The organism is Neisseria sp. P0019.S003, from assembly GCF_051957115.1.
Taxonomy (GTDB): domain Bacteria; phylum Pseudomonadota; class Gammaproteobacteria; order Burkholderiales; family Neisseriaceae; genus Neisseria; species Neisseria flavescens_D.
On the sequence record NZ_JBQCWT010000003.1, the window covers coordinates 1 to 57,671 of the forward strand.

50 protein-coding genes, 1 tRNA gene and 1 riboswitch (1 of these 52 running past the window's edge) are annotated in these 57,671 nt (G+C 51.6%); of the genes, 44 read left to right on the forward strand and 7 right to left on the reverse strand.

Features of this window, described 5'->3' with window-relative positions:
* Positions 1-401, reverse strand: a 401-nt coding sequence (locus tag ACTHTS_RS05440) for a DUF2167 domain-containing protein (RefSeq protein WP_440369454.1), incomplete at its 3' end; no start/stop codon positions are given.
* 444 nt (positions 402-845) lie between these two features.
* Here ACTHTS_RS05440 and ACTHTS_RS05445 point away from each other — a divergent pair.
* The 9 genes from ACTHTS_RS05445 to ACTHTS_RS05485 all read left to right on the forward strand — a co-directional run bounded on the left by ACTHTS_RS05445 (position 846) and on the right by ACTHTS_RS05485 (position 7,691).
* A complete protein-coding gene (locus tag ACTHTS_RS05445) occupies positions 846-1,184 on the forward strand; it encodes a hypothetical protein (RefSeq protein WP_440369455.1) in 339 nt (112 codons plus the stop codon).
* A gap of 59 nt (positions 1,185-1,243) precedes the next feature.
* On the forward strand, positions 1,244-1,579 hold the full coding sequence (locus tag ACTHTS_RS05450) for a zinc ribbon domain-containing protein YjdM (protein ID WP_049323689.1): 336 nt from the start codon (positions 1,244-1,246) through the stop codon (positions 1,577-1,579).
* 216 nt (positions 1,580-1,795) lie between these two features.
* A complete protein-coding gene (recQ, locus tag ACTHTS_RS05455) occupies positions 1,796-4,105 on the forward strand; it encodes a DNA helicase RecQ (RefSeq protein ID WP_440369456.1) in 2,310 nt (769 codons plus the stop codon).
* Between the two features lie 223 nt (positions 4,106-4,328).
* Positions 4,329-4,778, forward strand: a complete 450-nt coding sequence (locus tag ACTHTS_RS05460; protein WP_440369457.1) for an HvfX family Cu-binding RiPP maturation protein — start codon at positions 4,329-4,331, stop codon at positions 4,776-4,778.
* 83 nt (positions 4,779-4,861) lie between these two features.
* On the forward strand, positions 4,862-5,179 hold the full coding sequence (locus ACTHTS_RS05465; RefSeq protein ID WP_003686668.1) for an HvfA family oxazolone/thioamide-modified RiPP metallophore: 318 nt from the start codon (positions 4,862-4,864) through the stop codon (positions 5,177-5,179).
* Between the two features lie 86 nt (positions 5,180-5,265).
* A complete protein-coding gene (locus ACTHTS_RS05470; protein WP_063068582.1) occupies positions 5,266-6,108 on the forward strand; it encodes an HvfB family MNIO-type RiPP peptide maturase in 843 nt (280 codons plus the stop codon).
* On the forward strand, positions 6,098-6,784 hold the full coding sequence (locus ACTHTS_RS05475; RefSeq protein WP_440369458.1) for an HvfC family RiPP maturation protein: 687 nt from the start codon (positions 6,098-6,100) through the stop codon (positions 6,782-6,784). The genes ACTHTS_RS05470 and ACTHTS_RS05475 overlap by 11 nt, the downstream gene beginning before the upstream one ends.
* 142 nt (positions 6,785-6,926) lie before the next feature.
* Complete coding sequence (locus tag ACTHTS_RS05480) at positions 6,927-7,505, forward strand: sigma-70 family RNA polymerase sigma factor (RefSeq protein WP_107857761.1); 579 nt, start codon at positions 6,927-6,929, stop codon at positions 7,503-7,505.
* 12 nt (positions 7,506-7,517) lie between these two features.
* Complete coding sequence (locus ACTHTS_RS05485; RefSeq protein WP_049323681.1) at positions 7,518-7,691, forward strand: hypothetical protein; 174 nt, start codon at positions 7,518-7,520, stop codon at positions 7,689-7,691.
* A 238-nt stretch (positions 7,692-7,929) separates the two neighbouring features.
* Here the strand turns inward: ACTHTS_RS05485 and ACTHTS_RS05490 are convergent, their stop codons facing one another.
* Together ACTHTS_RS05490 and ACTHTS_RS05495 are read right to left on the reverse strand one after the other, a co-directional pair.
* Entirely contained in the window at positions 7,930-12,078 is a 4,149-nt protein-coding gene (locus tag ACTHTS_RS05490; protein ID WP_440369459.1) for a translocation/assembly module TamB domain-containing protein, read from the reverse strand.
* An 81-nt stretch (positions 12,079-12,159) separates the two neighbouring features.
* Positions 12,160-14,001, reverse strand: coding sequence for an autotransporter assembly complex protein TamA (locus tag ACTHTS_RS05495; protein ID WP_440369460.1), 1,842 nt, complete (start codon positions 13,999-14,001; stop codon positions 12,160-12,162).
* 449 nt (positions 14,002-14,450) lie between these two features.
* Here ACTHTS_RS05495 and sstT point away from each other — a divergent pair, with 449 nt between their 5' ends.
* Positions 14,451-15,674 (forward strand): serine/threonine transporter SstT, encoded by a 1,224-nt coding sequence (gene sstT, locus ACTHTS_RS05500; protein WP_440369461.1) that lies wholly within the window; start codon positions 14,451-14,453, stop codon positions 15,672-15,674.
* 228 nt (positions 15,675-15,902) lie between these two features.
* Positions 15,903-17,759, forward strand: a complete 1,857-nt coding sequence (locus tag ACTHTS_RS05505) for an ABC transporter ATP-binding protein (RefSeq protein ID WP_440366525.1) — start codon at positions 15,903-15,905, stop codon at positions 17,757-17,759.
* 107 nt (positions 17,760-17,866) lie between these two features.
* Here ACTHTS_RS05505 and ACTHTS_RS05510 read toward each other — a convergent pair whose 3' ends face one another.
* Positions 17,867-18,595, reverse strand: a complete 729-nt coding sequence (locus ACTHTS_RS05510) for a TIGR00730 family Rossman fold protein (RefSeq protein ID WP_003747857.1) — start codon at positions 18,593-18,595, stop codon at positions 17,867-17,869.
* 140 nt (positions 18,596-18,735) lie between these two features.
* Here ACTHTS_RS05510 and truC point away from each other — a divergent pair, with 140 nt between their 5' ends.
* The 19 genes from truC (at position 18,736) to ACTHTS_RS05605 (ending at position 38,739) form a co-directional block, all read left to right on the forward strand.
* On the forward strand, positions 18,736-19,452 hold the full coding sequence (truC, locus tag ACTHTS_RS05515; protein ID WP_440369462.1) for a tRNA pseudouridine(65) synthase TruC: 717 nt from the start codon (positions 18,736-18,738) through the stop codon (positions 19,450-19,452).
* Positions 19,453-19,549: 97 nt separating this feature from the next.
* Positions 19,550-20,653, forward strand: a complete 1,104-nt coding sequence (gene prfB / locus ACTHTS_RS05520) for a peptide chain release factor 2 (RefSeq protein ID WP_003681666.1) — start codon at positions 19,550-19,552, stop codon at positions 20,651-20,653.
* 448 nt (positions 20,654-21,101) lie between these two features.
* Entirely contained in the window at positions 21,102-22,559 is a 1,458-nt protein-coding gene (locus tag ACTHTS_RS05525; RefSeq protein WP_440369463.1) for an oligopeptide:H+ symporter, read from the forward strand.
* Positions 22,560-22,891: 332 nt separating this feature from the next.
* Positions 22,892-23,248 carry an NADH-quinone oxidoreductase subunit A gene (locus tag ACTHTS_RS05530; RefSeq protein ID WP_070606431.1) on the forward strand — a complete coding sequence of 119 codons (357 nt, stop codon included), beginning with the start codon at positions 22,892-22,894 and terminating at the stop codon, positions 23,246-23,248.
* Entirely contained in the window at positions 23,239-23,721 is a 483-nt protein-coding gene (locus ACTHTS_RS05535; protein WP_002215610.1) for a NuoB/complex I 20 kDa subunit family protein, read from the forward strand. Before ACTHTS_RS05530 ends, ACTHTS_RS05535 begins: the two co-directional genes overlap by 10 nt.
* Positions 23,722-23,733: 12 nt before the next feature.
* The gene (locus ACTHTS_RS05540) at positions 23,734-24,327 is read left to right on the forward strand and encodes an NADH-quinone oxidoreductase subunit C (protein WP_002216335.1); all 594 of its coding nucleotides are present in this window, start codon (positions 23,734-23,736) and stop codon (positions 24,325-24,327) included.
* Positions 24,317-25,573 (forward strand): NADH dehydrogenase (quinone) subunit D, encoded by a 1,257-nt coding sequence (gene nuoD, locus ACTHTS_RS05545; RefSeq protein WP_049332998.1) that lies wholly within the window; start codon positions 24,317-24,319, stop codon positions 25,571-25,573. The genes ACTHTS_RS05540 and nuoD overlap by 11 nt, the downstream gene beginning before the upstream one ends.
* Positions 25,573-26,046 (forward strand): NADH-quinone oxidoreductase subunit NuoE, encoded by a 474-nt coding sequence (gene nuoE, locus ACTHTS_RS05550; RefSeq protein WP_004467713.1) that lies wholly within the window; start codon positions 25,573-25,575, stop codon positions 26,044-26,046. The genes nuoD and nuoE overlap by 1 nt, the downstream gene beginning before the upstream one ends.
* 95 nt (positions 26,047-26,141) lie before the next feature.
* Complete coding sequence (locus ACTHTS_RS05555; protein ID WP_315093266.1) at positions 26,142-26,726, forward strand: excalibur calcium-binding domain-containing protein; 585 nt, start codon at positions 26,142-26,144, stop codon at positions 26,724-26,726.
* Between the two features lie 182 nt (positions 26,727-26,908).
* On the forward strand, positions 26,909-28,204 hold the full coding sequence (gene nuoF / locus ACTHTS_RS05560; protein ID WP_003686543.1) for an NADH-quinone oxidoreductase subunit NuoF: 1,296 nt from the start codon (positions 26,909-26,911) through the stop codon (positions 28,202-28,204).
* Positions 28,205-28,262: 58 nt separating this feature from the next.
* Positions 28,263-30,524 carry an NADH-quinone oxidoreductase subunit NuoG gene (gene nuoG, locus ACTHTS_RS05565; RefSeq protein ID WP_440369464.1) on the forward strand — a complete coding sequence of 754 codons (2,262 nt, stop codon included), beginning with the start codon at positions 28,263-28,265 and terminating at the stop codon, positions 30,522-30,524.
* Between the two features lie 2 nt (positions 30,525-30,526).
* Positions 30,527-31,603, forward strand: a complete 1,077-nt coding sequence (nuoH, locus tag ACTHTS_RS05570) for an NADH-quinone oxidoreductase subunit NuoH (protein ID WP_002216340.1) — start codon at positions 30,527-30,529, stop codon at positions 31,601-31,603.
* An 80-nt stretch (positions 31,604-31,683) separates the two neighbouring features.
* Positions 31,684-32,163, forward strand: a complete 480-nt coding sequence (gene nuoI / locus ACTHTS_RS05575; RefSeq protein WP_002218650.1) for an NADH-quinone oxidoreductase subunit NuoI — start codon at positions 31,684-31,686, stop codon at positions 32,161-32,163.
* Between the two features lie 11 nt (positions 32,164-32,174).
* Positions 32,175-32,846 carry an NADH-quinone oxidoreductase subunit J gene (locus ACTHTS_RS05580; protein ID WP_440369465.1) on the forward strand — a complete coding sequence of 224 codons (672 nt, stop codon included), beginning with the start codon at positions 32,175-32,177 and terminating at the stop codon, positions 32,844-32,846.
* Positions 32,843-33,148, forward strand: a complete 306-nt coding sequence (gene nuoK, locus ACTHTS_RS05585; protein ID WP_004519135.1) for an NADH-quinone oxidoreductase subunit NuoK — start codon at positions 32,843-32,845, stop codon at positions 33,146-33,148. Before ACTHTS_RS05580 ends, nuoK begins: the two co-directional genes overlap by 4 nt.
* A gap of 2 nt (positions 33,149-33,150) precedes the next feature.
* Complete coding sequence (nuoL, locus tag ACTHTS_RS05590) at positions 33,151-35,175, forward strand: NADH-quinone oxidoreductase subunit L (RefSeq protein WP_440369466.1); 2,025 nt, start codon at positions 33,151-33,153, stop codon at positions 35,173-35,175.
* A gap of 95 nt (positions 35,176-35,270) precedes the next feature.
* Positions 35,271-36,767, forward strand: a complete 1,497-nt coding sequence (locus tag ACTHTS_RS05595) for an NADH-quinone oxidoreductase subunit M (RefSeq protein ID WP_107868227.1) — start codon at positions 35,271-35,273, stop codon at positions 36,765-36,767.
* A gap of 9 nt (positions 36,768-36,776) precedes the next feature.
* Entirely contained in the window at positions 36,777-38,219 is a 1,443-nt protein-coding gene (gene nuoN, locus ACTHTS_RS05600; RefSeq protein ID WP_440369467.1) for an NADH-quinone oxidoreductase subunit NuoN, read from the forward strand.
* A 220-nt stretch (positions 38,220-38,439) separates the two neighbouring features.
* On the forward strand, positions 38,440-38,739 hold the full coding sequence (locus ACTHTS_RS05605) for a DUF2818 family protein (RefSeq protein ID WP_003686671.1): 300 nt from the start codon (positions 38,440-38,442) through the stop codon (positions 38,737-38,739).
* A gap of 85 nt (positions 38,740-38,824) precedes the next feature.
* On the opposite strand, the gene ACTHTS_RS05610 is transcribed toward ACTHTS_RS05605, so the two are convergent.
* Positions 38,825-39,277 carry a hypothetical protein gene (locus ACTHTS_RS05610; RefSeq protein WP_036493924.1) on the reverse strand — a complete coding sequence of 151 codons (453 nt, stop codon included), beginning with the start codon at positions 39,275-39,277 and terminating at the stop codon, positions 38,825-38,827.
* Positions 39,278-39,854: 577 nt separating this feature from the next.
* On the opposite strand from ACTHTS_RS05610, the gene frr reads away from it, so the two are divergent.
* The 13 genes from frr (at position 39,855) to murJ (ending at position 53,998) form a co-directional block, all read left to right on the forward strand.
* Complete coding sequence (gene frr / locus ACTHTS_RS05615) at positions 39,855-40,412, forward strand: ribosome recycling factor (protein ID WP_003686718.1); 558 nt, start codon at positions 39,855-39,857, stop codon at positions 40,410-40,412.
* A 57-nt stretch (positions 40,413-40,469) separates the two neighbouring features.
* The gene (locus ACTHTS_RS05620) at positions 40,470-41,216 is read left to right on the forward strand and encodes an isoprenyl transferase (RefSeq protein WP_440369468.1); all 747 of its coding nucleotides are present in this window, start codon (positions 40,470-40,472) and stop codon (positions 41,214-41,216) included.
* Positions 41,217-41,221: 5 nt separating this feature from the next.
* The gene (locus tag ACTHTS_RS05625; protein ID WP_107848598.1) at positions 41,222-42,016 is read left to right on the forward strand and encodes a phosphatidate cytidylyltransferase; all 795 of its coding nucleotides are present in this window, start codon (positions 41,222-41,224) and stop codon (positions 42,014-42,016) included.
* A gap of 33 nt (positions 42,017-42,049) precedes the next feature.
* Positions 42,050-42,799, forward strand: a complete 750-nt coding sequence (locus tag ACTHTS_RS05630) for an SIMPL domain-containing protein (RefSeq protein WP_440369469.1) — start codon at positions 42,050-42,052, stop codon at positions 42,797-42,799.
* 117 nt (positions 42,800-42,916) lie between these two features.
* Positions 42,917-44,098, forward strand: a complete 1,182-nt coding sequence (gene ispC / locus ACTHTS_RS05635) for a 1-deoxy-D-xylulose-5-phosphate reductoisomerase (protein ID WP_440369470.1) — start codon at positions 42,917-42,919, stop codon at positions 44,096-44,098.
* 131 nt (positions 44,099-44,229) lie between these two features.
* Positions 44,230-45,570 carry an RIP metalloprotease RseP gene (gene rseP, locus ACTHTS_RS05640; protein ID WP_440369471.1) on the forward strand — a complete coding sequence of 447 codons (1,341 nt, stop codon included), beginning with the start codon at positions 44,230-44,232 and terminating at the stop codon, positions 45,568-45,570.
* Positions 45,571-45,573: 3 nt separating this feature from the next.
* Positions 45,574-47,976, forward strand: coding sequence for an outer membrane protein assembly factor BamA (gene bamA / locus ACTHTS_RS05645; RefSeq protein ID WP_440369472.1), 2,403 nt, complete (start codon positions 45,574-45,576; stop codon positions 47,974-47,976).
* Positions 47,977-48,087: 111 nt separating this feature from the next.
* Complete coding sequence (locus ACTHTS_RS05650) at positions 48,088-48,597, forward strand: OmpH family outer membrane protein (protein WP_070649352.1); 510 nt, start codon at positions 48,088-48,090, stop codon at positions 48,595-48,597.
* 100 nt (positions 48,598-48,697) lie between these two features.
* Entirely contained in the window at positions 48,698-49,738 is a 1,041-nt protein-coding gene (gene lpxD / locus ACTHTS_RS05655) for a UDP-3-O-(3-hydroxymyristoyl)glucosamine N-acyltransferase (RefSeq protein ID WP_440369473.1), read from the forward strand.
* A 73-nt stretch (positions 49,739-49,811) separates the two neighbouring features.
* The gene (gene fabZ / locus ACTHTS_RS05660) at positions 49,812-50,261 is read left to right on the forward strand and encodes a 3-hydroxyacyl-ACP dehydratase FabZ (protein ID WP_003681704.1); all 450 of its coding nucleotides are present in this window, start codon (positions 49,812-49,814) and stop codon (positions 50,259-50,261) included.
* A gap of 74 nt (positions 50,262-50,335) precedes the next feature.
* On the forward strand, positions 50,336-51,112 hold the full coding sequence (lpxA, locus tag ACTHTS_RS05665) for an acyl-ACP--UDP-N-acetylglucosamine O-acyltransferase (protein ID WP_003681706.1): 777 nt from the start codon (positions 50,336-50,338) through the stop codon (positions 51,110-51,112).
* Between the two features lie 162 nt (positions 51,113-51,274).
* Positions 51,275-52,450, forward strand: coding sequence for a lipid-A-disaccharide synthase (gene lpxB, locus ACTHTS_RS05670; RefSeq protein WP_440369474.1), 1,176 nt, complete (start codon positions 51,275-51,277; stop codon positions 52,448-52,450).
* Between the two features lie 9 nt (positions 52,451-52,459).
* On the forward strand, positions 52,460-53,998 hold the full coding sequence (murJ, locus tag ACTHTS_RS05675; protein WP_440369475.1) for a murein biosynthesis integral membrane protein MurJ: 1,539 nt from the start codon (positions 52,460-52,462) through the stop codon (positions 53,996-53,998).
* An 89-nt stretch (positions 53,999-54,087) separates the two neighbouring features.
* On the opposite strand, the gene thiC is transcribed toward murJ, so the two are convergent.
* Positions 54,088-55,977: a phosphomethylpyrimidine synthase ThiC gene (gene thiC, locus ACTHTS_RS05680; RefSeq protein WP_440369476.1), complete on the reverse strand. Its 1,890-nt coding sequence runs from the start codon at positions 55,975-55,977 to the stop codon at positions 54,088-54,090.
* 94 nt (positions 55,978-56,071) lie between these two features.
* Positions 56,072-56,171: riboswitch (TPP riboswitch) on the reverse strand.
* A 110-nt stretch (positions 56,172-56,281) separates the two neighbouring features.
* On the opposite strand from thiC, the gene ACTHTS_RS05685 reads away from it, so the two are divergent.
* A tRNA-Met gene (locus ACTHTS_RS05685) sits at positions 56,282-56,358 on the forward strand.
* A gap of 178 nt (positions 56,359-56,536) precedes the next feature.
* Here ACTHTS_RS05685 and ACTHTS_RS05690 read toward each other — a convergent pair.
* Positions 56,537-57,671, reverse strand: partial view of an FUSC family protein gene (locus ACTHTS_RS05690; RefSeq protein WP_440369477.1) — the 3' portion only. 2 nt of this gene lie beyond the right edge of the window; 1,135 of the gene's 1,137 nt are visible here — the last part of the coding sequence; its start codon straddles the right edge of the window (only 1 of its three bases is visible, at position 57,671); the stop codon is at positions 56,537-56,539.

The following is a 57,671-nucleotide window of genomic DNA, read 5'->3' on the forward strand; positions in this document are numbered from 1 at the left end:
GCATCATCGTCTTTGATATAGCCGGAATCGGTAAAGGTCAGGTCTACTATCCAATTGGTGTCACTGTCCTCGTTTTCCGACTCGGGGAGAATCAGGCCGTAGCGGTTGGGATCTGTGGCGTTGCCTGTTTCCCTCATCATGGCGTTGGCGCGATTTTTTTTCACAAAGACCATTTTTGCAGGCAGTTTCAGTTTGGCCTGATTGCCCAAATCAACGGTTGCCGGGCCTTGAACGATTTGGTCGTCAACGTAGTTCGCGATAGAATCTGAGGCTTGTTGCGCTTCTTGCCCGGATGCCTCGACGGCAGAAGCGGTATCAGCTTTGGCTGCAGAAGCCGGCAGGGTTTGGATAGATAGTAGGGCTGCCAAAACGGCATAGGCGAGATGGTTGCTTTTCATCATAGGGTTCTCATGGAAGAAGAATTAAAAAAGATGCAGACAGCCGCAACACCATATGCTCCGGCATGACTAAAGGGTAAATTTTACAATAAATAAATCATATTTACATATTTAAATATGACTGTAATTTAAAAATACAGGAAAGCTTTTTGACGAGAGGTAGAGCAATCGTTGTGAAATTCAAAAAGGCCGTCTGAAAATTTTTCAGACGGCCTTTTATAATAAAACCAGAAAATAATGGAATAAGGCGGAGAATATGAGAAAATAATAGCCGCCTGCCTGCCACAACAGTTGATTGAATTAACTTTTATCGGCAGCCTGAATGTCCGGATTGGATAAAATAAACCATCAAGAACAAAGACCAACAAGCATATTTTGTAAACTTGGCGGCTGAAAAATCGGCTCTGCGCTTTACTTTACAAATCAAACAACTTTAAAGGAAAACCCATGAAAAAAACCTTACTTACCCTGATGATGCTATCTGCCGCCGCCGCGTATGCCGGTGAGGCGGAAGACCGTTTGCTGTCCGTCCAATCGGTTTACCGTGCCGCTTTGCATGAGCAAAACAGCAACGACAGCAAAATCATTTCCCTGCAAAGTGATTTGGAAAGCGCGCAGCGCCGTTTGCAGGCAGCGCAATCCGATATTGACCGTTTGAAAGGAGAAATTCAGACGGCCTTGGCTCAGAAAGAGCAGCAAAATGCCAAGCTGCAACAAGCCGGCCAGATGTTGGACGCGGCTTGGAATGCCGTTTACGGCGCAGGCGGCAGCAAGGCGAAGCAATAATTTAGACATTGTATTATTTGCGTTTTACGCTTCTTTCATCATATTTATAAGGAAACCTCATGTCCCTACCTCCCTGCCCGAAATGCCACTCCGAATACACTTACGAAGACGGCGCTCAATACGTTTGCCCTGAGTGCGCCCATGAGTGGAACGAGGCCGATGCTGCGGCTGCCGGCGATGATGCCTTGGAAGTCAAAGATGCCAACGGCGCGGTATTGCAAGATGGCGATACGGTTGTCTTGATTAAAGATCTGAAAGTCAAAGGCAGCTCTATGGTCATCAAGCAAGGCACCAAAGTCAAAGGCATCCGCCTGCAAGAGGGCGACCACAATATCGGTTGCAAAATCGATGGCAGCGCGATGAACTTGAAATCTGAGTTCGTCAAAAAAGCCTAAAGATTTTATTTTTGAAAGGCCGTCTGAAATCCGAAGATTAGGATTCAGACGGCCTTTATACATTTCATTCAAAATAAAATAAATATTTATTTAAAATTAAATAAATTAAATAGATTTGAATTTCAGGCCGTCTGAAAAAGCGGTGGCAAAATGTTCCGCACATACGCGAGTGTAAAACCGTTAAAATAACGCTTTCCCCTATTCTACGGAACCATTATGCCTCAGCCGACCGCCAAACAGATTTTGCACGAAGTATTCGGTTATCCCGAATTTCGTGGCAAGCAGGAGGCTATCGTTAATGCTTTGGCTGGCGGCGAGAGTTTGATGGTGCTGATGCCGACAGGCGGGGGTAAGTCTTTGTGTTACCAGATTCCGGCGCTGATGCGCGAAGGCGTGGCGGTTGTCGTATCGCCGCTGATTGCGCTGATGAACGACCAAGTAGCCAGCCTGCATGTGGCCGGGATTGAAGCGGCGGCAGTCAACAGCAGCACATCGGCAGATGAGGCGCGCGAGATTGCCGACAAGCTTGCCCAAGGCCGTCTGAAACTGCTTTATGTCGCGCCGGAACGCTTGGTTACCGACCGCTTTTTACGTTTTCTCGACCAACAAACCGTCAGCCTGTTTGCCATTGATGAGGCGCATTGCGTCAGCCAATGGGGACACGATTTCCGCCCTGAGTATCAACAGCTCGGCATGCTTGCCGAACGCTATCCGAACGTCCCGCGCATCGCCCTGACCGCTACCGCCGATGCGGCCACGCGCGCCGACATCAAGCATTATCTGTACTTGGATAATGCGCCCGAATTTATTTCCAGCTTTGACCGCCCGAATATTTATTATCAGGTTATCGAAAAAAATAATGGCAAAAAACAATTGCTGGATTTCATCCGCAAGCAGATGCATGGGCAAAGCGGCATTGTGTATTGTTTGAGCCGTAAAAAAGTCGAGGATGTGGCGCAGTTTTTGTGTGAAAACGGCTTGGAGGCGATTCCGTATCATGCCGGTTTGAGCATGGACGTGCGCGAGGAAAACCAACGCCGCTTTACGCATGAAGACAATATTATCGTGGTGGCGACGGTGGCGTTTGGCATGGGCATAGACAAACCCGACGTGCGCTTTGTCGCCCATCTCGATATGCCCCAAAGTGTCGAACATTTCTATCAGGAATCGGGGCGCGCCGGCCGGGACGGGCTGCCTGCCGTGAGCTGGCTGTGTTACGGCTTGAACGATTGGGTGTTGCTGCGCGAACGGATTGCCGAAGGCAACAGCGACGAGGTGCAAAAGCAAATCGAAATGCAAAAACTTGATGCCATGCTTTCCGTCTGCGAAACTGCCGCCTGCCGCCGCGTACTGCTGCTCAAACATTTCGGCGAAGAATCCGAACCCTGCGGCCATTGCGACAACTGCCTGCATCCACCCGTACGGTTTGACGGTACGGTGTTGGTGCAAAAATTACTCAGCTGCGTGTACCGCGCCGGACAACGTTTTGCCGCCGGTTACATCACCAACCTTTTGCGCGGTAAAAGCGACGATTGGATACAGCGCAACGGCCATGACAAGTTATCCACATTCGGCATCGGCAACGGGCAAACCGACAAGGAATGGCGCAGTGTCATCCGCCAGTGCATCAGCTTGGGCTATCTCACCGTCAACGTCGAGCAGCATCAAGCCCTGCAGCTGACCGAAGCGGCCAAACAAGTCCTCAAGGGTGAAACCGAAGTCATGCTGCGCCCCCTGCGCCGCGAAAAAACGGCCACCCAAAAGCCAAAAGACGATTGGTTGCGTACCGAGCGCGAAGAGCGTTTGTGGCAGGCATTGCGCCAATGGCGGCAACAACGCGCCCGGGCAGAGGAAGTGCCGGCCTATGTGGTTTGCGGCGACAAAACCCTGCGCGATATTGTCGAAAAAATGCCCCGAAGTTTGGAAGATTTACACCAAATCTACGGCTTGGGCGAGGCGAAAATCAATAAATTTGGTTTGGAGATACTCGACGTTTGCGAAACAGCTGAAGCCGGTACGGTTTCCACAGACAGCGCACAAGTTATCCACAGCTTGGGCGAGCGCGAACAGGCCTTAAAACGGGCTTTGGAAACTTGGCGCGAGCAGCAGGCAAGTGCCGATCAAGTAACGCTGGGTACGGTATTCTCCAACGAAAGCATGGACGACTTACTGACCAATACGCCTGCCGAACCCATCGACCTTTTAGGCGTGTATAAACTCGGCGAAAAACGTATCGAGCAATACGGCGAGGGCATTTTAAACATCTGCCGCCCGTTTTCAGACGGCCTGAGCGAAGAGGACAAACGCAAACGCTGCTTAATGCGCCGTCTGCTTCAGTGGAACATCGATACTGCCCGCCATGAAGGCCTCGAAGCTTATCAGATATGCAGCAAAGTTACCCTGCGCGCGATTGCCGCCCGACGGCCGCAAGATTTGGCGGAGTTGGCGGAAATCCACGGCATGAATGAGGAGAAAACCGACAAATACGGCGCGGAAATTGTCGAATTGTGCAAACAAGCGGATTGATTGACCGCGTTCATCATTAAAGGCCGTCTGAAACCCAATCAAGCATGGCGTTTCAGACGGCCTTTTTGAATTTTTAATCTTTATAAAACAATGAATAAGAAAATAACTTTATTTATTTCGTCAGTTTTTTAAAGCTGCCGCGTCTAAACAGGCATGAAAGATGGAATGGTGCCGATGGATTTTTCGTCCCATCCCATTCGACACACATCGATTAGGAAAATAAATGAACACCTCATCCAACCTCTCTTGGCAGGCTGCTTTCGGTTTGTTGACGCTCAGGCTTTTTGCCGCGTATGAATTTCTTGAATCCGGCTTGGAAAAATGGAACGGGGAAAACTGGTTTGCAGATATCAACAGCCAATTTCCCTTTCCGTTCAATTTGTTGTCGGATACGGTCAACTGGAATTTGGCCATGTGGGCGGAACTGGTTTTGCCTGCGCTGCTCATCGTCGGCTTGGCAACGCGGCTGTCCGCGCTGGGATTGATGGTTGTAACGGCTGTCGCATGGTCTGCGGTACATACCGGCTTAGGGTACAATGTGTGCGACAACGGTTATAAAATGGCACTGATTTATTTGGTGGTTTTATTTCCTGTCCTATTGCAGGGCGCAGGCGGTCTGTCTTTGGATGCCCTGCTGAAGAAACGCTGTTGCCGTATCAAGCATTTTCTTTAATGATTCACGGTCGCGGGCCGACTTTAAATGCCCGATATTATCCCTTGATTTATTTAAACCCATATTTTAAAAAGGAAGTTAAAATGAAAAAAAATGTAGCTGCTGCTTTGGCCGGTGCGCTGTCCCTGTCTCTGGCTGCCGGCGTTGTTGCCGCTGATAAACCGTTAAGCAGCAAAGCAGGTGTTCAGAAATCTGCTCAAGGCTCTTGCGGTGCAGTTAAAGCCGGTGAAGGTTCATGCGGTGCAAGCGCTGTTTCTAAAGCAAGCGAAGGCAAATGTGGCGAAGGCAAATGCGGTTCAACCGTGGAAAAAACTCACGCTAAAAAAGGCAAAGCATCTAAAGCCAAAGCTGCCAAAGTAGTAGAAGGCAAATGCGGCGAAGGTAAATGCGGTTCTAAATAATCCTGCAACATACCTTTAACAAAGTCGCATTTTACAAACGAAAATGCGACTTTGTCGTTCATACGGCACCATAACAGGACATCACCATGATTCAACACGCAGGCTTGGGCTACCGCCGCGACTTGGCGGAAGACTTCCTCTCGCTTTCAGACGACAGCCCGATACGCTTTATCGAAGCCGCCCCCGAAAACTGGCTGAAAATGGGCGGTAGGGCGCGCAAACAGTTTGACCGCGTGGCAGAGCGGCTGCCGCTGGCGTTACACGGATTATCCATGTCGCTGGGCGGACAAGCACCGCTGGATACCGATTTGATAGACGGAATCAAAGAAATGATGCGCCGTTACGATTGCACGTTTTTCTCCGACCATTTGAGCTACTGCCACGACGGCGGTCATCTTTACGATTTGTTGCCGCTGCCTTTCACTGAAGAAATGGTGCAACATACTGCGCGCCGTATCCGCGAAGTGCAAGACCGGTTGGGCTGCCGTATTGCCGTAGAAAACACGTCCTACTACCTGCATTCCCCGCTTGCCGAGATGAACGAGGTCGAGTTCCTCAACGCGGTTGCCCGTGAAGCTGACTGCGGTATTCATTTGGACGTGAACAATATTTACGTCAACGCCGTCAACCACGGACTGTTGTCGCCTGAAGCCTTTTTAGAAAATGTGGATGCAGAGCGCGTGTGCTATATCCATATTGCCGGACATGATGTGGAAACGCCCGAGCTTTTGATTGATACGCATGGCGCGGCGGTTTTGCCGACCGTTTGGGATTTACTCGAACTCGCCTATGCCAAACTGCCGACGATTCCGCCCACCCTGTTGGAACGCGATTTCAATTTTCCGCCTTTTGCCGAACTCGAAGCCGAAGTCGCCAAAATCGCCGACTATCAAATGCGTGCCGGAAAGGAATACCGCCGTGCAGCCTGAAACCTCCGTCCAATACCAACACCGCTTTGCCCAAGCCATACGCGAAGGCAAAGCCGCAGACGGATTGCCGCAAGAGCGCCTGAACGTCTATATCCGCCTGATACGCAACAATATTCACAGCTTTATCGACCGCTGCTATACCGAAACGCTGCAATACTTTGACAGCGAAGAATGGGGCCGTCTGAAAGAAGGTTTCGTCCGCGACGCGCGCGCCCAAACCCCCTATTTTCAAGAAATCCCCGGCGAGTTTCTCCGATATTGCCAAAGCCTGCCGCTTTCAGACGACCTCTTGGCATTGATGGACTTTGAACACACCCAGCTGCTCGCCGAAACCGCTCAAACCGACAGCGAAGCCTCGCCTGCCGATTCAGACGATTTGGCTTACACCCTTTCTCCCGCCGCCTTTGTGCGCCGTTATCAGTATGACGTGACCGATGAATTGCAGGAGGCGGAAACTGCCGTTTTGGTGTGGCGCGATAAGGAAGACGACGTGATGTATCAAACGCTTGATGGATTCGGCGCATTATTGCTGGAAACGCTGGCAGAAACGCCCGCTTCCCTAAACGACCTGCAAACCATGCTGGCAGAGTTTATGCCGTCTGAAAACGCTTGGCAGGACGCCTTAAGGCAGAAATGGACGGAATGGCTGGAACAGGGCATTTTGGTTGTGGCATAAACCAAGACCGTCTGAAACGGACGCAGTCGGTTTCGGCGAAACAAAAATACTACTGAAATCGTTTATAGATTCAATCGCATGCTCTTGCCGTATCAGCGTAAAATCAAAAGTATATTGATCATTCCTTTCATACTGATACATTATGGCCCTACCCGAACTGACCGATGCCGAGCTTGCCGAATCCCGTAAACTGCTGCTGCGCTTTGCCCATATCCAGCTGCCCGACCGCCCCGATTTGGCGGAGGACCTCGTACAGGAAACCATGCTTTCCGCCTACCGTGCGGCCGAGGGTTTCAAAGGCGGCGCCCAAGTGAGCAGCTGGTTGTTTGCAATCTTAAAAAACAAAATTACCGACTGCCTGCGCCAAATCGGGCGGCAACGCCAAGTTTTCGTCACGCGCGACGAGGAAGCCTTGGATGAAGCCTTTGAAGGACATTTTGCCGCCGACGGGCATTGGACGGACGAAGGACAGCCTCAGGGTTGGGACTCGCCCGAAGCCAGTTTGAACAATAAAGAGTTCTACCAAGTTTTACAGACCTGCCTCTACCATCTGCCGGAAAACACCGCCCGCGTGTTTACCATGAAAGAAATTCTCGGTTTTTCAAGCGATGAAATCCGCGAACAATGCGGCATCAGCCATGCCAACTACCACACCATCATGCACCGCGCGCGCGAAACCTTGCGCCAGTGCCTGCAAATCAAATGGTTCTCCCATGCCTGACAGGAAAATGCCATGAAAAAATGCCGCAAAATAACCGATCTGATTTCCAAACAGCAAGACCAAGTGCGTCTCAGTCTTTTTAACCGCATTGCCCTTGCCGTGCACCTGTCGCTCTGCCCCCGTTGCCGCGAATATAAGAAACAGCTCGAATTAATCAGCAACGCCATGCACAAGATGTTTCGATGATTCAAAAAAGGCCGTCTGAAACCTGCCCCTGTCAGTTTCAGACGGCCTTTTTGTATCTGCTTTATTTATTGCTAACTTGGAATAAGTCATGGTTTGCCACTCACTTTTTTAGCTGCATTTATTTTCAAACTTGCGCCGTTGGCCTTTGTTTTTTGAGGCATGGCTGCGGATTTTGATACGGTAGAACAAGATAAAGGCCGTCTGAAAGATGAATTTCAGACGGCCTTTTTCACAGCTTTTAGTGTTGTTCTTCCGGCTCGGGTTCGTCTTTGCCGAACCAGTTGTCAAAGCGGATGGTGTATTTCAACTCGCCGCCGGAGGAGCGCGTGCCGATGCGGGCAACGGCTTGGATGGCGCGGGTCAGTTGGTACACGAGTTTGACGGATTGTTCGGCGCTGGAGATGCCGTATTCGTAACCTGCGTAGAGGTTGTTGGTAAGCTGTTTGCCGACGGTCAGAACTTGTTCGGCAGGGTTGAGCTCGCCGGTTTGGGCGTTGCGGCTGCGTTTGCTGGTGAAGCCCAAATCATCGACAAGGCCGATGCGGTCGTTGACTTGGCCGGCAAGCAATGCGCTGGCGGCCGCGGAGAGCGTGGCGTTGTCGCCGTCGCTGCCGCTGCTGGCACGGTTGAGGATGAGCCAGGAGAGTTTGTCTTTTTCACTCATGGCTTCTTTGGCAACCAAGGTCACGCGCGGATTGTTGAGGCTGCCGAGGACTTCGACGCCAGCGCCGACCGGGGAGAGGCGGCGTTCGGCACGGATGTTGAGGTTTGGATTGGTCAGCGGGCCGACAAAGGAAACCGATCCTTTGGTGATGTCGAGGTCTTGGCCGTAGGCTTTGTAGCGGCCTTTGACAACGCGCACGGTACCAACGCCTTGGACGGCTTCGCCCGGACGGGACGTGATGGCCAGTTTGCCGCCGATGGTAACGTCTGCGCCGTAGCCGACAAAACGGACATTGTCGTTGATATTCAAGACAAGGTTCATATTAATCGGCGTGGTGGCCGTTGCTTCTTTTGGGGTTTCGCCCAGTACGACCACGTCGTCGTCGAGGGTCGGCATGGAGGATTTTTGCGAACCAAACCTGCCGTAGTCGGTGTTGAGCGTGCCGTTGAGCGATACGCCTTTTTCCGGATTGTAGAGGACTTTGGCCGCGCCGGAGAGCTGCAGTTGGCGGTTTGGACGCGAGAGGGTGCGGTATTTGTCGAAGACGATGTCCACGTCGACATCGGGGTTGGCGTTGGCAAGGTTGACCGCGCCTTTGAGCTCAATCGTGCCGCCACGGTGGAATTTGAGGCTGTCGATGACCCATTTTTGACCTTGCAGGCGCGAACGCAATACGCCGTTGTCGAGAATCAGGCCTTGGGTTTGATGGCGGTAGTAGAGGTTGTCGCCGTTAATCAGGCCGCTCAGTTGTGGATCGTTCAGACGGCCTGCCAAGTTGACGGCAGCGTTCAAACGGCCTTTGAGGGTTTGGCCGACGGGCAGGAAGTTGCGGAAGACTTCGAGGTTGGCAACGTTCAGGTTAAGCTTGCCGCTCAGAGGGGCGGTATCGAAGCTGGTGCCCTGACCGATGTTGACAATGCCGTCTGCTCGGCCGTAATTGGTTTGGAGGTCGAGGTTGCTGTTGACTGTGGGCGAACCGAGTCGGCCGCCGATGGTGGCGGTCGCGTTCAGACGGCCTGCAATGCCTTGGGCTGTCGCCGGCATAAAGGATTTGAGCGAGCCCAAATCGGGAACGTTGATATTGACCTTGCCGTTGACGGGGGCGTTGTTGATGTTGTTGCCGAACTGTTGGGCGATGCCGAGCGTGCCGTTAACTTTGCCGAAGCGGGTGTTGCCTTCCAGCGTGCTGTCGATGCGACCGTTTTGGAAACGGGTGCGCAGGGCGAGCGCGGAAAGTCCCAAAGGCTGTTTGTTTTTCGGATCTTTGCTCGGCAGGATGATGTCGCCGCTTTGTCGGCTGATGTTGAGGAAGCCGCGCGCGTTTTGACTGTACGCCAAATCCCAGTCGCCGCCCAAGACGAGGTTGTGTTCGATGGGCGGGGTGTAGAAGTTGTGCAACTCGGTAATGTGCAGATTTTGCGCGCTGCCTTTACTGGTAATGCCGGCTTTTTTGTCCCAAACGAAATTTTGCAGGTTGAGGCTGCCGCCCATGGCCGCCCAGCGTGCGCTGCTGAGGGAAACGCGTTCGCTGCCGGCTTCGAGGTTGAGGCGGTTTTGCAGTTTGAGGTTGAACGCGCCGTTGATGTCGAGCGTGTCGACCGTGCCTTTCCATTGGGTTTGGTCTTTGTTGAGGCCGCCGGCGGCGTCGAGGTCGAGCTTATAGCGTTTGTTGTCCACCGCCATGCTGCTGTTGCCGCGGATGTGGTGGTGCGAGCCTGTGCCGCTGATGAGCAGGTTGACGTTGTCAATCATGGCCGCGCCGCCGGAGACGGCGATGTGTTCGCCTTTAATATCGGCACTCAACGGACGGTTGGTATCGGGCGAACCTTTAAGCTTGAAGTCGAGGGTGCGGATGTTGACGGTATCGGCGACTTTGAAGTTGCGTGCTTCGCCGTTCAAATCGGCTTCAAGGGTTTTGAGGCCGTCTGAAAAGCTGCCGGAGATGTAGCCGCGCGCGTTGAGCAGGCCGCCCAAGCCGAAGCCGAAACGCGACAAATCGGGGGCGGTAATGTTGAGGTTGAGGCGGTCGCCTTTTTTGCCGAAGCTGCCGTTGGTTTTGACGATGTTGCTGCCGAGGGTCAGGTCGGTCAGGGCGCGCGAGAGGTGTTTGTTTTCATAGGCGACGTCGGCTTTGCCGCTGAGCGGAACGCCGTTGAGCGTACTCGGTGCGAACTGCATTTTGCCGGCGAATTTCTCTTGCGCCAGTATGCCGGTCAAGTTGATGTTGCCGTTGACGCTGCCTTGCGGAAGCTGCGGATCGATGCGCGCAGGGTTGAAGGCTTTGCTGACGATGTCCAGTTGCAGTTTGCGGTCTTTGAAAAGTTCGAGCGAGCCTTTGGCGTTGAGTTCGCCGCCGTTTTGCGGAACCAGGCGGACTTTGTCGAGCTTAAGCGTGCGCTGACCGAGCTGTTTGTCGGTTTGGAAAAACAGCATGCCGTCTGTACGCGCAAATCCGCTGTCGAGATTCCAGTTGATGACGGGGGAGGAGGTTTCGCCTTTGACGTCGATACTGCCGTTCAGACGGCCTTCAATGTTTTGACGCACAAAGTCGTCTGCGCCGGTATTGTTGATGCCCAGTGCGAGTTTGAGCTGGTCTTGGGCGGTATCGATTGAGCCGGATACATCGATGCTGCCGTCTTTGAGCAGGTCGACGCCGATGTCTTCAATCATGACCGTGCCTTTGTCGTCGACGATGAATTCACCGAGGATGCGTTTGACGGGGATATGGTTTTCATCGGCAAAACCGGCTTGGTCGTTTTCCAAGTCTATCGAGCCTTCCAGCGCAACGCCGTCTGTAAAGGACGGAATAGTGGTGGCATCGAAATTCAGACGTGCTTTGGGCAGGGTGGGCAGGAAGGCCTGCGGATTGATGTTGGAACCTTTAACCAGGATTTCGCCGACGGTTTCGTTGAGGCTGTCGGCGAATGGGTGGATGGTGGATTTGGCAGACAAATGAACGTTGTCGCCGTCGAGCAGCAGGTCGGTGGATACGTCTTGCAGGCTGCCCCACAGGCGCACCGTACCGTGTATGGTTTCGCCCTCAAGCTGGCCTTTGGTGTAGATGGCGGTATTGAGGACGTAGGGTTTGTTCAAACCGAGCACCACCGCACCTGTCGAGCTGCTCCATGGCGTATCGGCGGTTTTGATGTGGAGGCGGTGTTCTTTTTTGTCGTAATGGTAGGCCGCGTGCAGATGGTCAAGATAGACGGTCTGCTTCTCAAAACGCTTGCCCACGCTGATTTTGCCAGTTTCCAAACGGTCGAGATAGGCGGTAACGGGCAGGTCTATGCTGTCGGGCAGACCTTTTGAAGGCTCTTCTTCTTTGGGCGGCGTGCGTTTGGTCACGATGGCGATGTCGCCGGCCACGACTTCGGTAATGTGCAAGGACGGACGGAACAGCTCGGACGGTTTCCAATCAAAACGGAAGCTGCTGATTTTGATGTCCGCACCTTCTGTTTCAATCAACCATTTGTCGCCTTCAAAACCTTCAATCAGCGTGCCTTTCAGCGTATCCGAGGAGATTTTGACACCGAACCATGACGGGATTTTGTACAAACCGAAACGCAAACCCGATTCCGTACCGACCAGCCAGCCGATTGCGCCGGCGGAAACGGTCAATACGCCCAAGGCGGACAGGACAAAGCCGCGCAACAGGCGTTTTTTGCGCTTTGGCGGGGCGGGCTGTTGTTCAGACGGCGTGGAAGTGTTTGCAGTATCGGTCATGATATTTTTCTGTTTGTCTGTTGTTCAGACGGCCGGGAATGGCTGAGGCCGTCTGAAAGAATGGATGGTGAGTATATTTTTTTAAAACCTTGTGCCTAAGCTGATGTGCCAGCGGATTTTTTTGTCGTGGTGGCCGTAGGCAATGTCGAAGGAGAACGGCGCAACCGGGCTGAACCAGCGCACGCCCAAGCCGGTACCGTGTTTTAAGGTCATGTGTTTGAAGTTGCTTGCCGCATCGCCGACATCGTGGAAGATGGCGCCGGAGAAGCTTTTGGTAACCGGGAATTGATATTCGAGGCTGCCGACCACCAAGGCGCGTTGCGGCAGGACGGAGCCGTTGGGGCCGGCCAAGCCGATGCTGTCGAGTTCGTAACCGCGTACGGAAGTTGCGCCGCCGGTGCGGAACATCAGGCTGGACGGTACTTCTTCGCCTTCGCGGGCATAAACGTAGCCTGCCTGTCCGCGTACGATGAACGTACCGATTTTTTTGTTTTCAGGCGTGAAGAAATAGCCTGCCCGTGCCGTGGCGCGTGCTATTTGAGTGGAGGAGAGGAGTTTGCCCAAAGTTGTACCGATTTTGCCGTCGAGGTAATAGCCGTTTTGAGGGTGCAGCTCGGTTTCGATGCTTTGCCGTTTCCATGAGGCGGTCAGCATGGTGGCATGGCTTCGGCCTAAATCGTAGCTGGTGTCGGGGACCTTGCGGTCTTCGGTAATAAATTCGAGGCCGAAGCGGGCATCGATATTGTTGCGGTCGCGGACATACCAAATGCCGCTGGACAGGGCGCGTTTTTCAAGGTTTTGCGTGGTCGAGCGGTTGTAGGAAACGTTGCTTGTCCAGTAGTTGCCGCGGTTGTTGCGCGGTTGGCTGATACCGGCGGCCAGCGTGGTTTCGTATTTGTCCATGTCCCAAACGATGGAACCGATATAACCTTTGTTAAAGAGGTTGTAATAGTCGTAGGCGATGCGGCCGCCGATTCCGTATTCGGAGTCGTAGCGGATACCGGTTTCCAGTTTGTGGCGTTTGACTTCGGTCACGTTGATTTTGACGGGAACGCGGTCGCCTTGCAGTTGATCGAAATCGGCCTGTACGGACGCGCCGGAATAGTGGCCGTTTTGTTCGAGCGCCTGTTGCAGGTCGAGGATTTTGTCTAAGTCGTAAGGCGAACCGGGTTGGAAGCGCGCCATGCCGGAAACCACGCTCTCAGGGTAGCGGCGTGCGCCGGTGATTTGGAAGTCGCCGAAGTAAATGGGGCGGTTGCTCTCCACGATGACGTTCAAGTCGGCTTTTTGGGTATTGGGATTGATGGTGGCTTGGGTGGTGGTGAGTTTTGCCAATGGATATTTTTTGCGTGTTACCGCGCTGAGTACGGAGGTTTTACTTGCACTCCAGCCGTCTTGGTCGAAGTTTTCGCCGACGGGCTGCTGCCAGTTTTCCATCGCATTTTGGTAGTATTCGGCCAAGTTGTCGTCATTCAATACGTCGCCGAGGATGGCCACGCTGACGTTGTCGACTTTGGTGCGCGGGCCGGGGGTGACGTTGACGGTGTAGCTTTCGCCGTGGTCTTGAATATTGACGTTGCTATTGAAATAGCCTTTGGTCTGGAGCATGGTTTTGACGTTGTCGGGTGCCTCTTCGGCGAGAAAGCCGACCTGCTCTTTGTCCAACTCTTCGTCCTGCTGCTGGGTAATCAGCGGCAGGTATTTCTCAAGCATTTCTTTTACTTCGCTATCTTGGGTGTCGATTTTGACGGGGAATTTGGGCTTGAGTTTGCCTGTTTGGTCGTCTTTGGGCTGCTTGGGCATTTCGGATTCGGGAACGGCCTCGTAGTCTTCCGCTTTGGGAACGGAAGTATCTACTGCCAACGCGTGTCCGTAGGCGAGCGCCAATGATGCAAATAAAACAGGGTAGGTCAGTTTGGTCATGATGTGTGTTCGACAGCGACAATTCTTCAGTGTGGAGATTTTAACATTATTTCTGCAAGCTTTCAGGCTATGGTTATAAACGGAAATTTAGCGCGATAACGTTGCAAAATGCGACGTAAGGGCGGATTTTGGTTTGTTTCTATCTGATTGTAATATTTATGCTTTTGTATTTTGACTGATGAAGTTGCCTTTGTATTCGGCCTTATGGCGCAGATTTCAGGCCGTCTGAAATCAAGATATGGAAGGATAAGGCAACGGTATGGGTATGCTTGAAAGTAGGATTTGAGAGGGTTTGACTGTATTTTTGGCATAAAGTGCCAACTGTGTCATAAATACTAAACTTTAATGCTGTTTTTGTGAGGTGTGCATGAAAACATCGCCGACAAATGATTTTTTATTTTAGAATGTAAGACTTTTTTAACATATCTTTAAATTGTGAAGGAACGGATATGGCAAGTGGCAATCCGATTTTGAACGCGCTCAATCGCGTCAGCCTGGTGGCGCAAATCGCCATCGGCTTGGTTTTAGGTATTATTGTGGGTGCAGTTTCGCCGCAAGTCGGTATCAGCGCAGGACTGCTGGGCAGCCTGTTTGTCGGTGCGCTTAAGGCTATCGCACCGATTTTGGTATTCGTTTTGGTGACTGCCGCCATTGCGCAACACCAAAAAGGCAATCAGGCCCACATCAAACCGATTTTGATTTTGTATATTTTCGGTACGTTTGCAGCGGCTGTGGTGGCGGTTGTCGCCAGCATGGCATTCCCGACCACGCTGATTTTGCGTACAGCCGGCGATGTATCCGTTGCGCCGCCTTCCGGCATTGTCGAAGTATTGAAAACACTGCTGATGAATTTGGTGGCCAACCCGATTAACGCGCTGGCCAATGCCAACTATATCGGCATTTTGGCTTGGGCTTTGGTATTGGGCGCGGCTTTGCGTCATCACGGTTCGGATACGACCCGCCAAGTGGCGGCCGACTTGGCCGATACCGTTTCGACCGTTGTGAAATGGATTATCCGTTTTGCGCCGCTGGGTATTTTCGGCTTGGTATCTTCTACTATTGCGGAAACCGGTTTTGAAGCGCTTGCCGGTTATATGCAGCTGTTGGCCGTATTGCTCGGCTGTATGCTGTTTATCGCTTTGGTGGTCAATCCGATTATTGTGTGGACGCAAATCCGCAGCAACCCTTTCCCGCTGGTGTTTACCTGCCTGCGCGAAAGCGGCGTGTATGCCTTCTTTACCCGTTCTTCCGCCGCCAATATCCCTGTGAACATGGCATTGGCGAAAAAACTGGGCCTGCACGAAGACACTTACTCTATCTCCATTCCATTGGGTGCAACCATCAATATGGCCGGTGCGGCAATCACCATTACCGTTTTGGCGATGGCTGCGGCGCACACGCAAGGCATTACGGTTGACTTCGCCACAGCCCTGCTGCTGAGCCTGGTGGCTACCGTCAGCGCGTGTGGCGCGTCCGGTGTGGCCGGTGGTTCGTTGCTGCTGATTCCTTTGGCGTGCAGCCTGTTCGGTATCGATAACGATGTGGCCATGCAGGTAGTTGCCGTCGGCTTCATCATCGGCGTGATTCAAGACTCTGCAGAAACTGCGTTGAACTCTTCCACCGACGTTTTGTTTACTGCCGCTGCCGATTTGGGCCGTCAACGTAAAGAGTGATTTTTAAGGGCAACCTAAATCCAGCAAAGGCCGTCTGAAAAGTTTCAGACGGCCTTTGTTTTATGTAAAGGGAAAGGGATTTTTAGATGGTCAAGCCGATAGATTGGTTTGGTCGGCCTGACGGTATCCGCTGTCATCAGTCGGATTTTTCCCGTAAAATACAGTCTTGAATGTATTTGAACACCTCTTTTCAGACGGTCTGACCGTCTTATCACATTTGTAAAAACAATGATTAAAAAAATATTCTCATGGTTCGAGTCACGCATCGACCCTTATCCAGAAGCTGCTCCGAAAACGCCAGAAAAAGGGTTGTGGCGGTTTATTTGGAGCAATATTGAAGGCGTGCGCAAATGGATCGCCGTGTTGGCCGTGTTTACGGTCGGCGTCGGCATCATGGAAGCCTTGATGTTCCAATTTATGGGCAAGGTGGTCGACTGGCTCGGCACTTATACGCCGCAAACGCTTTTTGCTGAAAAAGGCCATGCATTAATCGGCATGATGGCCATGGTGGCATTTTTTGCCGTTTGGACCTTTTTCGCGTCCAGTGTGCGCCTGCAAACCCTGCAAGGCGTGTTCCCCATGCGCCTGCGCTGGAATTTCCACCGCCTGATGTTGGGACAAAGCCTAGGCTTTTATCAGGATGAATTTGCAGGACGTGTGTCCGCCAAAGTCATGCAGACCGCGCTGGCGCTGCGCGATGTCGTGATGACCGTCGCCGATATGGTTGTGTATGTGCTGGTGTACTTCATCACTTCCGGCGTGATTCTGTCCTCATTCGATGCCTGGCTTATCGTGCCGTTTATCTGCTGGATGATTGGATTCGCGATGATTATGCGCTTCCTGATTCCCAAACTCGGCAAAACTGCTGCACGTCAAGCTGATGCGCGCTCGCTGATGACCGGCCGCATTACCGACGCCTACTCCAATATCGCCACCGTCAAACTTTTCTCCCACGGCGCGCGCGAGGCCGCTTATGCCAAGCAGTCAATGGAAGAGTTTATGGTAACCGTCCATGCCCAAATGCGTTTGGCAACGCTGCTGCATACTTGCAGTTTTATCGTCAATAGCTCGCTGACCGTAGGCACGACCGCCTTGGGCATTTGGCTTTGGTATCACGGCCAAGTCGGCGTAGGCGCGGTAGCCACGGCCACTGCCATGGCATTGCGTGTGAACGGTTTGTCGCAATACATCATGTGGGAATCCGCCCGATTGTTTGAAAACATCGGTACCGTCAACGACGGCATGGCCACCCTGTCCAAACCCCACACCATCCTCGACAAACCGCAAGCCCTGCCGCTTAAAGTCACCCGGGGCGAAATCAAGTTTGATCACGTCGATTTCTCTTACGAAGCAGGCAAACCGCTTCTTAACGGCTTTAATCTGAACATCAAACCCGGCGAAAAAGTCGGCTTGATCGGCCGCAGCGGCGCGGGCAAATCCACCATCGTCAACCTGCTCCTGCGCTTTTACGAACCGCAAAGCGGCACGATTTCGATCGACGGCCAAAACGTGGACAGCGTTACCCAAGAAAGTCTGCGCGCCCAAATCGGTTTGGTAACGCAAGATACTTCCCTGCTGCACCGCTCCGTCCGTGACAACATTATCTACGGCCGTCCCGATGCAACCGAAGCCGAGATGATTTCCGCCGCGGAACGCGCCGAGGCCGCCGGTTTTATTCCTAACTTAAGCGATGCCAAAGGCCGACGCGGCTATGATGCGCACGTTGGCGAACGCGGCGTGAAACTTTCCGGCGGCCAACGCCAACGCATCGCCATCGCCCGCGTTATGCTCAAAGACGCGCCGATTCTGTTGCTTGACGAAGCCACCAGCGCGCTTGACTCCGAAGTCGAAGCCGCCATCCAAGAAAGCCTCGACAAAATGATGGAAGGCAAAACCGTGATTGCCATCGCCCACCGCCTCTCCACCATCGCCGCGATGGACCGCCTCATCGTCTTGGACAAAGGCCGCATCATCGAAGAAGGCAGCCACACCGAGTTGCTCGAGAAACAAGGCCTGTACGCCAAACTTTGGGCGCACCAAAGCGGCGGCTTCTTGAGTGAGCATGTCGAGTGGGAAAACAATTAAACGTTTTGAAAAAAGATAAAAGGCCGTCTGAAAACATTTTCAGACGGCCTTTATTAATGAAGCAAAGGGCAGCTGGGATAACCGCTTTTTCAGTTGAAACCTTAGTTTTACAGTCCCAGCGACCAAGCATTTTGGTGTTCGGACAAGTCTTCCAAGCGGTTTTCGTAATGGGCGAAGATTTCTTCGATGATTTCGTCTTCGTCGTCGATGACGCGGATCAAGTTCAAATCCTCTTCCAAAATCAGGTTTCTGCCCAGCAACTGCTCGCGTATCCAGTCCAACAGTCCCGCCCAAAATGCTTTGCCCACTAAGATAATCGGGCGGTCGGGCGTTTTGCCGGTTTGCACCAAAGTCAGGCTTTCAAACAATTCATCCAATGTGCCGAAACCGCCGGGCATGACGACATACGCCACGGCGTGTTTGACGAACATGACTTTGCGCGGGAAGAAGTGTTGGAATTTAATCGACAAATCTTGATACGGATTGGCTTTTTGCTCGTGCGGCAACACGATATTCAGCCCCACCGCCGGACTTGCGCCTGCAAACGCGCCTTTGTTGGCCGCTTCCATAATGCCCGGTCCGCCGCCGGAAATCACGGAAAATCCGGCATCCGACAGTTTGCGTGCCAAGCGTAATGTGAACGCGTAATCGGGATGGTTTTCAGGCGTGCGCGCGCTGCCGTAAATGCTGACGGCTGGCTGAATGGCGCGCAATTCTTCGCCGGCTTCGACAAATTCGGAAATAATCTTCAATACATGATACGACTCGCGCGCCTGAATATCGCGGCGGGTTTCGTCGGGCAGCATGGGTTTGGGCAATTTTTTGAGCAGGCTCACGGCTTTTCCTTCGAGTTTTTATGTGCAGTATTGTAACCCGAAAGGGGCGGGCCGTCTGAAAGTTGGGTCTCGGCGGCAAGTGTACCTGCCACATTTTCAAAAGCCCGTTACAATATCTGCTTTTATTCAACTGCTCCGCCATGCTCGATATTATCCACCGCGACAGCCGCACCATTGCCGTCAACAAACCTGCCGGAATGCTGGTGCACCGAAGCTGGTTAGACACACATGAAACCCGTTTTGCCGTGCAAACCCTGCGCGACCAAATCGGGCAGCACGTCTATCCCGTCCACCGCCTCGACCGCCCGACTTCCGGCGTCTTGCTGTTTGCCCTCGATACGGAAGCCGCACGGTTATTGACGCAGCAGTTTGAAAACAAAACCATCGAAAAAACTTATTGGGCGATTGTTCGCGGTCATCTGCCTTCAGACGGCCTGATTGATTACGCCCTCAAATATATGCCCGACAAAATCGCCGAAGCGCAGACCGAAGCCACATTGCAGGAGGCGCAAACCGCCTACCGCTGTCTGGTGCAAACCGAGTTGCCGTTCCAGTCCGCCTTGCGTTATCCGACCTCGCGTTATTCGTGGGCCGAACTCACGCCGCACACCGGCCGCAAACACCAACTCCGCCGCCATATGAAACACATTTTCCACCCCATCGTCGGCGACACCAACTACGGCGATTTGCGCCAAAACCATGCCGTTGCCGAACATATCGGCACGCAACGCCTGATGTTGCACGCGCGAAGCCTCAGTTTTCAAAGCATAGAAGACGGCAGCCGGATGACCGTACAAGCGCCGACAGACAACGACTGGTGGCTTTGGATGGAAAAATTCAAAACCGAGGCCGTCTGAAAATCCAAACCGCACATTTTCAGACGGCCCAGTCATGGAAAAAAATAGGCAAATCCCTTACAATACGCCCCTAAAATTTTGAAAGAACACAAGAATCATGGAAGCCGAAGTAATCAACCAGCTTAACAACACCCTAAACGACTTGGAGAAGCGCAGCGAAGACATCCGCGTCTATATGGACTACCAAGGCAAAAAAGACCGCCTTGAAGAAGTCGTCGGCCTCTCCGAAGACCCGGAACTCTGGAACGACCCCAAACGCGCCCAAGAAATCGGCAAAGAGCGCAAAATCCTCGAAGGCATCGTGGTGACCCTCGACAACATCGCCACAGGCATCGAAGACAACCGCATGCTGATCGAAATGGCCGTCGAAGAAAACGACGAAGAAGGTTTCGCCGCCGTGCAGGAAGACGTGGCCGGTTTGGAAAAACAAATGGCCGACCTCGAATTCAAACGGATGTTCAACCAGCCTGCCGACCCGAACAACTGCTTTATCGACATTACCGCAGGCGCGGGCGGTACTGAAGCCGAAGACTGGGCAGGCATGTTGTTCCGTATGTACAGCCGCTACGCCGAGCGCAAAGGCTTCAAAATCGAAATCCTTGAAGAAGACGACGGCGAAATCGCAGGCATCAACCGCGCCACCATCCGCGTGGAAGGCGAATACGCCTACGGCTTGCTGCGTACCGAAACCGGCGTTCACCGCTTGGTGCGATACTCGCCGTTTGACTCGAACAACAAACGCCATACGTCTTTTTCATCCGTGTTTGTTTACCCCGAAATCGACGATTCCATCGAAATCGAAATCAACCCGGCCGATTTGCGTATCGACACTTACCGCGCATCGGGCGCGGGCGGTCAGCACATCAACAAAACCGACTCCGCCGTGCGTATTACCCATGAGCCGACTGGGATTGTGGTGCAATGTCAAAACGACCGTTCGCAACACGCCAACAAAGCCGCCGCGATGGAAATGTTGAAATCCAAACTGTACGAATTGGAAATGCGCAAACGCAACGAAGAGAAACAGGCATTGGAAGAAGGCAAGTCCGATGTGGGTTGGGGCAGCCAAATCCGTTCGTACGTCTTGGACTCCTCACGCATCAAAGACTTGCGTACAGGCTACGAAGTCGGCAACACCAAAGCCGTATTGGACGGCGACTTGGACGGCTTCATCGAAGCCAGCCTGAAACAAGGTGTGTAAACCGTAAGAGATAAACAGGCCGTCTGAAAGATTTCAGACGGCCTGTTTGTTGTTGAATATGGCGGTAACTATACCCACTTCGATGATTTATATTTCCAGCGGGTAAAAGGTTCTATCTATTTGAATAGGCAAAGTCTTATCAGCCTAAATGGAATACTGAACGCAGTAAATATATCCGTTTTTGGCTACATGAAAAACACAATATAGAAAATCTAAAAATTAATAGGGTTTTGAATATGTAGGGCATGACGGAGATGACCGCGATATGCTTGTTATGTAGCTATCGAGTTCTTTTTAAATGCGAATATTAATCTTTTTATAAAAATATGCATTTTAATGTTTTGCAAATGCAAAGATTGACAGTAATATATGGCTTCCATAAAAATGATTAGTAGGTATAACAGGCCGTCTGAAGCCTGAGCCTGTCTAATATATAGGAGAACTCATAATGTCCGGTCAAAAGTTGTCGTCTGCCGAGAAAACTTTCTTCGGCCATCCTTTGCAATTATCTACCTTATTCCACATTGAGCTGTGGGAACGTTTTTCCTTCTACGGTATGCAGGGCATCCTGCTGATTTATCTGTATTACACCGCGAATCAAGGTGGTTTGGGTATGGATAAAGCCTTGGCCGGCGGCATTGTCGGCGCGTACGGCGGCAGCGTTTACCTGTCCACGATTCTCGGCGCATGGTTGGCCGACCGCATTTGGGGTGCGGAACGTACCCTGTTTATCGCTGGCATCGTCGTGATGACCGGCCATATTTTATTGGCGATCGTGCCGGGTTTGATGGGATTGCTGCTGGGCTTGGTGTTTATTGCGCTGGGCAGCGGCGGCGTGAAATCGTCTGCCGGTTCGATGGTCGGTTCTTTGTATGAACGGGACGACCTGCGAGAATTGCGCGATGCCGGTTTCTCCATTTTCTATATTTCCATCAATATCGGCGGTTTCTTAGGCCCTTTGTTGACCGGTATTTTGCAAGACAGAATGGGATTCCATTACGGTTTCGCCGCGGCGGCCGTCGGTATGGCATTTGGCCTGCTGTGGTATTCGCGCGGCCGTAAAAACCTGCCGCATACGCTGGCTCCCAATCCGTTGCGCCCTGAAAAGGTACAGACTGCAATAGCTGTCGGTGTGTTGCTGGTTTTGGTGTTGAGCAGCGTGATTGCTTCCGGCGCGCTCAATCTTGAGAACTTTTCACGCTGGCTTTTAGGCGTGGTCATTATTACCGTTATCGCTTATTTTGCACGCCTGCTGGGCAGCAGCCAGGTTGAGGCAGCCAATAAACGTTACATCATGGCCTATATTCCGCTGTTTTTGACTATTTGTATGTTCTGGGCGGTTTGGTTTCAGGTGTACACCGTTGCAACGGTTTATTTCGACGAAACGGTTGACCGTACTTTCTTCAGCTTTACCGTGCCTGTTTCATGGAAAGACTCGATACAGGCCATGTGGGTGGTTCTCTTCTCCGGCGTGATGGCGGCGGTGTGGACGAAAATGGGCAAACGCCAACCTAAAACGCCGTTGAAATTTGCGCTGGCCATGTTGGTAACCGGCGTCTCTTATTTGTGTTTCATCCCGTATATTTCATCCGGAACCCCGATGCCGATTATCGTGTTTATGCTGGTGTTGCTGGCGATTACGATAGGCGAGTTGATGCTGTCGCCGATTTCGCTGTCGTTTTCCACCAAAATCGCACCAAGCATGTTTAAAACACAAATGGTTGCGTTGAACTTCTTGGCACTGTCTATCGGCTTTACCTTGGGCGGAGTGTTGTTTAAAGACTACTACAATGCTCAGTCGCCATTGGATTTCTACTGGATGCTGGCCACTATCGGTGCGATAACCTGCGGTATCCTGTTGGTACTTGCCCCGGTATTGAACCGCATGCTCAAAGGTATCGATTGATTTTTCTATTTAAATAATGTGATGTACACAGGCCGTCTGAAAAGAATCAGTTTTCAGACGGCCTGATGTTTTTATTGAGATTTGGAAAAAGGGGGGCTCCAGATTTTTGAAGTAAATCGGACAGGTAGAAAAACCGAATTAAATGATACATGATTAAATTGAAATTAAAATTGTGAAATATTAAATAAGAATAAGAATTGTTCTCATAACTTTATTGAATTTATTAGTGTTTTTTTACTGATTTGCTGATATTTACCTTTAAATGGCTTTTGAAATTCGATAAAATGGTAATCTATTTTTAAGATTTGTCTGTCAACCAGTTAGGTACGACCATGTTGGCCAGTTACTTTCCCGTCCTCGTATTCATCCTCGTCGGCCTTGCGGCCGGTGTGCTGTTTATTCTACTCGGCACAATTTTAGGCCCGAAACACCACTATGCCGAAAAAGACGCGGCTTACGAATGCGGGTTTGAAGCCTTTGAAAACGCAAGGATGAAGTTCGACGTGCGCTATTACCTCGTCGCCATCCTCTTCATCCTGTTTGATTTGGAGGTCGCGTTCATGTTGCCGTGGGCAGTCGTGTTCAAAGATTTGGGCGCGTACGGCTTCTGGTCTATGCTGGTGTTTATCGTCGTTCTGACGGTAGGCTTTATTTACGAATGGAAAAAAGGTGCGCTGGAATGGGAATAGAAGGCGTTTTGAAAAAAGGTTTCATCACCACCAGCGCGGATACGGTGTTGAACTATATGCGTACCGGTTCATTGTGGCCGGTTACTTTCGGCTTGGCCTGCTGCGCCGTGGAAATGATGCATGCGGGTATGGCGCGTTATGACCTTGACCGTTTCGGTATCATTTTCCGTCCGTCCCCACGTCAGGCCGACCTGATGATTGTGGCAGGTACGTTGACCAACAAAATGGCGCCCGCCCTGCGCCGCGTATACGACCAGCTCGCCGAGCCGCGCTGGGTATTGTCTATGGGCTCGTGTGCCAACGGCGGCGGCTATTATCACTATTCTTATTCCGTTGTGCGCGGTGCCGACCGTGTCGTGCCGGTAGACGTTTATGTGCCGGGTTGTCCGCCGACTGCGGAAGCCCTGATTTACGGCCTGATTCAGCTCCAACAAAAAATCAAGCGCACTTCCACCATCGCGCGTGACGAGTAAGGAGAGGACGATATGGCAAGCATTCAAAACTTATACGAGACCGTCGTCGGCGTGCTTGGCGATCAGGCAAGCAAAGTCATTTCAGCTTTGGGCGAGATTACCGTCGAGTGTCTGCCCGAACACTATATTTCAGTCATGACCGCATTGCGCGACCATGAAGAGTTGCATTTCGAGCTTCTGGTTGACTTGTGCGGTGTCGATTACAGCACTTACAAAAACGAAGTATGGCAGGGCAAACGCTTTGCCGTCGTCAGTCAGCTGCTTTCCGTTAAAAACAATCAACGCATCCGCGTACGCGTCTGGGTTTCAGACGACGACTTCCCCGTGGTCGAATCCGTAGTCGATATTTACAACAGCGCGGATTGGTACGAGCGCGAAGCCTTTGATATGTACGGCATCATGTTCAACAACCACCCGGACTTGCGCCGCATTCTGACCGATTACGGCTTTGTCGGACATCCGTTCCGCAAAGACTTCCCGATTTCCGGCTATGTGGAAATGCGTTACGACGAAGAGCAAAAACGCGTGATTTACCAACCTGTTACCATTGAGCCGCGCGAGATCACGCCGCGTATCGTCCGTGAGGAGAACTACGGTGGCCAATAAATTAAGAAACTACACCATCAACTTCGGCCCGCAACACCCTGCGGCGCACGGCGTATTGCGTATGATTTTGGAGTTGGAGGGCGAAACCATCGTCCGTGCCGATCCGCACATCGGCCTCCTGCACCGCGGTACTGAAAAACTGGCTGAAACCAAAACCTATCTGCAAGCCTTGCCCTATATGGACCGCTTGGACTACGTTTCCATGATGGTCAATGAGCAGGCGTATTGTTTGGCAGTAGAAAAACTTGCCGGTATCGATGTGCCTATCCGCGCCCAGTATATTCGCGTGATGTTTGCCGAAGTAACGCGCATCCTCAATCACTTGATGGGCATCGGTTCGCACGCCTTCGACATCGGCGCGATGACCGCCATCCTTTACGCCTTCCGCGACCGCGAAGAGCTGATGGACTTGTACGAAGCCGTTTCCGGCGCGCGTATGCACGCAGCCTACTTCCGTCCCGGCGGCGTTTACCGCGACCTGCCCGACTTCATGCCTAAATACGAGAGCAGCAAATTCCGCAACGCCAAAGTATTGAAGCAGCTCAACGAATCCCGTGAAGGCACCATGCTCGACTTTATCGACGCCTTCTGCGAACGTTTCCCGAAAAACATCGATACACTCGAAACCCTCCTGACCGACAACCGTATTTGGAAACAGCGTACCGTCGGCATCGGCGTTGTCACTCCTGAGCGCGCCATGCAAAAAGGTTTTACCGGCGTGATGTTGCGCGGTTCCGGCGTGGAATGGGACGTGCGTAAGACACAGCCTTACGAAGTGTACGACAAAATGGATTTCGACATCCCAGTCGGCGTCAACGGCGACTGCTACGACCGTTACCTCTGCCGTATGGAAGAAATGCGTCAATCCGTGCGCATCATCAAACAATGTTCCGAGTGGTTGCGTGTCAATCCGGGTCCGGTCATTACCACAAACCACAAATTTGCTCCGCCCAAACGTACCGAAATGAAAACAGGTATGGAAGACCTGATTCACCATTTCAAACTCTTTACCGAAGGTATGCACGTTCCTGAGGGCGAGACCTACACCGCTGTCGAACATCCGAAAGGCGAGTTCGGCGTTTACATCATTTCAGACGGCGCAAACAAACCCTACCGCCTGAAAATCCGCGCACCCGGCTTTGCCCACCTGCAAGGTATGGATGAAATGGCAAAAGGCCACATGCTGGCCGACGTCGTTGCCATCATTGGTACGCAGGACATCGTATTCGGGGAGGTTGACCGATAATGTTATCCGCAGAATCCTTAAAACAAATTGACATCGAGTTGGCAAAATATCCTGCCGACCAACGCCGCTCCGCGATTATGGGCGCATTGCGTATCGCCCAAACCGAAAAAGGCTGGCTTGCTCCCGAGACCATTGCCTTTGTCGCAGACTATATCGGCATCTCGCCTGCACAAGCCTACGAAGTCGCTACTTTCTACAATATGTACGACCTTGAGCCTGTCGGCAAATACAAACTGACCGTTTGTACCAACCTGCCCTGCGCCCTGCGCGGCGGTATGGCAACCGGAGAATACCTCAAACAAAAACTCGGTATCGGCTACGGCGAAACCACACCCGACGGCAAATTTACCCTTGTCGAAGGCGAATGCATGGGCGCATGCGGCGACGCACCGGTCATGCTGGTCAACAACCACAGCATGTGCAGCTTTATGACCGAAGAAGCGATTGAGAAAAAATTAGCAGAATTAGAATAGATCGTCTGAACATATTCGGTTTGTAATCAAACTTATTAGTTATTCCAAAATTTTAAATTGTGATTTAAAAGTAACAATAAAAAGGGAAGCGGTTAATGAAAGGGATAATTGTTAAGTGGGATGATGAAAAAGGTTATGGTTTTATACGGATAGATGGTAGTAAACAAGAAATTTTCTGCCATATTTCTGACTTTTCCCAAAGAAGCCCTCGTCCTGAACTTAATGAGGCGGTTGGCTTTGAAGTATCTGCTAACGGAAAAGGAAAAAATGTTGCTAAACAGATTCGTTACTTGAATCGTGAGGCAAGAGATTTTAAGCGGAATCATAACCATCGTTCGAGTGCAAAGAAAAAATCATTTTTTGCCTTAGATTCGTCGTCTTCCATATTGACGAAATTGGTAGGGTTGGCACTTTTCGGGTTAATTGGTTATCAGATATATCAATTCGCCGCAGCAAAATTAGTCCCTAAACAAACTAATGCACCAGTAGAGCTTAATGATCCAGCTACGATACAAGCTAAAAAAAGCAATAGTAATAAATATCGTTGTGATGGCAGGCAATATTGTTCTCAGATGGTGTCATGCGAAGAGGCCAAATGGTTTTTACAGAATTGTTCTGATACCAAAATGGATGGTGATGGCGATGGGATTCCATGTGAAGATAAATGCGGTGGATGGTGATAACTTCAGCAAAGTAGACTAGGTCTATAACCATGAAAACGAAATACAAGGTCGTCTGAAATATCAACTTTAGTGAATCAACATATTTTATTTTAGACGGCATAGAGTCGATATACAAAGGTATATTAGGCCGTCTGAAAACAACGGCTGCAACCTATACGAAAACAAACAGGCAACCAAAAATGGCTATTTACCAATCAGGCGTGATTTTTGACCAAGTGGATACCGCCAATCCCGATTGCTGGACATTGGACGAATACGTCAAACGTGGCGGCTATACCGCCCTGCGTAAAATCCTGTCCGAAAACATCTCGCAAACCGATGTGATTGACGAAGTCAAAACCTCCGGCTTGCGCGGTCGTGGCGGTGCGGGCTTTCCGACCGGTTTGAAATGGAGCTTTATGCCCCGTTCCTTCCCGGGCGAAAAATATGTGGTTTGTAACACCGACGAAGGCGAGCCGGGTACATTTAAAGACCGTGACATCATCATGTTCAATCCTCATGCCCTGATTGAAGGCATGATTATTGCCGGTTACGCGATGGGCGCGAAAGCCGGCTACAACTACATCCACGGCGAAATTTTCGAAGGCTACCAACGTTTTGAAGCCGCTTTGGAGCAGGCGCGTGCCGCAGGCTTTTTGGGTAAAAATATTTTGGGTTCGGATTTTGAATTTGAACTCTTTGCCCACCACGGCTACGGCGCATATATTTGCGGCGAAGAAACCGCATTGCTCGAATCGTTGGAAGGCAAAAAAGGCCAGCCGCGCTTTAAGCCGCCATTCCCTGCTTCGTTCGGCCTCTACGGCAAACCGACTACCATCAATAATACCGAAACGTTCTCCTCCGTCCCCTTCATTATCCGTGACGGCGGACAGGCATTTGCCGATAAAGGTATTCCGAATGCAGGCGGTACCAAATTGTTCTGTATTTCCGGTCATGTCGAGCGTCCGGGCAACTATGAAGTGCCATTGGGCACGCCGTTTGCCGAAGTCTTGAAAATGGCGGGCGGTATGCGCGGCGGCAAAAAACTCAAAGCCGTTATCCCCGGCGGTTCGTCCGCGCCAGTTTTGCCTGCCGATATCATGATGCAGACCAATATGGACTATGACTCGATTTCCAAAGCCGGCTCGATGCTGGGTTCCGGCGCGATTATCGTCATGGACGAAGACGTGTGCATGGTGAAAGCCCTTGAGCGCCTGAGCTACTTCTACTACGACGAGTCTTGCGGCCAATGTACGCCTTGTCGTGAAGGTACTGGCTGGCTCTACCGCATCGTCCACCGCATCGTAGAAGGCAAAGGCCGCATGGAAGACTTGGATTTGCTGGATTCCGTCGGCAACCAAATGGCAGGCCGCACTATCTGCGCCCTTGCCGATGCCGCCGTCTTCCCTGTCCGCAGCTTTACCAAGCATTTCCGTGATGAGTTTGTGCATTACATCGAACACGGCGGACCGATGAAACCGAATAAGTGGTGCTAAGTTTTCAGACGGCCTCTAAAAGAATTATTTATTAAATACCCGTAACTAGGAACGAACCATGTTACAAATCGAAATCGACGGCAAACAGGTATCTGTGGAGCAGGGCGCGACGGTGATTGAAGCCGCGCACAAGCTCGGTACTTATATCCCGCATTTCTGTTACCACAAAAAACTTTCCATCGCCGCCAACTGCCGTATGTGTTTGGTGGACGTGGAAAAAGCCCCCAAACCCCTGCCCGCCTGTGCCACGCCGGTTACAGACGGCATGATTGTGCGTACGCATTCGGCAAAAGCCCGAGAGGCGCAAGAAGGCGTGATGGAGTTCCTGCTCATCAACCATCCGCTTGATTGTCCGACCTGCGACCAAGGCGGCGAATGCCAGTTGCAGGATTTGGCGATGGGCTACGGCAAAAATACCAGCCGTTATACCGAAGAAAAACGTTCTGTCATCGGCAAAGACATGGGTCCTTTGATTTCCGCCGAGGAAATGAGCCGCTGCATCCACTGTACCCGTTGCGTCCGTTTCACTGAAGAAATCGCCGGCGTGCAAGAAATCGCCATGGCCAACCGCGGCGAACACTCCGAGATAATGCCTTTTATCGGTAAAGCAGTGGAAACCGAATTGTCAGGCAACGTCATCGATTTGTGTCCTGTCGGCGCATTGACCAGCAAACCGTTCCGCTTCAACGCGCGTACTTGGGAGCTGAACCGCCGCAAATCCGTTTCCGCCCATGACGCTCTGGGCAGTAATCTGATTGTGCAGACCAAAGACCATACCGTCCGCCGCGTGTTGCCGCTGGAAAACGAAGCCATCAACGAATGCTGGCTGTCTGACCGCGACCGTTTCGCCTACGAAGGTCTGTATCACGAAAGCCGTCTGAAAAACCCGAAAATCAAACAGGGCGGCGAGTGGATGGACGTGGATTGGAAAACTGCGTTGGAATATGTCCACAGCGCAATTGAATGTATCGCCAAAGACGGCAACCAAAACCAAGTCGGTGTTTGGGCCAATCCGATGAATACGGTTGAAGAGCTGTATTTGGCCAAAAAGCTTGCCAATGGTTTGGGTGTTAAAAACTTTGCAACCCGTTTGAGCCAACAAGACAAACGTCTTTCAGACGGCCTTAAAGGTGCGCAATGGTTGGGACAAAGCATTGAATCTTTGGCTGACAACGATGCCGTATTGGTAGTCGGCGCGAACTTGCGCAAAGAACAGCCGCTCCTGACCGCCCGCCTGCGCCGCGCCGCCAAAGACCGTATGGCCTTGAGCGTATTGGCCAGCAGTAAAGAAGAATTGTTTATGCCGCTTCTGTCTCAAGAAGCCGCACATCCCGACGAGTGGGCAGGCCGTCTGAAAAACCTGTCTGCCAATGCGGAACACGCCGTTACCGCCAGCCTGAAAAACGCTGAAAAAGCAGCAGTGATTTTGGGTGCGGAAGTACAAAACCATCCTGATTACGCCGCCATTTATGCCGCCGCGCAAGAGCTGGCAGATGCGACCGGCGCAGTGCTGGGCATTTTGCCGCAAGCCGCCAACAGCGTTGGTGCGGATGTCTTGAATGTAAACTCCGGCGAGAGCGTTGCCGAAATGGCAAATGCGCCGAAACAGGCAGTCTTGCTACTCAATGTCGAGCCTGAAATCGATACGGTTGACGGTGCAAAAGCCGTAGCCGCGTTGAAACAGGCAAAAAGCGTGATGGCGTTTACGCCGTTTGTCAGCGAAACGCTGCTGGACGTGTGCGACGTATTGTTGCCGATTGCGCCGTTTACCGAAACATCAGGCAGCTTCATCAATATGGAAGGCCGTCTGCAATCTTTCCACGGCGTGGTACAAGGCTTCGGCGATTCGCGTCCGATGTGGAAAGTGTTGCGCGTATTGGGCAACCTGTTTGACCTGCAAGGCTTTGAATACCACGATACCGCCGCGATTTTGAAAGACGCGTTGGACGTGGAAAGCCTGCCATCCAAACTGAACAACCGCAGCACATGGGCAGGAGAGAGCGTTCAGACGGCCTCAGACCGCCTCGTCCGTGTCGGCGGCGTCGGTATTTATCACACTGATTCTATCGTGCGCCGTTCCGCACCGTTGCAAGAAACCAGCCATGCCGCCGTGCCTGCCGCGCGTGTGAATCCGAACACATTGGCACGCTTGGGCCTGCAAGACGGACAAACCGCTGTCGCCAAACAAAACGGCGCAAGCGTATCGGTTTCTGTCAAAGCCGATGCCGGTTTGCCTGAAAACGTGGTGTATCTGCCGCTGCATACCGAAAATGCCGCGCTGGGTGCGTTGATGGACACTATTGAACTGGCGGGAGCTTGATCATGCAAGAATGGTTCCAAAACCTCTTTGCCGCAACGCTCGGTCTGGGCGATTTGGGTATCACCGTAGGCTTGGTGGTATCCGTCATCGTCAAAATCGTGATTATCCTGATTCCGCTGATTCTGACCGTTGCCTACCTGACGTATTTCGAACGTAAAGTCATCGGCTTTATGCAGCTTCGTGTCGGCCCGAACGTAACCGGCCCGTGGGGTCTGATTCAGCCGTTTGCCGACGTGTTCAAACTCTTGTTTAAAGAGGTAACCCGTCCGAAGCTGTCAAACAAAGCCCTATTCTATATCGGCCCGATCATGTCGCTTGCTCCGTCTTTTGCGGCGTGGGCGGTGATTCCGTTCAACGAAGAATGGGTGCTGACCAACATCAATATCGGTCTTTTGTACATCCTGATGATTACCTCGCTGTCGGTTTACGGCGTGATCATCGCGGGCTGGGCTTCTAACTCCAAATATTCGTTCTTGGGCGCAATGCGTGCTTCCGCGCAAAGCATTTCCTACGAGATTGCCATGAGCGCCGCTCTGGTGTGCGTCGTGATGGTGTCGGGCAGCATGAACTTCTCCGACATCGTTGCCGCGCAAGCCAAAGGTATTGCCGGCGGTTCGGTATTCTCTTGGAACTGGCTGCCACTGTTCCCCATCTTCATCGTTTATCTGATTTCCGCCGTTGCCGAAACCAACCGCGCGCCGTTTGACGTGGCAGAGGGTGAGTCTGAAATCGTTGCCGGTCACCACGTCGAATATTCCGGCTTCGCATTCGCACTGTTCTTCCTTGCTGAATACATTTTCATGATTCTGATTGCCGCGCTGACATCGCTGATGTTCCTCGGCGGCTGGCTGTCTCCGTTCCCACAAAGCTGGGGCTTTATCGGTACGCCTTCCGCATTCTGGATGTTCGTGAAAATGGCGGCGGTTCTGTACTGGTATCTGTGGATCCGTGCAACCTTCCCACGCTACCGTTACGACCAAATCATGCGTTTGGGCTGGAAAGTGCTGATTCCGATCGGCTTCGCCTACATCGTGATTTTGGGCGTGTGGATGATTTCACCGCTGAATTTGTGGAAATAAGTTTCAGACGGCATCTTGAGGCCGTCTGAACAAAGCGATTTTGAATACCTAACGAAATCCCTGTTTTGAGGGAACATAATATGGCTAACTTAGTAAAAACCTTTCTGCTTGGCGAATTGGTAAAAGGCTTGGGCGTAACGCTCAAAAACTTTTTTGCCCGCAAAGACACAATTTATTTCCCCGAAGAGAAAACGCCGCAATCCGTGCGTTTCCGTGGCTTGCACGCGCAACGCCGTTATCCGAACGGCGAAGAGCGCTGTATTGCGTGTAAATTGTGTGAGGCAGTTTGTCCGGCAATGGCGATTAACATCGAATCGGAAGAACGCGAAGACGGCACCCGCCGCACCAAGCGTTACGACATCGACCTGACCAAGTGCATCTTCTGCGGTTTCTGCGAAGAGGCCTGCCCGACCGATGCGATTGTGGAAACCCATATTTTTGAATACCACGGCGAGAAAAAAGGCGACTTGCACATGACCAAGCCGATTCTTTTGGCCATTGGCGATAAATACGAAGCTGAAATCGCCAAACGCAAAGCCGCTGACGCGCCGTATCGTTAAGGAGCAGACGAATGACTTTTTCCGCGATTCTGTTCTATATTCTTGCCGCCATCGTTTTGTACGGTGCGGTTCGTACCGTTACCGCTAAAAACCCCGTGCACGCCGCTTTGCATCTGGTGCTGACCTTCTGCGTGAGCGCGATGATTTGGATGCTGATGCAGGCTGAGTTTTTGGGCGTTACGCTGGTGGTGGTTTACGTCGGCGCCGTGATGGTGTTGTTCCTGTTCGTCGTGATGATGTTGAACATCGACATTGAAGAAATGCGCGCCGGTTTCTGGCGTCATGCGCCGGTTGCTGGCGTGGTTGGCACATTGTTGGCGGTTGCCCTGATTCTGATTTTGGTCAACCCGAAAACCGACCTGGCCGCATTTGGTCTGATGAAAGACATTCCGGCCGATTACAACAATATCCGCGATTTGGGTAGCCGTATTTATACCGACTACCTGTTGCCGTTTGAATTGGCGGCGGTATTGCTGCTGTTGGGTATGGTGGCCGCGATTGCGCTGGTTCACCGTAAAACCACCAATCCGAAACGCATGGATCCTGCCGACCAAGTTAAAGTACGCGCCGATCAAGGCCGTATGCGTCTGGTGAAAATGGAAGCGGTCAAACCGCAAGTTGAATCTGCCGAAGAAAGCGAAATTTCAGACGGCCTCAAGCCGGAAGGGGAGGGCAAAGCATGATTACCTTGACGCATTATTTGGTATTGGGCGCGCTCCTGTTCGGTATCAGCGCGATGGGTATCTTCATGAACCGCAAAAACGTGCTGGTATTGCTGATGTCCATCGAGCTGATGCTCTTGGCGGTGAACTTCAACTTTATCGCCTTCTCCCAATATTTGGGCGATACTGCCGGACAGATTTTCGTATTTTTCGTACTGACCGTCGCCGCTGCTGAATCCGCCATTGGTCTGGCGATTATGGTGCTGGTGTACCGCAACCGACAAACGATTAATGTTGCTGATTTGGACGAGTTGAAAGGGTAATCATGAACGATATGACTTTATATTTGATAATTGCCCTTGTTCCGTTGGCAGGCTCGCTGATTGTGGGTTTGTTCGGCAACAAAATCGGACGTGCCGGTGCGCATACCGTAACAATACTCGGTGTGGCGGTGTCTGCCGTGCTGTCGGCTTATGTGCTGTGGGGATTCCTCAATGGCAGCCGTGCCAAGTTTGACGAGAACGTCTATACCTGGCTGACAATGGGCGGTTTGGATTTCTCCGTCGGCTTCTTGATCGATACGATGACGGCGATGATGATGGTCGTGGTAACGGGCGTGTCGTTGATGGTGCATATCTATACCATCGGCTATATGCATGATGAAAAAGTCGGCTACCAACGCTTCTTCAGCTATATTTCTTTGTTTACTTTCAGCATGTTGATGCTGATTATGAGCAACAACTTCATCCAGCTCTTCTTCGGCTGGGAGGCTGTGGGCTTGGTGTCGTATCTCTTGATCGGTTTCTATTTCAAACGTCCAAGCGCAACATTTGCCAACCTGAAAGCCTTTTTGATCAACCGTGTCGGCGACTTCGGCTTTTTGCTCGGTATCGGCTTGGTACTTGCCTATTTCGGCGGCAGCCTGCGCTATCAGGATGTATTCGCTTATCTGCCTAATGTTCAGACGGCCACTATCCAACTGTTCCCCGGTGTGGAATGGTCTTTGATTACTGTAACCTGTTTACTCCTGTTTGTCGGTGCGATGGGTAAATCTGCACAATTCCCGCTGCATGTCTGGCTGCCTGATTCGATGGAAGGCCCGACCCCGATTTCTGCATTGATTCACGCCGCAACTATGGTTACCGCCGGTCTGTTCATGGTATCGCGTATGTCGCCGATTTATGAGATGAGCAGCACTGCGCTGTCGGTCATTATGGTTATCGGCGCGATTACTGCCCTGTTTATGGGCTTCTTGGGCGTGATTCAAAATGACATCAAGCGCGTGGTTGCGTATTCCACCCTGTCGCAACTGGGCTATATGACCGTGGCTCTGGGTGCGTCCGCCTATTCCGTGGCGATGTTCCACGTCATGACCCACGCTTTCTTTAAAGCCTTGTTGTTCTTGGCCGCAGGTAGCGCAATTATCGGTATGCACCACGACCAAGATATGCGCCACATGGGCAACCTGAAAAAATACATGCCGATTACTTGGCTGACCATGCTGATCGGTAACTTGTCGCTGATCGGTACGCCGTTCTTCTCCGGCTTCTATTCCAAAGATTCGATTATCGAAGCGGCGAAATACAGCACCCTGCCGGGCAGCGGCTTTGCCTATTTTGCCGTCCTCACCAGCGTGTTCGTTACCGCGTTTTACGCGTTCCGCCAATACTTTATGGTGTTCCACGGCGAAGAGAAATGGCGCAGCTTGCCTGAACATCATGACGATCATCATGGCGAAGAACATCACGGCTTGGGCAAAAATGACAATCCGCACGAAAGCCCGTTGGTTGTTACCCTGCCTTTGATTTTGCTTGCTATTCCGTCCGTCATCATCGGCTATGTTGCCATCGAGCCTATGCTTTACGGCGATTTCTTCAAAGACGTGATTTTCGTCAACGCCGACGCGCATCCGACTATGCACATCATGAAGGAAGAGTTCCACGGCGCATTGGCAATGGTGTCGCACAGCCTGCATTCGCCTGTACTCTACCTCGCTATCGCAGGTGTCTTGAGCGCATGGCTTTTGTACGTCAAACTGCCGCACCTGCCTGCGAAAATTGCACAGGCGTTCCGTCCGGTTTACGTTTTGTTTGAAAACAAATACTACCTCGACGCCCTGTATTTCAACGTCTTCGCTAAAGGCACGCGCGCATTGGGTACTTTCTTCTGGAAAGTCGGCGATACCGCCATTATCGACAACGGCATTGTCAACGGCTCCGCCAAACTGGTCGGCGCGATTGCCGCGCAAGTGCGTAAAGCCCAAACCGGCTTTATCTACACCTACGCCGCCGCTATGGTATTCGGCGTATTGGTACTGCTCGGCATGACCTTCTGGGGATTGTTCCGATAAGAATAAGGTTTCAGACGGCCTTAAACCTTAAGGCCGTCTGAAACGAAGAAATATCCACATAAACACATTTTTATTTTAACCACAGGTTAACCACTATGTTTTCCAACTACCTACTCAGCTTGGCAATATGGATACCCATCGCCGCAGGTGTGCTGGTTTTGGCGACCGGTAAAGACAGCCGTGCGCCGCTGGCGCGTGTGCTTGCCTTCATGGGTGCGCTTGCCGGTTTCTTGGTAACGCTGCCCCTGTTTACCGGTTTCGACCGTTTGAGCGGCGGCTATCAGTTTACCGAGTTCCACGAGTGGATTCCGCTTCTGAAAATCAACTATGCATTGGGCGTGGACGGTATTTCAGTGCTCTTTATCATCTTGAATGCGTTTATTACGCTGCTGGTGGTATTGGCCGGTTGGGAAGTCATTCAGAAACGTCCGGCGCAGTATATGGCCGCTTTCCTGATGATGTCGGGTTTGATTAACGGTGCGTTTGCCGCGCAGGATGCGATTCTGTTTTATGTGTTCTTCGAAGGTATGCTGATTCCGCTGTACCTGATTATCGGTGTATGGGGCGGTCCGCGCCGCGTCTATGCGTCGGTCAAGCTGTTCCTCTATACGCTGATGGGTTCGCTCTTGATGCTGGTTGCCATGGTTTACCTGTACTATCAAACAGGCAGCTTCTCTATTGTCGATTTCCAAAACATCAAACAGATTCCGTTGGGCGTACAACAGCTTTTGTTTGTAGCGTTCTTCCTGTCATTTGCCGTAAAAGTGCCGATGTTCCCTGTGCACACTTGGTTGCCGGATGCTCACGTTGAAGCGCCGACCGGCGGTTCGATGGTGTTGGCGGCAATTACGCTGAAACTGGGTGCGTATGGCTTCTTGCGCTTTATCCTGCCGATTATGCCGGATGCGGCACGCTATTTTGCCCCTGTGATCATCGTATTGAGCCTGATTGCCGTGATTTACATCGGTATGGTGGCTTTGGTGCAAACCGATATGAAAAAACTGGTGGCATACTCTTCCATCAGCCATATGGGTTTTGTCACTTTGGGTATGTTCCTGTTTGTGAACGGCCAACTGAATGATTGGGCATTGAAAGGCGCAATCATTCAAATGATTTCCCACGGTTTTGTGTCTGCCGCGATGTTTATGTGTATCGGCGTGATGTACGACCGCCTGCATACCCGCAATATTGCCGATTATGGCGGCGTGGTCAATGTGATGCCTAAGTTTGCGGCGTTTATGATGTTGTTCGGTATGGCCAATGCCGGTTTGCCTGCGACTTCCGGCTTCGTGGGCGAGTTTATGGTGATTATGGGTGCGGTTAAAGTGAATTTCTGGGTAGGCGCGTTGGCCGCTATGACCCTGATTTACGGTGCGTCTTATACCCTGTGGATGTACAAACGCGTTATTTTTGGTGCGATCCACAATCCGCACGTTGCCGAAATGAAAGACATCAATTGCCGCGAATTTGCGATTTTGGCGATTTTGGCGATTGCTGTTTTGGGCATGGGTCTGTATCCGCAAGCGTTTATCGAAGTGGTGCATCAAGCGGCAAACGATTTGATTGCCCATGTGGCACAAAGCAAGATTTGAGGTGTGTAAATGAACTGGTCTGATTTGAATTTAATGCCCGCCATGCCCGAAATCGTGCTGCTTGCGCTATTGGGTGTCGTATTGCTGGCAGACTTGTGGATTTGCGATAAAAACCGCTATCTGACCCATCTGATGAGTTTGGGAACGGTCATCATCGTAGCCGTCACCCAATTGGCGGTATGGGAGCAGGGCAGTGTCGATGCCTTTCACGGTATGTATATTGCAGACGGCATGTCCCGTTTGGCGAAGCTAGTGTTGTATGCGCTGACGTTTGGTCTGTTTATTTACAGTAAACCGTACAACCAAGACCGCCAAATTTTTAAAGGCGAGTTTTATACCTTGTCACTGTTTGCTCTGTTGGGTATGAGCGTCATGGTCAGCTCGGCACATTTCTTGACTGCGTATATCGGTTTGGAATTGTTGTCTTTATCGCTGTACGCCATGATTGCCCTGCGCCGTGATTCCGGTCGTTCTGCCGAGGCTGCGCTGAAATACTTCGTATTGGGCGCGTTGGCCTCCGGTTTGCTGCTCTATGGTATTTCCATGGTTTACGGCGCCACCGGTTCCCTTGATTTTGCTTCCGTCTTGGCTTCCGCTTTCAATGAGCAGGCCAATGAATGGTTGTTGAAATTGGGTATGGTGTTTATTGTGGTCGCCATTGCATTTAAATTGGGTGCGGTTCCATTCCATATGTGGGTGCCCGACGTGTACGATGGCGCGCCGACCTCTGTTACCGCCTTTGTGGGTACAGCTCCGAAAATTGCCGCTGTTGTCTTTGCATTCCGTATCCTTGTTACCGGTATGGGTACCATACATTCAGACTGGGCGCCGATGTTGGCTATCCTTGCCGTTGCTTCTTTGGTGGTCGGTAACCTTGCCGCCATCATGCAAACCAATATCAAACGTATGCTCGCCTACTCCACCGTATCGCACATGGGCTTTATCTTGTTGGCGTTTATGGCAGGCGCAGTCGGCTTTACCGCAGGCCTGTATTACGCCATTACCTATGCTTTGATGGCGGCAGTCAGCTTCGGCGTTTTGATGGTATTGTCCACCAAAGACATTGAGTGTGAAGACATCAAAGACCTCGCAGGCCTTAACCAACGCCATGCATGGTTCGCCTTCCTGATGTTGCTGTCTATGTTCTCCATGGCGGGTATTCCGCCGCTGATGGGTTTTTACGCCAAATTCGGCGTGATTATGGCACTCTTGAAACAAGGTTATGTTTGGTTGTCCGTATTTGCCGTCATCATGTCGCTGATTGGCGCGTTCTACTACCTGCGCGTGGTCAAAGTCATCTACTTCGATGCGCCTGATCATGACCAGCCAGTCGGCAGTAACTATGCCGCCAAATTTGTCCTGACGGTCAATGCCTTCCTGCTGCTCCTCTGGGGTATCATGCCGCAAACCGTTATCGACTGGTGCGCCAAAGCATTGGAAAATACCTTGTAAGCTTCAAACAAAACCAACGGCGGCTGTTCCAAAGTCGCCGTTTTTGTTAGGATTCGCATTCGGATGAAATATACCCAAAGTTCAGACGGCCTCAAGCCTTTGAACAATCATCAAGCAGGTATCATCAAGATATTGAATATCCCACGGATAATGATGGGCAAGAATGCCCATTTAACATGTTAAAATCACACGCAGGCCGTCTGAAAACAGAAAGACCATCATGACCGCATCCATGTACATTCTTTTGCTGTTGGCACTTATCTTTGCCAACGCACCATTTATTACCACCAAATTCTTCGGCATCATCGCCCTGAAACGCAAACACATCGGCCATCACTTGATCGAATTGTTGGCAGGCTTCCTTCTTACCGCGATTCTCGCCTATATCCTCGAATCGCGCGCCGGAGCCGTACATGCCCAAGATTGGGAGTTTTATGCGACCGTTGTCTGCCTCTACCTGATTTTTGCCTTCCCATGCTTCGTATGGCGTTACTTTTGGAATGAGCGGAATAGAGAGTAGGATTTGAATAAGGAAAAGGCCGTCTGAAAGATTTTCAGACGGCCTTGTATTTGAGAATGTAGGTGGCAATGACTACATCTTTGAGTTAGGTAGATATGGATTCAATAAAGACTTTATCTTCTTTTTGGATAAAAGTAGCGGAGAGACAATAATCTGTCTCATAAACACATCCCATAATTTTGACTTTATTTTTGTTTTTCCATTCAATACCGGCAACAATGGTCTCCAAAGGATAGTCTTTAGTTTCTGAGAAAGGCGTTACAGAACGAGATTTTGGTAATTGTGCCATTGTTACGGTTGTTTTGGGTATGCCGTTTTTTAAAATGGGAAACCAAAGAAAAGGGATGGACTCACCTTTCTTTTTATTCCATTGAGCAGAATATTTGCTAAAAGCAGTAATGGCATCGCTTAGTCCCCCTTGGTAAAAGCATCTTTGGCTTTCCCCAATCATTTCTTCTACGGGCTTTTTACAATGTAAGTTTCCAGCCAAAGAAAAAGAGGGGAGGATGAATAGAACTGTAAAAATAAGTTTTCGCATAATTAATACCCCGTATTTAGAGTCAGAAGACTGATGGAAAAGATAGAAAAGGCTTTTTTCATTTTTTATCTCTCAATGGTTGAATGAAATATAAGTCTTTAAAAGTGATTAAAAAGAAATCTCATATCGAGATTTCTTTACGTAGTTATGTGTAACATTTGCAAACATTGTAACATAGTAAATTCAATGCTACAGTTATTTGATATGTTTAATCAATTTAGATAATCGGTCATTATAACCGATTATCGGTATATTTCCCGAGGAAATTCATTTCGATTGAAAAGAGTAGAGTTGTTTATATCTATTAGCAATAAAATTCGTTCTTTGTGTGGATGGAAACAATGGTCTCAAGATAGAAGCTTAGTTTCCAAATAAATTCAGGAAAAGGCCGAGTTGATGTAGTTGCTTGAAACAATAAAGGCCGTCTGAAAGATTTTCAGACGGCCTTTATTTTGTTTGATGTTAAATATCGGTTAGAAAACAAGGCTGTTGGGGCGTAAAGCCTTGTCGTGGGGGCGGTTTAACGGTACTATTCTCGGTTAATCCTGTTTTATTCCTATGAAATTGAAAGTATAAGATGATTAATGATATTCAAAAGACAGCTGAAGGCAAAATGCAGCGTTCTCTGGAAGTATTGAAAGACAATTTGGCTAAAGTGCGTACCGGCCGTGCGCATACCGGCCTGCTCGACCAAGTGGAAGTGGAATACTGGGGCAGCATGGTGCCTGTGAGCCAAGTGGCAAACGTGACGCTTTTGGATGCGCGTACGATTGGGGTGAAACCTTTCGAGAGCAATATGGCTGCAAAAGTCGAGAAAGCGATCCGTGATTCCAACTTGGGCCTGAACCCTGCTTCTGTCGGCGATTTGATCCGTGTCCCTATGCCTATGTTGACTGAGGAACGCCGTAAAGATTTGATTAAAGTGGTACGCGGTGAGGCGGAAGAAGGTCGTGTGTCTATCCGCAATGTGCGCCGTGATGCAAATGACCACATCAAGAAATTGTTGAAAGACAAAGAGATTTCTGAAGATGAAGCCCGCCGTGGCGAGGAAGCAGTTCAGAAGTTGACCGACAAATATATTGCTGAGGCAGACAAGCTCTTGGCTGCCAAAGAAGAAGATTTGATGGCGATTTAATCCTGTGTGCAAACCGTTCAGACGGCCTTTGGACGGTTTGCTCCCTGAAAGGCAGACATGAAAAGCAGTACGCAGACGATTTTGGAACACTCTGCCATCCCTCGACATATTGCTGTGATTATGGACGGCAACGGACGTTGGGCAAAGAAGCGTTTTCTTCCCCGTGTGATGGGGCATAAGCGCGGCTTGGATGCGCTGGAGAACATGGTGAAGCATTGTGCTGAACTGGGTGTGCAGTATTTGACCGTGTTTGCTTTTTCGACTGAAAACTGGCGACGCCCCGAGGAAGAGGTTTCTTTTCTGATGGGGCTGTTTTTGCAGGCTTTGCAAAAGCAGGTACGCCGTTTGCACGACAACAATATGCGCTTGAGAGTCATCGGCAGCCGTGAGCGGTTTAACGCTGAAATTCTGAAGGGGATTGAGGCGGCAGAGGCGTTGACGGCAAACAATACCGGTTTGACTTTGAGCATTGCTGCCGATTATGGCGGCCGCTGGGATATTTTGCAGGCGGTAAATCAGTTGATTGCCGAGGGTGTCACTGAGATTACGGAAGAGGCGTTGTCGCGCTATTTGATGTTGGGCGATGCACCCGAGCCGGATTTGTTTATCCGAACCGGCGGCGAGACGCGCATCAGTAATTTCCTGCTGTGGCAGATGGCGTATGCGGAATTGTATTTTACGGATACGCTGTGGCCTGATTTTAATGAGAAATCGTTGAACGAGGCGATTACTTCGTTCCAAAAACGGGAACGCCGCTTCGGGCGGACTTCCGAACAGCTGCCGGTTGAGCAGCAACGGGGTTGAGAACTATGTTGAAACAACGGATTTTGACGGCGCTGTGGCTTTTGCCGCTGATGCTGGGTATGCTGTTTTATGCACCTATGTGGCTGTGGGCTGCGTTTTGCGGCCTGATTGCCATGCTGACTTTGTGGGAATATGCCCGCATGAGTGGCTTGGACAAGCTGAAAATCAATCATTATTTGGCTTCAACGCTGGTGTTTGGCGTGATTGCCTATGCCGGCGGTTGGCAGTTGCCTGATTTGGTTTGGTATGTTGTATTGGCGTTTTGGCTGATTGTCATGCCTTGGTGGCTGAAGGCGAAATGGAAGTTGAACGGCGGCTGGCAGGCTTACACGGTCGGTTGGTTGTTGGTGATGCCGTTTTGGTTTGCACTGGTTTACCTGCGCCCTCAGCCTGAGGACGCGCTGTCTTTATTGGCGATTATGGGCTTGGTGTGGGTTGCCGATATTGGCGCGTATTTCTGCGGCAAGTCGTTTGGCAAGCGCAAAATTGCGCCGACCATCAGCCCGGGTAAAAGCTGGGAAGGTGCGATCGGCGGCGCATTGTGCGTTGCCGTGTACATGACCATCGTATGGAAAGCCGGTTGGCTGGCTTTTGAAGCCGGGTGGTTCAAAACGATTTTGATCGGCTTGATTCTGACCGTTGTCAGCGTGTGCGGCGATTTGCTGGAAAGCTGGCTCAAACGTGCGGCCGGTATTAAAGACAGCAGCAATCTGTTGCCGGGACACGGCGGTGTGTTCGACCGTGTGGACAGCCTGATTGCCGTTATCAGCATTTATGCCGCCTTTGTATATTTGTTTTAAACCGCCTGTCTCATATCGTTGAGGGAGCTGATTATGTCCGAACAAAAACAGATTTCATCTTTATCGATCTTGGGCGTATTGTTGGCACTGGGATTGATGGCTGCGGCGTTTATTTTGGGCGTGCAGTTTAAGAATCTGCGTCAACCCGGGACGATTACCGTAAAAGGTTTGGCGGAGAAGAACTTCCAATCCGACAGCGCGACGTGGAATACAGGCGTGAACGCGCACGGCGAGAGCTATCAGGAAGTTTTGGATTTGCTGACGGCAAGACGCAAGAAGCTGTCTAAATTTTTGGGCGAGCAAGGCTTTACGGCGGCTGAAATGAAAGTGAGCCTGCCTGAAGTGTCGCGCGTTTTCAATGAAACTCGCGACGAACTGGGCAACGTAACCCGTACGCCCAATGGCTACGATGGCGACCTCAATATTGTGGTCAACACCAAAAAACTGGACAAAATCCAAGCCGCCCAGCGTGCCATTTTGAATTTCCGTGCGCAAAACGAATTTATCCGCTTCGACAATCCGCAATATTTGCTGGGCAATTTAGAAACCATCAAACGTGATTTGATCACGCAGGCGACTGAGGACGCGCAGAAACGCGCGGCCGAATTTGCCAAAACCGGCGGCGGCAAAGTGGGAGCCATGCGTTCTGCTTCGCAAGGCTCGTTCAATATCTATGCCGACACCGGTAGCAGCGAGGACGACGAGTACGGCGGTTCTTACGATAAAAGTACCGTCGGCAAACAAGTCCGATTGGTTGTTACCATCGAATACGGCATTGAGTAATTCTTTCAGACGGCCTTTTCAGCTGGGAGGCAAAAGGCCGTCTGAAAATTGGAAACGGCAAAGAAATCTATTTCAAACACAATGAATACCGTTTGCACAGCACATAAAGAACACACCATGACACAACAAGTTCTGACCATATTAGGCAGTACCGGCAGCATAGGCGAAAGCACTTTAGACGTTGTCTCCCGCCATCCCGAGAAATTCCGCGTGTTCGCGCTGGCAGGGCATAGGCAGGTGGACAAGTTGGCGGCGCAATGCAAACAGTTCCGCCCGGAATATGCCGTTGTCGGCGATGCCGGCCATGCCGCCGAGCTGGAAAAGAAACTCAAACAAGAAGGCATCAGTACGCAGGTTTTATATGGTTCTCAAGCCCTGATTGATGTCGCCTCTGCCGATGAAGTCAGCGGCGTGATGTGTGCCATTGTCGGCGCGGCCGGTTTGCCGTCGGCTTTGGCCGCTGCTCAAAAGGGCAAAACCATTTATCTGGCCAACAAAGAAACGCTGGTGGTTTCCGGCGCATTGTTCATGGAAACCGCCCGCCAAAACGGCGCCATCGTCTTGCCGATTGACAGCGAACACAACGCCATCTTCCAAGTATTGCCAAGGGATTATACAGGCCGTCTGAATGAGCACGGTATCAATTCGATTATCCTGACCGCATCGGGCGGACCCTTCCTTAACACCGATTTAAGTACATTTGACAGCATTACGCCCGAGCAGGCGGTCAAACATCCAAATTGGAGCATGGGGCGTAAAATTTCCGTTGATTCCGCGTCAATGATGAATAAGGGCTTGGAGTTGATTGAGGCGCATTGGCTGTTTAACTGTCCGCCGGAAAAACTGGAAGTCGTCATCCATCCGCAATCCGTAATACACAGCATGGTGCGTTATCGCGATGGTTCGGTATTGGCGCAGTTGGGTAATCCCGATATGCGTACGCCGATTGCTTATTGTTTAGGCCTGCCCGAACGTATCGATTCCGGTGTGGGCGAACTGGATTTCGGCGCATTGTCCGCATTGACCTTCCAAAAACCTGACTTTGACCGTTTCCCATGTCTGAAACTTGCCTATCAAGCCATGAATGCAGGCGGTGCCGCGCCTTGCGTGTTGAACGCCGCCAACGAAGTTGCCGTGGCCGCTTTTTTAGATAAACGTATTAAGTTTACCGATATTGCCAAAGTCGTTGCCCACTGCCTTGCCCAAGATTTTTCAGACAGTCGTCACGATATCGAAGGCCTGCTGGCTCAAGACGCGCAAACACGCAGGCAGGCAGAAGCCTTTATCGGCAAACAATAAAGCTTCAATGACAGGCCGTCTGAAACGCCAACCGCTTGGCATTTAGGCAGACAAAATGGAGCAACTGCCTTTATAATCGGTTTTCAGACGGCCTTATCCGTTGATTATTACATTCCACTCAGGGGATTTTTTTGCAAACCTTTTTAGCCTTTATCGTCGCCATTCTGATTTTGGTCAGCCTGCATGAGTTCGGACACTATATTGTTGCCCGCTGGTGCGGCGTTAAAGTCGTGCGCTTTTCCGTCGGCTTCGGTAAGCCCTTTTTCACTCGAAAACGCGGCGATACCGAGTGGTGTCTTGCCCCGATTCCGCTGGGCGGTTACGTTAAAATGGTCGATACGCGCGAAGGCGAGGTAGCAGAAGTAGATTTGCCGTACGCCTTTGACAAGCAGCATCCGGCCAAGCGCATCGCCATTGTCGCCGCCGGCCCTTTGACCAATTTGATTTTGGCCGTTTTGCTTTACGGTTTGAGCTTTTCCTTCGGCGTGACCGAGTTGCGCCCCTATGTCGGCATGGTTGAGCCTAGCAGTATTGCCGCCAAAGCAGGTTTTCAGGCAGGCGATAAAATTGTATCGGTCAACGGAATCGCCGTTAAAGACTGGAGCGATGCGCAAACCGAGATGGTGTTGAACCTTGAAGCCGGCCCTGTAAAAGTTGCTGTTCAGACGGCCTCAAATACCCAAGCCATCCGCATAATTGATGCCGCCGGCACGCCTGAAGCAGGTAAAGTTGCGAAAAACCAAGGCAACATCGGCCTTTTGCCTTTTAGAATTACTAACCGCATCGGTAAAGTCTTGGCTGATAGTCCGGCCGAAAAAGCAGGCTTGAAGGAAAACGACAAACTGCTGACCGCCGATGGGAAGCCCATCGAAAGCTGGCAGGCATGGACGGAACTCTTCCGCGCCAGCCCCGGCAAACGAATCGAGCTGACTTACGAGCGCGACGGTAAAATACGGGCGACCGCTATCCGGCCGGACAGCGTCGAGCAGTCGGCAGGCGTGTTGGTGGGTAGAGCAGGGCTTGCCGCCCAAGCGGATAAAGAGTGGGATAAAACCATCCGCTACCGTTATACGCCTTCCGTTGCCCAAGCCTTTGAATTGGGTTGGAACAAAACTGTCAACTATTCGTGGACGACCCTCAAATTTTTCGGAAAACTGGTTACAGGCAATGCCTCTTTGAACCATATTTCCGGCCCCCTGACCATTGCCGATGTCGCCGGACAATCCGCCAAACTCGGATTGCAGAGCTATCTTGAATTTCTGGCCTTGGTCAGCATCAGCTTAGGCGTGTTGAACCTTTTGCCCATACCCGTTTTAGACGGCGGACATTTGGTTTTCTATACCGCCGAATGGATACGCGGAAAGCCTTTGAGCGAGCGCATACAGGCAGTCGGCCTGCGCTTCGGACTGGCAGCCATGCTTTTGATGATGGCTGTGGCTTTCTTTAATGACATCAACCGTTTGTTTGGATAATTTATGAAACTGAACCAGATTGCTTCCGCTTTAATGGTATTGAGCCTGTCGCCAATGGCATTGGCTGACTTTACCATTCAGGACATCCGCGTCGAAGGCCTGCAACGCACCGAGCCGAGTACCGTCTTCAACTACCTGCCCGTTAAAGTCGGTGATAATTTCAATGATGCGCGCAGTGAAGAAATCATCAAAAAACTCTACGCAACCGGTTTCTTTGACGACGTACGCGTCGAAACCATGGACAATCAAGTCCTGCTGACCGTGATTGAGCGTCCGACCATCAGCTCGCTCAATATTACCGGCGCGAAAATGCTGCAAAACGATGCCATCAAGAAAAACCTTGAAGCTTTCGGTTTGGCGCAATCCCAATACTTCAACCAAGCAACGCTGAACCAAGCCGTTGCCGGTTTGAAAGAAGAGTATTTGAGCCGTGGCAAACAGTCTGTCCAAATCACTCCGACCGTAACCAAACTCGCCCGCAACCGAGTATCTATCGATATTGCCATCGAAGAGGGCAAATCTACCAAGATTACCGATATTTCATTTGAAGGCAACGAAGTTTATTCCGACCGCCGTCTGATGAAACAAATGTCCCTGAGCGAAGGCGGCATGTGGACTTGGATTACCAAGAGCAACCAGTTCAATGAGCAAAAATTTGCTCAGGACATGGAAAAAGTCACCAATTTCTACCAAAACAACGGCTACTTCAACTTCCGCATTTTGGATACCGATATCCAAACCAACGAAGACAAAACCAAGCAGACCATTAAAGTAACCGTCAGCGAAGGCGACCGCTTCCGCTGGGGCAATGTACGCATCGAAGGCGATACGCTGGAAGTGCCGAAAGAAGATTTGGAAAAACTGCTGACCATGAAGCCGGGCAAATGGTACGAGCGCGCGCAAATGTCCAATTCGCTCGAAGCCATCCAAAACCGCATGGGTCAGGCAGGTTACGCATTCAGCGAAATCAATGTCCAACCGATTCCCAATGCTGAAACGCATACCGTTGATTTTGTGTTGACCGTTCAACCGGGCCGCAAAATCTATGTAAACGAAATCAACATTACCGGCAACAACAAAACCCGTGACGAAGTCATCCGCCGTGAGTTGCGCCAAATGGAATCGGCGCCTTACGACTCTGCCAAACTGCAACGTTCTAAAGAGCGCGTTGAGTTGTTGGGCTATTTCGACAACGTTCAATTTGATGCGGTTCCTGTGGCCAATACGCCTGACCAAGTTGACCTGAACATGAGCCTGACCGAACGTTCTACCGGCTCGCTCGACTTGAGCGCGGGTTGGGTTCAGGATACCGGTTTGGTAATGTCTGCCGGTGTGGCTCAAGACAACCTGTTCGGTACGGGTAAATCCGTTGCCCTGCGCGCTTCCCGCAGTAAAACCACAGTAAACGGCTCATTGTCGTTTACCGACCCATACTTCACACCTGACGGCGTAAGCTTGGGCTACGACCTTTATGGTAAGACTTACGACCCGCGTAAAGCTTCTTCCAGCGCGAAACAATATAAAACCACAACTTTCGGCGGCGGTTTGCGTATCGGTATTCCGGTTACCGAATATGACCGTGTGAACTTCGGTTTGGCCGCAGAGCGTCTGACCGTGAACACCTACAAAGGTGCGCCTAAACGCTATGCCGACTTTATCAACCAATACGGTAAAGGCGACGGTAGCGGTGTGGGTAACTTCAAAGGCTGGTTGTACAAAGGTACCATCGGCTGGGGCCGCAACAAAACTGACAATGCCTTGTGGCCGACCCGCGGTTACCTGACCGGCGTAAACGGCGAAATCGCTTTGCCGGGCAGCGACCTGCAATACTACACCCTGACCCACAACCAAACTTGGTTCTTCCCGTTGAGCAAAGATTTCACATTGATGCTGGGTGGCGAAGTCGGTTATGGCAACGGCTACGGTAAAACCAAAACCATGCCGTTCTTTGAAAACTTCTACGGCGGCGGCTTAGGTTCTGTCCGCGGCTTTGAAAGCGGTACGCTGGGCCCGAAAGTCTATGACGAATACGGAGAAAAAATCAGCTACGGCGGTAACAAAAAAGCCAACGTTTCCGCAGAGTTGCTCTTCCCGATGCCGGGTATTAAAGACTCGCGTACTGTCCGTCTGAGCCTGTTTGCCGATGCAGGCAGCGTGTGGGACGGCAAAACCTACAACGACAGCAGCAGCAATTCTTATTACACCAATGGTGCGCTCCAAAACGTGTATGGCGTAGGCACAACGCACAAATCGACATTCAAAAACGAATTGCGTTACTCTGCCGGTGCTGCCGTGACCTGGCTCTCTCCGCTGGGTCCGATGAAGTTCAGTTATGCTTATCCGATTAAGAAAAAAGAAGGCGACGAAATCCAACGCTTCCAATTCCAACTCGGTACGACATTCTGATGATGTTTAGGCCGTCTGAAACCGGGTTTGTCCGTTTCAGACGGCCTCATGGCAGATTGGCGGCAAGTTTATTGCAAACCGCCCGTTTGTTTTCAAGCAAGGATTTTTATCATGAGTAAAATAGCCGACACCCTCCGTGTCCTCGCCGTAGCCCTGCCGGGTTTCGTGCTGTTGCCGCAAGCGGCGGCGGATGGCGTGCAGAAAATCGGTTTTATCAATACCGAGCGCGTTTATCAGGAATCCAAGCAGGCGCAAAGCATTCAGACGACTTTGGAAAAAGAGTTCAAAAGCCGTCAAACCGCCTTGCAAAAGCTGCAGCAGGAAGGCGAGGCTTTGGAGCAAAAACTGAGTAGCGACAAGCTCAGCGACAGCCAAAGGGAAGCGGAAACCCAAAAGTGGCGCAATCTGGTACAGAAATTCCGCAAGCAGCAGGCTGAGTTGGCAGAAGACTACAACCTGCGCCGCAATGAAGAATTCGCTGCGCTCCAGCAAAATGCCAACCGCGTCATCGTCGATTTGGCCAAACGCGAAGGTTACGACTTCATCTTGCAGGACGTGATTTACGTCAACGGCCGCTACGACATTACCGACAGCGTTATCAAAGCCCTAAATGCACACTGACCCTGCTCGGCAGCGAATGTGATATACAGACAAACCTAAGGCCGTCTGAAACCCAAACCGGTATCTTTCAGACGGCCTGACATCTTGACGGCAGATTATCATGACTTCACAAGCATACACCCTGTCCCAAATCGTTTCCCAACTCGGCGGCGAATGGAAAGGCGAAGACATCGCCATTACCGCCGTCCGTCCGTTGGATCAGGCGCAGGCGGAACACATCAGCTTTTTGGCCAACCCGAAATACAAAGCCGAAGTACACGACAGCCAAGCAGGCGCAGTGATTGTGTCGCCGAAAGCCGCAGACGAATTTGCAGGCCGCAACCTGATTGTGGCTGCCGACCCTTATCTTTATTTTGCCAAAGTGGCACGATTGTTCTCACCAATTGTCAAAGCACAGGGCAGCGTACATCCGACCGCCGTTGTCGAGGCAAGCGCCAAAGTACCGGCAAGCTGCGAAATCGGCGCGAATGCCTATATCGGCGCGAATGCCGTATTGGGCGAAGGCTGCCGTATTTTGGCCAATGCCGTTGTCCAACACGATTGCACGTTGGGCGATGAAGTCGTGCTGCATCCCAACTCTGTCATCTATTACGGCTGCACTCTGGGCAACCGTGTCGAAATCCACAGCGGCGCAGTCATCGGCGCGGACGGTTTCGGCTTGGCCTTTGCCGGCGATTCATGGTTTAAAATTCCGCAAACCGGCGCAGTCACGCTGGGCGATGATGTGGAAATCGGTTCGAACACCAATATCGACCGCGGCGCAATGAGCGACACGACCGTCGGCAACGGCACCAAAATCGACAACCAAGTCCAAATCGGCCACAACTGCAAAATCGGTTCGCACACCGTTATCGCCGCCAAAACCGGTATTTCCGGCAGCGTCACCATCGGCAATTATTGTATTATCGGCGGCGGCGTCGGCACGGTCGGACACATCGAAATCGCCGATAAAACCACCATCGGCGGCGGTACATCCGTTACCCACAGCATTACCGAAAGCGGCCAGCATTTGGCCGGTATTTTCCCGATGTCGGGCTACAAAGACTGGGCGCGCAATGCCGTTTATATCCACCGTTTGAGCGAAATGAACAAACGCCTCAAAATGCTGGAAAAACAGCTTGCCGACAGCGACGAAGCCTAAAGGCGGTGCAAACAGTCTGCGCCCCGCATCCGAATACGTTTAAACCCAATACAAACAAGGAAAGACGAACATCATGGACGTACAACTCCCGATCGAAGCCAAAGACATCCAAAAACTTATCCCACACCGTTATCCGTTTTTGCAACTCGACCGCATTACTGCGTTCGAACCGATGAAAACCCTGACTGCGATTAAAAACGTCACCATGAACGAGCCGCAGTTCCAAGGCCACTTTCCCGACCTGCCCGTGATGCCCGGCGTGTTGATTATCGAAGCCATGGCGCAAGCGTGCGGTACACTCGCCATCCTCAGTGAAGGCGGCCGCAAAGAAAACGAATTCTTCTTCTTCGCCGGTATCGATGACGCCCGTTTCAAACGCCAAGTCATCCCCGGCGACCAACTGGTTTTTGAAGTCGAGCTGTTGACCAACAAACGCGGTATCGGCAAATTCAACGCCGTTGCCAAAGTCGACGGCCAAGTTGCCGTTGAAGCCGTGATTATGTGCGCCAAACGCGTGGTGTAAGAATGGGACAGGCCGTCTGAAAGTTCAAACGGCATCTTGCAGGCAATACCTGTATCAGACAGCAAGGAGACAGCATGACCCTTATCCATCCGACCGCCGTCATCGACCCTAAAGCCGAACTCGACTCCAGCGTCAAAGTCGGCCCATACAGCATCATCGGCCCCAATGTCCAAATCGGTGCGAATACCGAAATCGGCCCGCACGTCGTCATCAACGGCCATACGACCATCGGTGAAAACAACCGCATTTTCCAATTTGCCAGCCTCGGTGAAATTCCGCAGGACAAAAAATACCGCGACGAACCGACCAAGCTGATTATCGGCAACGGCAACACCATCCGCGAATTTACGACGTTCAACCTCGGCACGGTCACCGGCATCGGCGAAACCCGTATCGGCGACGACAACTGGATTATGGCCTACTGCCACCTCGCCCATGACTGCGTGGTCGGCAACCATACTATCTTCGCCAACAACGCCTCACTCGCAGGTCACGTTACCATCGGCGACTACGTCGTCTTGGGCGGCTACACGCTGGTGTTCCAGTTCTGCCAAATCGGCGACTACGCCATGACCGCGTTTGCCGCCGGCGTACACAAAGACGTACCGCCATACTTTATGGCTGCAGGCTACCGCGCCGAACCGGCCGGCCTCAACAGCGAAGGTATGCGCCGCAACGGTTTCACCGCCGAACAGATTGCCTCTGTCAAAGATGTGTATAAAACCATTTACCATCGCGGCATTCCGTTTGAAGAGGCCAAGGCAGACATTCTGAAACGTGCCGAAACCCAAAGCGAATTGGCGGTATTTAAAGACTTTTTTGCACAATCCACACGCGGCATTATCCGTTGATGGATGGATTGAAGGCCGTCTGAAACTTTTTCAGACGGCCTTTGGATTGCAAAAATCCGATCAGCGGGACAGGTTTCCTGTCCGTTTGCTGCCGATGCCGTCTGAAAACGGGCGGGCAAATGTTTGCCTCAAAATCTTTTAGCTTCCGAACCTAAATAACACATGAACTCCAATCCCTCCCCCCTTATCGCCATCAGCGTCGGCGAAGCTTCCGGCGACTTGCTCGGCGCACACTTAATCCGTGCCATTAAGGCGCGTTGCCCGAATGCGCGGTTTACCGGCATCGGCGGCGAGCGCATGAAGGCGGAGGGTTTCGAGAGTTTGTACGATCAGGAAAAGCTGGCGGTACGCGGTTTTGTTGAGGTCATCAAACGCCTACCGCAGATTTTGAAAATCCGCAAAGGGCTGGTGAACGATTTGCTCCGCCTCAAGCCGGATGTGTTTATCGGCATCGATGCGCCGGACTTTAATCTCGGCGTGGCGGAAAAACTCAAGCAGGCAGGCATTCATACCATTCATTACGTCAGCCCGTCGGTTTGGGCGTGGCGGCGCGAACGGGTCAATAAAATCGTACATCAGGTCAACCGCGTGTTGTGCCTGTTTCCGATGGAGCCTCAGCTTTATATCGACGTCGGCGGCAAGGCTGAGTTTGTCGGCCATCCGATGGCACAGACCATGCCCGTGGAAGCGGATAGAGCGGCGGCGCGGCAGAAGCTGGGCGTTCCTGTGGACGTACCCGTGTTTGCCATATTGCCCGGCAGCCGCGTGAGCGAAATCGATTACATGGCGGCGGTGTTTTTTCAGACGGCCTTATTGCTGCTGAAACGTTATCCGCAGGCACAGTTTTTGCTGCCTGTGGCAACGGCCGCAACGCGCAAACGCATTAGCGAAATTTTGGCGCAGCCTGAGTTCGCAGCCCTTCCCATCACGCTGACCGACAAGCAGTCGGATACGGTTTGCACCGCTGCCGACGTGGTATTGGTCACTAGCGGTACGGCGACTTTGGAAGTGGCCTTGTGCAAGCGGCCTATGGTCATCAGCTACAAAATTTCGCCGCTGACTTATGCGTATGTGAAAAACAAAATCAAAGTGCCGCATGTCGGTTTGCCTAATATTCTATTGGGTAAAGCCGCCGTTCCCGAGCTGCTGCAACACGATGCCGTCCCTGAAAAACTGGCGCAGGCCGTTGCAGACTGGTATGACCGCCCTGAGGCCGTGGCCGCGTTGGAACAGGATTTCCACGCCTTGCATCTGCTGTTGAAAAAAGATACGGCGGCATTGGCGGCGGCCGCAGTATTGGAAGAAGCCGGATTTTCAGACGGCCTGAAAGACAAGTAAGGAAAATACATGAATTTATTGGGAGCCTTGGCCAAGGTTGGCAGCCTGACGATGGTGTCGCGCATTTTGGGTTTTGTGCGCGATACGATTATTGCTCGTGCGTTTGGTGCAGGCATGGCGACAGATGCGTTTTTTGTCGCGTTTAAACTGCCCAACCTGCTGCGGCGCGTGTTTGCAGAGGGCGCATTTGCCCAAGCCTTCGTGCCGATTTTGGCTGAATACAAAGAAACCCGCTCGCCCGAAGCCACGCAGGCGTTTGTGCGTCATGTGGCCGGTATGTTGTCGTTTGTGTTGGTCATCGTTACTGCGCTGGGCATACTTGCCGCGCCGTGGGTGATTTATGTTTCTGCACCCGGTTTTGCCAAAGAAGCCGATAAATTTCAGCTCTCCATCGACTTGCTGCGGGTGACGTTTCCTTATATCTTTTTGATTTCCTTGTCGTCTTTTGTCGGTTCGATACTCAATTCCTATCATAAATTCGGTATTCCCGCCTTTACGCCGACATTTTTGAACATTTCCTTTATCGTCTTTTCCCTGTTTTTTGTACCGTATTTTGATCCGCCTGTTATGGCTTTGGCGTGGGCGGTATTTGTCGGCGGCGTGTTGCAGTTGGTGTTCCAACTGCCTTGGTTGGCGAAACTGGGCTTCTTGAAAATGCCCAAATTCAGCTTTAAAGACGCAGCGGTCAACCGCGTAATGAAACAGATGGCGCCGGCTATTTTGGGCGTGAGCGTGGCGCAGATTTCCTTGGTTATCAACACCATTTTTGCCTCATTTTTGCAGTCCGGCAGCGTGTCATGGATGTATTACGCCGACCGGTTGATGGAATTGCCGACCGGCGTTTTGGGCGTGGCACTCGGTACAATCTTGCTGCCTACCTTGTCCAAACACGCCGCCAGTCAGGATACCGAGCAGTTTTCCGGCCTGCTCGACTGGGGTTTGCGCCTGTGTATGCTGCTGACCCTGCCTGCCGCCGTCGGCCTTGCTGTGTTGTCTTTCCCTTTGGTTACGACCTTGTTCATGTACCGTGAATTTACGCTGCACGATGCGCAAATGACCCAACACGCGCTGATTGCCTATTCCTTCGGCTTGATCGGTCTGATTATGATTAAAGTGTTGGCTCCCGGTTTCTATGCGCGCCAAAACATCAAAACCCCCGTTAAAGTCGCTATTTTCACGCTGATTTGCACGCAGTTGATGAACCTTGCCTTCATTTCGCCGCTCAAACACGTCGGTCTGTCCCTTGCTATCGGTTTGGGCGCGTGTCTGAATGCAGGTTTGCTGTTTTTCCTTTTGCGCAAACACGGCATCTATCGCCCCGGTAAAGGTTGGGCAGCGTTTTTGGTTAAAATGGTCATCTCTTTGGTCGTCATGGGCGGCGGTTTGTGGCTGGCGCAATATTATCTGCCGTTTGAATGGGTACACGTCGGCGGCTTTAAAAAAGCAGGACAACTCTGCGTCCTGATTGCCTTGGGCGGCGGTCTCTACTTCGTTTCCCTAGCCGCGCTCGGCTTCCGTCCGCACCATTTCCGCAGGGTAGAAAAATAAGCAGCAGGGCGTATGTTGCTTGGTTTAAAGACTAATCATTAAAAAGGCCGTCTGAAACATTTTCAGACGGCCTTTTCTTGCTTTATGTTTTAACTGTAAAGCTTCGCTCCTTTTTTGACGAACTCAATCGCTTTTTCTTCCATGCCCTGCCGTTGGGCTTTTTGCTTGTCGGCATAGTCGCGCACTTCCTGCGTGATTTTCATCGAGCAGAATTTGGGGCCGCACATCGAGCAGAAGTGGGCGATTTTCGCGCCCTCGGCTGGCAGGGTTTCGTCGTGGAAGCTTTCGGCGCGTTCGGGGTCGAGGCTGAGGCGGAATTGGTCGCGCCAGCGGAACTCGAAACGCGCTTTGCTCAGGGCGTTGTCGCGTAATTGTGCACCCGGCCAGCCTTTGGCGAGGTCGGCGGCATGGGCGGCGAGTTTGTAGGTGATGATGCCGGTGCGCACGTCTTCTTTATCGGGCAGGCCGAGATGCTCTTTCGGGGTAACGTAGCAGAGCATGGCTGTGCCGTACCAGCCGATATTGGTTGCGCCTATGCCCGAGGTGATGTGGTCGTAGCCGGGGGCGATGTCGGTAACGAGCGGGCCGAGGGTGTAGAAAGGCGCTTCAAAGCAGTGTTGCAGCTCTTCGGTCATATTTTCTTTGACGCGTTGTAACGGTACATGGCCCGGGCCTTCGATCATGACTTGGACGTCGTGTTCCCACGCTTTGGCGGTCAATTCGCCCAAGGTGTGCAGCTCGGCAAATTGGGATTCGTCGTTGGCATCGGCAATGCAGCCGGGGCGCAGGCCGTCGCCGAGGCTGAACGATACGTCGTAGGCTTTCATGATTTCGCAGATTTCGTCGAAATGTGTGTAGAGGAAGTTTTCCTGATGATGGGCAAGGCACCATTTCGCCATGATGGAACCGCCGCGCGATACGATGCCGGTGAGGCGGTCGGCCGTCATTGGCACATAGCGCAGCAATACGCCTGCGTGCATGGTGAAATAGTCCACGCCTTGTTCTGCCTGCTCGATTAAGGTGTCGCGTACCAAATCCCAAGTCAGGTCTTCGGCGATGCCGCCGGTTTTTTCCAATGCTTGGTAAATCGGCACGGTGCCGATGGGGACGGGCGCGTTGCGGATAATCCATTCGCGTGTTTCGTGGATGTGTGCGCCTGTGGATAAGTCCATAATCGTGTCCGCGCCCCAACGCAGCGACCACACCATTTTTTCGACTTCTTCGGTCAGGCTGGAAGTGACGGCGGAGTTGCCTAAGTTGCCGTTGATTTTGACGCGGAAGTTGCGGCCGATAATCATCGGTTCGAGTTCGGGGTGGTTGATGTTGGCAGGGATAATCGCGCGTCCGGCGGCGATTTCTTGGCGCACGAATTCAGGCGTGATTTGGTCGGGATGGGTCGGGATATTCGCGCCGAAACTTTGCCCTGCGTGTTGTTTCAAGAGCTTGGCGTATTCAGGCTGTCTGAAAAGCTCGTCCAGCTTCATGCGTTCGCGTATGGCGACAAACTCCATTTCGGGCGTAATGATGCCTTGGCGGGCGTAGTGGAGCTGGGTTACGTTACGGCCTGCTTTGGCGCGGCGCGGGCGGGTAATTTGGTTGAAACGCAGATGGGCGGTTTTCGGATCGTGCGCGCGTTCAGTGCCGTATTCGCTGGAGAGTTTGGGCAGGATTTCGGTATCGCCGCGTTCGTCCAGCCATGCAGTGCGGACGTGCGGCAAACCCTGTTTCAGGTCGATGTGTGCTGCCGGATCGCCGTATGCGCCGCTGGTGTCGTACACTGGAATTGGTGGATTGGCTTCCGTACCTTGCGCCGTGTAGGTGTCGTCCTGACGGATTTCGCGCAAAGGCACGCGGATGTCGGCGCGGCTGCCTGGGATATAGACGCGGTCGGAATTGGGATATTGGAAGCGGATGCCGATGTCTTCGCTCAAGTCGGAAAGACGGCGTGCCTCATCGCCGGTTTTTTTAGCGGTAGTCATAAAAAATTGCTCCTGTTTCTCGGTTATGAAATGGAAACAGGAGCATTGCTTTTTTTCAGACGGACTTGTGGATATCTTCAATCAACCGTTTAAAATCACATTTGCCGAAACTCCCCACGCAGGTATTATCCTGTTCGGGTGTAAAGGGTATTTCTCAGCCGCTCGGTTTGAAAGCAGCACCCCTGTTTCTTTATTAACGAAAAATTAAACCATGCAGACGGTTTTTTGTAAAGCGGCGTTTTCGCATTTTCTGTCAAAAACGCTTGACAGCGATTCCGTCTTTCCGTATAGTTACAACTTCTGACGCGGGATGGAGCAGCATGGTAGCTCGTCGGGCTCATAACCCGAAGGTCGTAGGTTCGAATCCTGCTCCCGCAACCAAATATAAAAATCCCCTGCAATCGCAGGGGATTTTACTTTATGTAGCATTTATTGTTGATTGGATTGATTGAAAGGCCGTCTGAACTATTGTGTTTCAGACGGCCTTTTTTATTGGCCGATGTCATCGGCGGTTAATTTACTTTTGTCTTTTATTTTGAGTTTGTGTTTTTCAGACGGCCTATTGTTGCTCCGGATCGGTATCGTTGCGCAGGTATTCTTTCAAGCGTTGCAACTCTTTTTTGTCCAACCATTTATTGCGCGAACGTTGCAACAGGATCACCAATGCGGCGATTTCGTTACGCATATTGGTACTGAGCCAGAGGAAGCCTTGCCAGTCGTAATGCAGGCGGGCAGCCGGTTTGCTTAGTTCGGTATTGAGCGAAGTATCGATGCGGATGCGGCGGGCGTAATGGCCTTTGATGAGGCGGACGGTCAGGCGCAGTTCGCGTTGGAGTTGGTTGAAGTGGCGGTCGAGCAGGCGGATTTCGCTTTCGTTGAGCGTGGGCGCGCGCAGTTTGGCGGCGGTGGTCAGGAGCAGCTCGGTGGTGGTGACGATTTTGCGGTGGGCATGTTGCATGGCTTCCATCATATTGTTGCTGATGTGGCTTTCGCCGGATGTTGCGGCCAGATGGCTGCGGCTTTTGACCATGCGAGCGTTGATTTTGCGCATTTTAATCATGTTTTGCTCCAAACGCTCACGGGTCATGCGCTTGCCGTTGCTGATTTCGGCAATCATTTTGGCGCAGTCGGTGAGGTTGTCGGCAAGCATGAAGCGCCACATGAGTGTGGAGCGCAGGGGCAGGAGTTTGGCGGCGGCAATGGCGATGGCGGCACCAATCAAAACGTTCATGGCGCGCATCAGGCCGCTGTCGAGCCAATGGTGGCTGCTGTCGCCGATGAGCATACACATGGTCAAACCGGCAAGCATGGCGACATAGCCGTTTTTGCCGACTGCAGACCAACCGGCCACTGCGCTGGCGGCACCGATAATTAGATAGAAGAAAACGCCGTCTTGCAAATAATGCTGGTTCAACCATAAAACGGCCAAACCGACGCCCAAACCGATGGCCGTGCCGAGCATGCGTTCGACTGCTTTGGAGTAAATCGCGCCTTGGAATTGCAGCATGCCGAGGACTACAAAGACGGTCATGCCGATCCACTCGCCGTGTTGCAGGTGGAAGACTTTGGCCAACAGGGTGGAAAACACGATTGCCAAGCCGAGGCGGAAGGCGTGGATATGGCGGCGATAGCGGTAGCGCTCGTAGGCGTTGAGCCAACGTTCGGAAAAATGGAGGCGTTCGGATTGGGCAGGC

Bases quoted from the DNA above. Each gene is read 5' to 3' on its own strand.
- ACTHTS_RS05445 (WP_440369455.1), top strand. From the start codon at position 846: ATGAAAAAAACCTTACTTACCCTGATGATGCTATCTGCCGCCGCCGCG.
- ACTHTS_RS05450 (WP_049323689.1), top strand. From the start codon at position 1,244: ATGTCCCTACCTCCCTGCCCGAAATGCCACTCCGAATACACTTACGAA.
- recQ (WP_440369456.1), top strand. From the start codon at position 1,796: ATGCCTCAGCCGACCGCCAAACAGATTTTGCACGAAGTATTCGGTTAT.
- ACTHTS_RS05460 (WP_440369457.1), top strand. From the start codon at position 4,329: ATGAACACCTCATCCAACCTCTCTTGGCAGGCTGCTTTCGGTTTGTTG.
- ACTHTS_RS05465 (WP_003686668.1), top strand. From the start codon at position 4,862: ATGAAAAAAAATGTAGCTGCTGCTTTGGCCGGTGCGCTGTCCCTGTCT.
- ACTHTS_RS05470 (WP_063068582.1), top strand. From the start codon at position 5,266: ATGATTCAACACGCAGGCTTGGGCTACCGCCGCGACTTGGCGGAAGAC.
- ACTHTS_RS05480 (WP_107857761.1), top strand. From the start codon at position 6,927: ATGGCCCTACCCGAACTGACCGATGCCGAGCTTGCCGAATCCCGTAAA.
- ACTHTS_RS05485 (WP_049323681.1), top strand. From the start codon at position 7,518: ATGAAAAAATGCCGCAAAATAACCGATCTGATTTCCAAACAGCAAGAC.
- ACTHTS_RS05490 (WP_440369459.1), bottom strand. From the start codon at position 12,078: ATGACCGATACTGCAAACACTTCCACGCCGTCTGAACAACAGCCCGCC.
- ACTHTS_RS05495 (WP_440369460.1), bottom strand. From the start codon at position 14,001: ATGACCAAACTGACCTACCCTGTTTTATTTGCATCATTGGCGCTCGCC.
- sstT (WP_440369461.1), top strand. From the start codon at position 14,451: ATGGCAAGTGGCAATCCGATTTTGAACGCGCTCAATCGCGTCAGCCTG.
- ACTHTS_RS05505 (WP_440366525.1), top strand. From the start codon at position 15,903: ATGATTAAAAAAATATTCTCATGGTTCGAGTCACGCATCGACCCTTAT.
- truC (WP_440369462.1), top strand. From the start codon at position 18,736: ATGCTCGATATTATCCACCGCGACAGCCGCACCATTGCCGTCAACAAA.
- prfB (WP_003681666.1), top strand. From the start codon at position 19,550: ATGGAAGCCGAAGTAATCAACCAGCTTAACAACACCCTAAACGACTTG.
- ACTHTS_RS05525 (WP_440369463.1), top strand. From the start codon at position 21,102: ATGTCCGGTCAAAAGTTGTCGTCTGCCGAGAAAACTTTCTTCGGCCAT.
- ACTHTS_RS05530 (WP_070606431.1), top strand. From the start codon at position 22,892: ATGTTGGCCAGTTACTTTCCCGTCCTCGTATTCATCCTCGTCGGCCTT.
- ACTHTS_RS05535 (WP_002215610.1), top strand. From the start codon at position 23,239: ATGGGAATAGAAGGCGTTTTGAAAAAAGGTTTCATCACCACCAGCGCG.
- ACTHTS_RS05540 (WP_002216335.1), top strand. From the start codon at position 23,734: ATGGCAAGCATTCAAAACTTATACGAGACCGTCGTCGGCGTGCTTGGC.
- nuoE (WP_004467713.1), top strand. From the start codon at position 25,573: ATGTTATCCGCAGAATCCTTAAAACAAATTGACATCGAGTTGGCAAAA.
- ACTHTS_RS05555 (WP_315093266.1), top strand. From the start codon at position 26,142: ATGAAAGGGATAATTGTTAAGTGGGATGATGAAAAAGGTTATGGTTTT.
- nuoF (WP_003686543.1), top strand. From the start codon at position 26,909: ATGGCTATTTACCAATCAGGCGTGATTTTTGACCAAGTGGATACCGCC.
- nuoG (WP_440369464.1), top strand. From the start codon at position 28,263: ATGTTACAAATCGAAATCGACGGCAAACAGGTATCTGTGGAGCAGGGC.
- nuoH (WP_002216340.1), top strand. From the start codon at position 30,527: ATGCAAGAATGGTTCCAAAACCTCTTTGCCGCAACGCTCGGTCTGGGC.
- nuoI (WP_002218650.1), top strand. From the start codon at position 31,684: ATGGCTAACTTAGTAAAAACCTTTCTGCTTGGCGAATTGGTAAAAGGC.
- ACTHTS_RS05580 (WP_440369465.1), top strand. From the start codon at position 32,175: ATGACTTTTTCCGCGATTCTGTTCTATATTCTTGCCGCCATCGTTTTG.
- nuoK (WP_004519135.1), top strand. From the start codon at position 32,843: ATGATTACCTTGACGCATTATTTGGTATTGGGCGCGCTCCTGTTCGGT.
- nuoL (WP_440369466.1), top strand. From the start codon at position 33,151: ATGAACGATATGACTTTATATTTGATAATTGCCCTTGTTCCGTTGGCA.
- ACTHTS_RS05595 (WP_107868227.1), top strand. From the start codon at position 35,271: ATGTTTTCCAACTACCTACTCAGCTTGGCAATATGGATACCCATCGCC.
- nuoN (WP_440369467.1), top strand. From the start codon at position 36,777: ATGAACTGGTCTGATTTGAATTTAATGCCCGCCATGCCCGAAATCGTG.
- ACTHTS_RS05605 (WP_003686671.1), top strand. From the start codon at position 38,440: ATGACCGCATCCATGTACATTCTTTTGCTGTTGGCACTTATCTTTGCC.
- ACTHTS_RS05610 (WP_036493924.1), bottom strand. From the start codon at position 39,277: ATGCGAAAACTTATTTTTACAGTTCTATTCATCCTCCCCTCTTTTTCT.
- frr (WP_003686718.1), top strand. From the start codon at position 39,855: ATGATTAATGATATTCAAAAGACAGCTGAAGGCAAAATGCAGCGTTCT.
- ACTHTS_RS05620 (WP_440369468.1), top strand. From the start codon at position 40,470: ATGAAAAGCAGTACGCAGACGATTTTGGAACACTCTGCCATCCCTCGA.
- ACTHTS_RS05625 (WP_107848598.1), top strand. From the start codon at position 41,222: ATGTTGAAACAACGGATTTTGACGGCGCTGTGGCTTTTGCCGCTGATG.
- ACTHTS_RS05630 (WP_440369469.1), top strand. From the start codon at position 42,050: ATGTCCGAACAAAAACAGATTTCATCTTTATCGATCTTGGGCGTATTG.
- ispC (WP_440369470.1), top strand. From the start codon at position 42,917: ATGACACAACAAGTTCTGACCATATTAGGCAGTACCGGCAGCATAGGC.
- bamA (WP_440369472.1), top strand. From the start codon at position 45,574: ATGAAACTGAACCAGATTGCTTCCGCTTTAATGGTATTGAGCCTGTCG.
- ACTHTS_RS05650 (WP_070649352.1), top strand. From the start codon at position 48,088: ATGAGTAAAATAGCCGACACCCTCCGTGTCCTCGCCGTAGCCCTGCCG.
- lpxD (WP_440369473.1), top strand. From the start codon at position 48,698: ATGACTTCACAAGCATACACCCTGTCCCAAATCGTTTCCCAACTCGGC.
- fabZ (WP_003681704.1), top strand. From the start codon at position 49,812: ATGGACGTACAACTCCCGATCGAAGCCAAAGACATCCAAAAACTTATC.
- lpxA (WP_003681706.1), top strand. From the start codon at position 50,336: ATGACCCTTATCCATCCGACCGCCGTCATCGACCCTAAAGCCGAACTC.
- lpxB (WP_440369474.1), top strand. From the start codon at position 51,275: ATGAACTCCAATCCCTCCCCCCTTATCGCCATCAGCGTCGGCGAAGCT.
- murJ (WP_440369475.1), top strand. From the start codon at position 52,460: ATGAATTTATTGGGAGCCTTGGCCAAGGTTGGCAGCCTGACGATGGTG.
- thiC (WP_440369476.1), bottom strand. From the start codon at position 55,977: ATGACTACCGCTAAAAAAACCGGCGATGAGGCACGCCGTCTTTCCGAC.